Here is a 57,671-nt window from a genome sequence, read left to right on the forward strand (position 1 = left end):
AACGGATGTACCGCGACTACTTCAGCAGATATCGAAGTGCCACTGGCCTTTAGTGCGAGTGCGACTCCAACCGATGTTTCCTGTAACGATGATGATGGCAATGCTGCAGATGGAGCCATTGCGGTAGATGTAACCAATGGAGTAGCGCCACTGACTTATTCGTGGACAGGTCCTGGCGGTTATACAGCGAGTACAGAAGATCTAAGTGGTCTTAGTGCTGCAGGAACTTATAACCTGACCATTACAGATGGAAACGGATGTACCGCGACTACTTCAGCAGATATCGAAGTGCCACTGGCCTTTAGTGCGAGTGCGACTCCAACCGATGTTTCCTGTAACGATGATGATGGCAATGCTGCAGATGGAGCCATTGCGGTAGAGATAACCAATGGAGTAGCGCCACTGACTTATTCGTGGACAGGTCCTGGCGGTTATACAGCGAGTACAGAAGATCTAAGTGGTCTTAGTGCTGCAGGAACTTATAATCTGACCATTACAGATGGAAACGGATGTACCGCGACTACTTCAGCAGATATCGAAGTGCCAGATCAATTAAAGGTTAATTTAGATAAATCCTTTGATCCTAAATGTGTAGCTGCCAAAGATGGTTCAATTGAAGTAACTGCTAGCGGTGGAACTGGACCATATGATATGGTGTTAAGTAGTCTTGGAACAACTGTTGAATCGAAAGATAATGTTGTCTCAAAATATACTTTCAACAATCTGGGAGAAGGTTTCTATAAAGTAGTGGTTACCGATGAAAATGGATGTACCACAGAGAAGGACTTAATCCAAATAAGCGATCCACTGCCAATTCTGGGTACACCAACTCCAGGGGATGAAACTTGTTTCCTCGCAGATGGTACAATTAGTTTGTCTGTTTCAGGAGGATCTGGAGGTTATACGTATTCCTGGACAAAACAGGGAGATGCAACCTTTAGTAGTACTTCCAAGGATTTATCTGGATTAAGTGCGGGAACATACGATTGCGAGATCAAAGACTCCAATGGTTGTATTGGGTTAGTTAGTGATGTAGTAATTAATTCACCAATTAACTGTGACCATATTTTCCCTACCCAAACAGATTGTCAGGACTATAGTGAGAATATAGATGATCTTAGCGCAATTGTTCTGGATGCTGTTTGTCTAACAAAGGGTGGTAATTTAGTAAGCAACGCTACGCCAGGTGTATTCTTTTACTTTGGCGATTGGATTGCCACTTCAACAGGGAAGGTTACTATTAATATAGTACAAACGAGGGATAATTTAAGTGTGCTTTCTCCATTCCTGGTAGTGAATTCTTCTAACGTTAAGGTCCAAACTTTCGATAGTTGTAATGATATCAAAAAGGGAACAAGAGTAACAATCGAAACGGATAAAGGATCTCCTACAGGTAATGTAAGTGTTACATTTAATGCCGTTGCAAATGAGAGGTATGTGATTTCGGTGAAATACGATGTTAAGTCTATTCTTGATAAAACATATGGAGAATCTACTTATACTTTTGGAATGACTATTGGCGGCAATCCAATTTCTGGTTCATTTGGTCAGATCTCCGCTATAGATTGCAATGCTTCACCTGCAGCAGCGATTACAAGTGAGACAACTGCTTTGAAATCTTCAATTACCGTTGAAGAACCAAGCTTTAGCGTAGCTCCTGTTCCTTTCAAAGATCAGGTGACTGTAAGGTATGACTTTGAGTATACTTCAGATGTTAAGATCCAGTTCTTCGACCTTAATGGTTCGTTACTGAGGACTTATACAGATAAGCAGGTTAGCAATGGAGATGAAACTCAGATAAATATAGATTTCGCCTTAAGATCGAATTCGGTATATATCATGAGAATAGAAACAGACAGAGATTCCTTCTCTAAGAATGTTATGTCTGGTAATTAGAAATAGATTCATATTAAAACTAAAAGCAGCCGAGAGGCTGCTTTTTTTATTTCAGGAAACAAGGTCTTTATATTAAAATTTCAATTTCAAGAATTAAGGGAATCCCCCCATTATGATTTAACTCAGAATACTTTATAAAGCCCCAATTTTCCTGTAACTTTAAGTGATTTTAACGGTAGCTTTAGCCGTTTATAAGCTCGGCAATCTAGAGTGATATCTATTTTGAGAGTAAATAGATCAACTAAAAGTTGGTAACTAAATTATTAAGATAATTTACATTCTTCGTCTCTTGAAGATATGAGATTTACCCCCCTTTCCTAAGATTAATAGATTCTTCATTTTAGCCCCAATCCAGTGCTTCTCCGAACATATGGTAAAATAATTATTCTAACCTTAAATTAAAACCATATGGAAATTATTACATCCTGGATGAGAACATTATTTGTTCCCATCTTAAGTGTCAAAGACAGAGAGCCAGCAGATGGCTCAGAGATGAGTAGATGGTTTGCCAATAGAATTTTCCTGCTAATAACTGCAGTAATTTTTTCTTTTGGAGTTCAGGTAAATTTAAATGCCCAGAATATTAAAGGAGTAGCACCTTTGCTACAGCCTAAGGGAGGTCTTGCTATTGATGGAAATGCTTACGTAAGGGTGACGGGAGATGATCCTGATGCCGGAGACTGGCTTTTCGAAAATGGAACAGACCCTGAAGGTGCAGACCCCGGTGGGGTTTTTCCTCCTTCAGCATCAGACGGTATAGCAGAGGGAATTCCTGATACGCCATATCCTCCAGATTTTTATTTGTATCCCGATCAAACAACATTTTTCAGGGACAATATCACTAATAATGATCCTACGATCTTTACCAGTTCAAATAAGATCAATGATAACCCAAATACCTATACCTGGGGAACCGGTTCATCTCCAAACAAGAACGAGATACAGAATGCTATCGCGCATTTTTCCTATGCCGATCCTGGGATTCAATATGGTAATGAAGGAGATCTTTGGATAGCCTTTGCCGCAGACAGGCAGGTGACCAATGGTAGTAGTTATATAGATTTTGAGATCCTGCAGGCTCCCTTAACTTTAAATAATGATGGTTCAGTTACTTCAGAAGGACCAGACGGAGGTAGAACCCTGCTTGATTTATTGATCACTATTGAATTTACCAATGGTGGTGGAGCTGCAAAAGTTGTGGTAAGACAATGGTCAACTAATGGTTCCGGAGGATTTATCTATAAGATAATTACTCCGGTAACAGGAACCGTTTTTGGTACAGAAAACGATGTGCAAACCATCGTGCCTTATTCTATTTATAACCAGGATCCTATCAACGAAGCAGGTTTCTATCAATATTCTATCAACCAGTGGGCTGAAGGTGCAGTGAACATATCTGCGTTTTTCCCAGAGGATGCCTGCGTAAATCTTAGTACTCTATTTGTGCGAACCAGAACTTCTGGTAACTCGGCACAATCTGAACTTAAAGATTTCCCTGGTAAACCAATCGATATTGAAATCGACCTAACTCCTGAAGCACCTGAGTTAACAGACCAGGCTGCCTGTGATGTATGGGATGATACTCTTACCGCAGAAGGCTGTGAAGGTACGGTTACCTGGTATGCCCAGGCTGAAGGTGGTACAGCATTAGATACTGGAAATACATATTCACCTGGAGAAATTACAGAAACAACCTCTTTCTGGGCTAGTTGTACCATAGGAGAATGTGAAGGACCCAGGTCGATGGTTACCATTACCATTTACCAGTCTCCAGATTTTGATGTGTCAGATCTTGAGGCCTGTGAAGATACCGATACTGGTGCTCAAAGTTTCGATCTTAATGATGCCATTAGCAATGAGGAAGAGGGAACTTTAAGTTTTTACGATTCTGAAGCAGATGCCATCGCCGCTACAGGAGCCATAGGCGATCCAACTTCAGTAAGTGTTACTCTGGAAGAAAGTCCGAAGCAATTCTGGGCGAGACTGGATAATGATGATGATGGAGAAGAAGATTGTAATACCATTAAATCCTTTATGGTTACCGTTTATGATAATCCAGACTTGATGGTTCAGGATCTGGAAGATTGTGAAGACGAAGATACAGAAGCTCAAACTTTCGATCTTAATGATGCCATTACCGACGCTGATGGTGGATCACTTAGTTTTTATGAATCTGAAGCCGATGCTCTTGCAGAGTCAGGAGCAATAGGATCTCCAGAATCCTATAGTGCAGACCTTGGAACAACAACGCTTTGGGTACGCAGCGATAATGATGAAGATGCCGAAGAAGGTTGTTTTAGTGTAGCCTCTTTTGATATCACCGTTTATGATAATCCAGACTTGATGGTTCAGGATCTTGCCGATTGTGAAGATGGTGTTAGCGAAGCTCAGACCTTCGATCTTAATGATGCGGTTACCGATGCCGATGGTGGATCACTTAGTTTTTATGAATCTGAAGCCGATGCTTTGGCAGAATCTGGAGCAATAGGATCTCCAGAATCATATAGCGCAGACCTTGGTACTACCACCTTGTGGGTACGAAGTGATAATGATGATGACGGCGAAGAAGGCTGTTTCAGTCTGGCATCCTTTGATGTGACCGTTTATGATAACCCAGATTTTGATGTGGAAGATCTTGCTTCTTGTCAGGCAGATGATACGGAGACTGCCGAGTTCGATCTGAACGATGCTATTAGTAATGAAGATGCAGGAAGCTTTAGTTTCTATAACTCAGAAGCAGATGCTCTTGTTCCTGAAAATGCGATCTCAAATCCAACCATGGTAAGTGTTGGTCAGGAAGGTGATACCTTCTGGGTGCGTTTGGACAACGATGATGATGGAGAAGAAAACTGTTTCACCATCAAGTCGTTTGATGTATCAGTGTATGATAATCCAGATCTTATGGTTCAGGATCTTGCAGATTGTGAAGATGAAGCTACTGGAGCAAGAACCTTTGACCTTAATGATGGTGTTACCGATGCTGATGGAGGTAGCATAAGTTTCTATAATTCTGAAGCAGAAGCTATAAATGCATCCGGTGCCATCGAAAACCCAATGTCTTTTAGTGTAAATATTGGATCAGATCAAATTTGGGTAAGAAGTGATAATGAAAGTGATGGTGATGAAACCTGTTTCAGTATAGAATCCTTTATGATCAATGTGTATGATAATCCAGATTTAATGGTTCAGGATCTTGAAGATTGTGAAGATGGAACTACCGGAGCACAAACATTTGATCTTAATGATGGAGTTACCGATGCCGATGGCGGTTCAATTAGCTTCTATAATTCTGAGGCAGATGCCATTGCAGCTTCAAATAGTATTGCATCGCCACTAACTTATAGCGTGGACCTTGGGTCTGAAACTATTTGGGTTCGAAGCGATAATGATAATGATGGGGAAGAAGGATGTTATACTATAGATTCTTTTGAAATCACGGTCTATGATAATCCAGATCTAATGGTTCAGGATCTTTCAGATTGTGAAGATGAAGACACCGGAGCACAAACCTTTGATCTTAATGACGGGGTTACCGATGCCGATGGCGGAACTTTAAGTTTCTACAATTCTGAAACTGATGCTATGAATCAAACTGCTGCCATTGAAAATCCATTGTCATTCAGCGTGGCTATTGGATCAGATCAAATTTGGGTGCGAAGTGATAGTACCACAGATGGAGATGAGGATTGCTATACTATAGCATCATTTATGATCTATGTATACGATAATCCTGATGTCACTGCAACAGATCCAGATACTATCTGTAATGGTGAATCTGTAGATCTGTCACTATATGTGTCTGCAGATGGCGGAAGCCTGTCTTATCATACTACTCAGGAAGATGCAGATAGTGGTATGAATGCTCTTGGAAGCAGTATCGTTAGTCCTGGTGTAGGAACAACTCCTTATTATGTAAGAAGCGAGACTACCAACGGAGATGATATTTGTTACGGAACCGCTGTAATTATGGTAACTGTTGAAGAATGTGACCAGGAAGGATGTACCCTTGGTTACTGGAAAAACCATACAGACAGATGGTGTGATGCCTATGCAACCTGTGATATTTACGGCGATATATTTACTAATGCACCGTCAGAACTAGCAGATTTAACTTTATTGGAAGTGCTAAATATTCAGGGTGGTGGTATTTATAACCTTGGAAGACAATCTGTAGCTGCATTGCTTAATACATGTAGTTCAGAAGTTGACTTCGCATATACCAGTGTTGATGGTTTAATTAGTGATGTTAATGCTGCCTTTAGTGGTGGAACAGCAGGATCATTTGGTAGTTACCTGGATATGCTTAATATGGCAGGATGCCCATTAGGAGGTTCAGTTGCAACAACAGCTCCTTCAGATTCCTGTCCGTCCATTTTAGCTGTAGCATCTAGCGAGGCCATTAGCGGATTCGATGTGTCGCCTGTTCCTTTCAGGGAAACCTTGAATGTGAAATATAATTTTACATATACTTCCAATGTAAATATTCAGATCTTCAATATCAACGGCCAGATGTTACAAAACTTTATATTTAAAGGAGTAGCAGCCGGAGATATCAATAATCTCGAGCTTGGATTTACGGTAAGACCTAGCCAGGCGTATATTATTAAGGTGAATACAGATAGAGAAAGTTTCTCTAAAACGATCATCTCATCAGAATAATAATTTTAAAATAAATCCTTTTCAAAAGCAGCCGGAAGGCTGCTTTTGTTTTTTATATGCCAAACATGAGAAGCGTTAATGGGTGAAAACCAGTAATTTATGTATCAAACCGTTATTTTGAACCCTTGATAGCTAGCTAATGGATTTTTGTTAAATCTTTTTTAATATATTTGATTGTAACTAAAAATTCAGAAGTAATTCCTACTCTTCATTTTAGTTATTCCCTGCCCCCTGTAATGTTAATTTATTCCCCCCTGAATCGAAACCAGTTGAGACTATTTATTAGATAGTAAAAATCTGGTGTTTTCAGTGCGCACCTGCATATTTGGATATCTTATCCTAATAAACCGGCGCGTAATAATTATATAAAAGAAGTGATTCTTTAAATAGATTCCCAAATCGAAATTTTTCTTCCCCCCGGTAGTTGGCATTCCTAAAAATGCCCCTGGTCATTTAGGTCAGGTTAGACCCTATTTTATTTATTCAAAAATATAGTCCCCTTTTCTGCAGAACCAAACAGGTCCTATTTGTGTATGGCCAAAACTTAATATTGATTATTATGAAAAAAGTTACACTCTCTTCACGAACAAGGAGCTTAGGTATTAGCCGTTGGTTTGGTTTAATAGCTTTGTCTTTCTTTATTTTTTTCTCATTTGAATCCCAGGGACAAATTTTGCCAGGTTTCACAGATGGGAATTGTTTTAGTAATAGTCCAGATCCAGCTACCTCTGTAACAAATAGGGATGGGAAGTTAGACTGGGAAGATGTTTATAATGGTAATATTTTTAACACCTATCCTAATAGTATTTCAACTGGTATTAGATTCGATGACGGAACTACGGAACCTGATCGAAGCTTCATCGGTGGAAGTACAAAAGACCATATCGATATTCCTTCATGGCAAAATCAGGCAGGAACCTCAAGTGATAAAAGTGATATAGGGCAGGGAGGAGCGATTTTAATTAATGGTGTAATATACTTTTTTGGAAACCGTCTTTCTTCAGAGGGAACTACCAATATAGGATTCTGGTTATTTCAGCAAGATGTCCAGAGCCTAATCGGTTCTTTTTCTGGTGCCCATGAGGTTGGAGATGTATTAGTTGTTGTCGAGGTTACTCAAGGTGGAGCAATTGGTACGGTGAATGCTTATAGATGGGTAGGAACAGGAAATGGGGATATTCCTCAAAGTACTAAATCCCTGGTTCAGATTAATACCGATAATAGCACACTAAATGCATATCTGAATACAAATAATGAACCTACTCCCTGGCCACACCAAGTGAAAAATGATCCATTAACGAACAATATGCCTCCAGTTACCTTCTTTGAAGGTTTTATAGATATTGCCACTTTAAATTTAGCTAAAACATGCTTCTCTTCTTTTCTTATAGAAACCAGGTCCTCAAATGTCGTTACTTCGATTCTTGAAGACTATATTGGGGGTGGGTTTAACGTAGAGCCTAAAGTTACAATTGAGGATATTACTGATTGTGAAAATGAATTTCCGAAGGATTTGGTTGCTTCAGTAGATGGAGGTATACCACCTTTAACATTCGAATGGAAGAAAGACGGCGTTGTTATTCCTATGGAAACATCTTCCAGTATTTCTGTATCTGAAGCCGGTACTTATTCTGTTATAGTTACAGGAAGTGGAATAGCGGGGGGTACTTGTACTTCTGAGTCAGATTCGGCAGAGATCACCATAGATCCTTCACCAACTCCGGCAGATCCAATGATCGTGATCTGTATAGACGAGACCAGTACAGATCTAAACGATTATGATTCCACTGTTTTAGATGGTGAAACGGGAACGGTTGCCTGGTATGATGGTGATCCTGATTCTGGAGGAACATTGATCGATCCGGATAACGCGGTAAATTTGAATAATATTACCGACCTGTTTGCTAAGGTGACACTCACCGAAACAGGTTGTGAGGCTTCTGTAGACGTCACAGTAACGATAAATCCATTACCAACTCCAGCAGATCCAATGATCGTGATCTGTATCGATGAGACCAGTACAGACCTGAACGATTATGATTCCACGGTTTTAGATGGTGAGACCGGCACGGTTGCCTGGTATGATGGTGATCCTGATTCTGGAGGGACATTGATCGATCCCGATAATGCGGTAAATTTGAATAATATTACCGACTTGTTTGCTAAGGTGACACTCACCGAAACAAGTTGTGAGGCTTCTGTAGACGTCACAGTAACGATAAATCCATTGCCAACTCCGGCAGATCCAATGATTGTGATCTGTATCGATGAGACCAGTACAGATCTGAATGATTATGATTCCACGGTTTTAGATGGTGAAACAGGAACGGTTGCCTGGTATGATGGTGATCCTGATTCTGGAGGAACTTTGATCGATCCGGATAACGCGGTAAATTTGAATAATATTACCGACTTGGTTGCTAAGGTGGCACTCACCGAAACGAGTTGTGAGGCCTCAGTAGACGTTACGGTAACGATAAATCCATTGCCAACTCCGGCAGATCCAATGATCGTGATCTGTATAGACGAGACCAGTACAGATCTGAACGATTATGATTCCACTGTTTTAGATGGTGAGACCGGCACGGTTGCCTGGTATGATGGTGATCCTGATTCCGGAGGAACATTGATCGATCCGGACAATGCGGTGAATTTAAATAATGTTACCGACCTGTTTGCAAAGGTGACACTCACTGGAACTGGATGTTCAGCCTCAGTAGACGTTACGGTAACGATAAATCCATTACCAACTCCGGCAGATCCAATGATCGTGATCTGTATAGACGAGACCAGTACAGATCTGAACGATTATGATTCCATTGTTTTAGATGGTGAGACCGGCACGGTTGCCTGGTATGATGGAGATCCTGATTCCGGAGGAACATTGATCGATCCGGACAATGCGGTAAATTTGAATAATATTACCGACCTGTTTGCTAAGGTGACACTCACTGGAACTGGATGTTCAGCCTCAGTAGACGTTACGGTAACGATAAATCCATTGCCAACTCCGGCAGATCCAATGATCGTGATCTGTATCGATGAGACCAGTACAGATCTGAACGATTATGATTCCACTGTTTTAGATAGTGAATCGGGAGCGGTTGCCTGGTATGATGGCGATCCTGATTCTGGAGGTACATTGATCGATCCTGATAACGCGGTAAATTTGAATAATATTACCGACCTGTTTGCTAAGGTGACACTTACTGAAACAGGATGTATAGCCTCAGTAGATGTTACGGTAACCATAAATCCAGATGCAGAGCCAGCAGATCCAATGATCGTGATCTGTATTGATGAGACCAGTACAGACCTGAATGATTATGATACTACGGTTCTGGATGGTGCTTTGGGAACAGTTACCTGGTATGATGGTGATCCGGATTCCGGTGGTAGCTTGATCGATCCGGACAATGCGGTGAATTTGAATAATGTATCAGATTTATTTGCAAAAGTTACCTTAGGGGATACCGGTTGTGAGGGTACTGTTGACGTTACGGTAACGATAAATCCATTGCCAACTCCGGCAGATCCAATGATCGTGATCTGTATCGATGAGACCAGTACAGACTTGAATGATTATGATTCTACTGTTTTAGATGGTGAGACCGGTACAGTTGCCTGGTATGATGGAGATCCGGATTCTGGTGGTAGCTTGATCGATCCTGATAACGCGGTAAATCTTAATAATATTACCGACCTGTTTGCTAAGGTGACACTCACCGAAACAGGTTGTGATACTTCTGTAGACGTTACAGTAACGATCAATCCATTACCAACTCCGGCAGATGCAATGATCCTGATCTGTATAGACGAGACCAGTACAGACCTGAACGATTATGATTCCACTGTTTTAGATGGTGAAATGGGAACGGTTGCCTGGTATGACGGTGATCCTGATTCCGGAGGAACATTGATCGATCCTGATAACGCGGTGAATTTAAATAATATTACCGACCTGTTTGCAAAAGTGACACTCACTGGAACTGGATGTTCAGCCTCAGTAGATGTTACGGTAACCATAAATCCATTGCCAACTCCGGCAGATCCAATGATCGTGATCTGTATCGATGAGACCAGTACAGATCTGAATGATTATGATTCCACTGTTTTAGATGGTGAAATGGGAACGGTTGCCTGGTATGATGGTGATCCGGATTCTGGTGGTAGCTTGATCGATCCCGATAACGCGGTGAATTTGAAAAATATTACCGACCTGTTTGCTGAAGTAACATTAACCGATACAGGATGTATAGCCTCAGTAGATGTTACGGTAACCATAAATCCGGAAGCGGAACCTGCAGATCCGATGATCGTGATATGTACCGATGAGACCAGTACAGATCTGAACGATTATGATAATACTGTTCTGGATGGTGCTTTGGGAACAGTTACCTGGTATGATGGTGATCCTGAATCTGGAGGAACATTGATCGATCCGGACAATGCGGTGAATTTGAATAATGTATCAGATTTATTTGCAAAAGTTACCTTAGGGGATACCGGTTGTGAGGGTACTGTTGACGTAACTGTAACCATAAATCCATTGCCAACTCCGGCAGATCCAATGATCGAGATTTGTATTGATGAGACCAGTACAGACTTGAATGATTATGAATCTACTGTTTTAGATGGTGAAACCGGTACAGTTGCCTGGTATGATGGAGATCCAGATTCTGGTGGTAGCTTGATCGATCCTGATAACGCGGTAAATTTGAATAATGTTACCGACCTGTATGCTAAGGTGACACTCACCGAAACAGGATGTGCTGCCTCAGTAGATGTTACTGTTAAAATTAATCCACTGCCGACTTTTGAAACTGAAGAGCCACAGCTAACTTGTTTTGGAGAAGCTCCTTCTATAGCTGTGACTTCAGACACTAGTGGATTAGAATTTAGATTAGTGATTAAAGGTCAGTCTGGTACATTCGCAGATTATGCTGGTCCATTTACAGATCTGGAATATGATACGGACTATGTTTTAACTGCAAGGGATAAAACCACGGGTTGTGAAAAGGACTACGAGTTTACTACTCCAATTCCTTTAGATATTCCTTCTAACGTGACTTTAATGGTAAATGATCCAACTTGTGATACTTACAATGGATCTACATATTTTGGTAGTATTCAAATTACCAATCATGTACCTGGATATTCTTATGCCGTTATCCTTCAATCGGAATTTACTACCATAAAAGCTGTACCTGCGTCCTCTTATATGAATTATGACGCAAGTAATGGTTTAATTACCGGGGTTGCAGTTGGACAGTACTATGTAATTTCAAAAAGTCCAGATGGATGTTTATCAGCCATTGCTCCTGCAGTGCTTATCGAGCCAAATTGTATAACCTGTGAAACTGCTTTTGCAAAAGACGCTTCCAGCTCAAATTGCTTTGATCAATATCCAGATCTTATTCCGAATGATAATAGATGGGGATGGACCAATTATTATTCCACCGTAGGAAATTATTCCTTGGATCTTTATGCCGGAGCAGGTCAATGTGATATTTCCAAAGGAGCGCTTGTAGGAGAAGTTAATATTATTGATAATGGAGATGGAACAATTGATGTTCAGTTCGTTGCAGATCCTGGATATATTATGAGTTCTGTGCATCTATATGTTGGATGTGAGCCACTTCCTTATAAGCAAAAAGGTAAAAATTATGATTATACCGTGGCTCCTGGGCAATACCCTCAAAATCCACAAGGAAATATTGGGTATGTGACCGATTATACGATAGAGAATATCAGCGTCTCAGGGGATTTCTACCTGATAGCTCATACAGATATCTGTACAAGCGAGAATGCAGATTTAATTTCTGAAATTCGCAGCGAAAGTTCTCCATTGGTGTATACTCCTAAGAAAAGGTTTAGTGCTAAGCAAAGTTGTATTAGCTCTAATGGGCCTAGGAACAAATCAACTAATATAAGTTCAGAAACTCAATCTAAGGTAGACTCTTCCGAACCTATGTTCAGTGTAGCACCAGTACCATTTAAAGATGTGTTGAATATTGGATATCTATTTGATTATACTTCAGATGTTACCGTGCAGATCTTCGATCTTAATGGTAGACTCTTGAGTACCTATTATGATAAGGCGGTAAATTCAAGTAGTATCTCGAAATTTAATGTAGATTTCAGGACCAAGCCTAATCAGGTATATGTGGTTAGAATGATTACAGATAGAGCGGTCTATACTGCAAAAGTTATTGCAGATAAGTAAAAATGAACATAGTCCAAAAAAGAAAGAGCAGCCAATTGGCTGCTCTTTTGCTTTATATAAATTTCAAAAAAAAAATTAGTCCTTAAGGATACTTCTTGAAATTACGATCTTCTGGATCTCTGAAGTTCCCTCATATATCTGGGTGATCTTAGCATCTCGCATTAATCTTTCAACGTGGTATTCTTTAACATACCCGTTTCCTCCATGAACCTGAACAGCTTCTACGGTAACATCCATCGCCGTTTGTGAAGCGTGCAATTTAGCCATGGCACCAGATAGGTCATAATTAAGACCCTGGTCTTTATCCCAGGCAGCCTTCATTACCATATGACGTGCAGCTTCGATTTGTGTATGCATATCGGCAAGTTTAAATGCGATAGCCTGGTGGTTACAGATCTCTGTACCAAACGCTTTACGTTGTTTAGAATAATCTTTGGCCAGCTCATATGCTCCAGAAGCAATTCCTAAAGCCTGAGCAGCGATCCCGATTCTTCCTCCAGAAAGGGTTTTCATGGCGAATTTAAATCCAAAGCCATCTTCACCTATCCTGTTTTCTTTAGGAACTTTTACATCATTAAAATTCAATGAATGCGTATCACTACCTCTAATTCCTAATTTTTGTTCTTTTGGTCCTATTTCAAAACCATCCCATTCTTTTTCTACGATAAAGGCATTAATTCCTTTATGTTTTTTCTCCTTATCGGTCTGGGCGATCACCAGGTAGTAATCTGCAGAGCTACCATTGGTGATCCAGTTCTTGGTCCCGTTAAGTATATAGTGGTCACCTTTATCTATCGCCGTAGTTCTTTGAGAAGTAGCGTCACTTCCTGCTTCTGGTTCAGAAAGACAAAAAGCTCCGAGTTTCTCTCCTGTAGTAAGTTTGGAAAGGTATTTTTTCTTTTGTTCCTCAGTCCCGAAGGTGTCAAGCCCCCAGCATACCAATGAATTATTTACAGAGACCATTACTGAAGCTGATGCATCAATTTTCGAAAGCTCTTCCATGGCAAGGATATAAGAAATAGTATCCATTCCTCCACCGCCATATTCCGGTGATGCCATCATCCCTAGAAATCCTAGTTCGCCCATCTTTTTGATAAGCTCCTTCGGAAATTCCTGCTTTTCATCTCTTTCGATCACCCCAGGTAAAAGTTCTGCTTTCGCAAAATCCCGGGCTGCATCACGTATCATTATATGTTCTTCTGTAAGTTTGAAATCCATCTGAAAAATTTTTAGAAAAAACTGATTTTTGGACGGCAAAGATAGCTTTTTGGTAGCTATTTTTCAATTGATATTAAGTATTTTTACGAATATGGAAAAAACGGAATACAGAGTTATAGGGGTTATGTCTGGAACTTCGCTCGACGGGATAGACCTGGTTTTTACCGAAATAAGCTTTAAGGATCAGGTAGATTTTTCAATTTTAGCATCGGAAACGTTTTCATATACGCCGGAATGGAGAGAAAAGCTTTCAAATGCTATTAAGCTCGATGCACCAGAATTAACGAGTCTGGATAGTGAGTATACCGACTATCTGGCTAATGTAATTAGTGAGTTTATCACTAAATATGATATAGACCTTTTAGATGTCGTATGCAGTCACGGTCATACGGTAAAACATAGGCCAAGGAAGGGCATTACTTTGCAAATAGGGAATCTTCCTAAACTGGCTAAATCATTAAATATCCCCGTAGTTTGTGACTTCAGAGTTCAGGATGTTGAGCTTGGAGGCCAGGGGGCACCACTGGTTCCTATTGGAGACAGACTGTTTTTTTCTGAATATAAATATTGCATCAATCTAGGTGGATTTGCGAACGTTTCGTTGGAAAAAGAAGGTCAAAGAATTGCCTATGACCTGTGCCCTGTGAATACGGTTTTCAATTATTTCATGAATAAGATGGGTAAGGAGTATGACGAAGAAGGGCAGCTTGCCCGTTCTGGGAAAATTCATGAAGATCTGCTTAAAGACCTTAATTCTCTTGGTTTCTATAAAAAAGAACCACCAAAATCATTAGGAATAGAGTGGGTGAATTCTGATGTCATTCCATTAATTGAAAAATACGATCTCGAGATTCCCGATATTTTGAAAACCTTCGCGATACATGCCGCCACTCAGATAGCTGCAAACCTGGACAACGATAAACATTCAGATGTATTATTAACCGGAGGAGGGGCTTTTAATTCTTTCTTTATCGAGCAATTAAGATCGAAATCTGCCTGTACTTTTATAATCCCAGAAAAGCAGTTGATAGACTTTAAAGAAGCTTTGATATTTGCCCTTCTTGGTGTTCTAAAATTAAGGGATGAAGTAAATGTCCTTAGCTCGGTTACAGGTGCAAAAATGGATCATTCTTCGGGCAGAGTTTATGAACCCTGAATATTTTGCCAAATTCCAAATGTAGCCTGCTTAGTTTTATATATTTGCTTCAAAATAATTCAAAAATGAAAGAATTACTCAAAGTATACGAGAATAAAGAACCCGAAATTGTTTTTAACTGGAAAGACTCTGAAACAGAGGCCGAAGGCTGGACAGTAATTAATTCCCTTAGAGGAGGAGCTGCCGGTGGAGGAACCAGAATGAGAAAAGGTTTAGACCAGAACGAAGTACTTTCACTGGCTAAAACCATGGAAGTGAAATTTACGGTTTCAGGACCTCCAATTGGTGGTGCTAAATCTGGGATCAATTTCGATCCGGCAGATCCACGTAAAAAAGGGGTTTTAGAACGTTGGTATAAAGCAGTTTCTCCATTATTGAAAAGTTACTATGGTACTGGTGGTGATCTTAATGTAGATGAGATCAATGAAGTTATTCCAATTACTGAAGATTGTGGAGTATGGCATCCGCAGGAAGGTGTCTTTAACGGGCATTTCCAACCTACAGAAGCCGATAAAATTAACAGGATAGGCCAGCTAAGACAGGGGGTGATCAAGGTATTGGAGAATACTAATTTTTCGCCCGATGTGACTAGAAAATATACCGTGGCAGATATGATCACCGGTTATGGAGTGGCAGAAGCTGTACACCATTATTACACTATTTACGGTGGTGATATTAAAGGAAAAAGAGCGATCGTTCAGGGCTTTGGAAATGTTGGTTCCGCAGCTGCTTATTATCTTGCCCAAATGGGAGCTAAGATCGTTGGAATTATAGATCGCGCCGGTGGATTGATCAATGAAGAAGGATTCAGTTTTGAAGAGATCAAACAGATGTTCCTGGATAAAGACGGGAATGCTCTACGACATGATAATGTAATTCCTTTTGAAGAGATCAACGAAAAAGTTTGGAAGCTAGATGCAGAGATCTTCGCTCCGTGTGCAGCTTCACGACTTATCTCTAAAGACCAGATCACTAATCTTATAGATAGAAAACTGGAGGTTATTTCTTGTGGAGCAAACGTTCCTTTTGCCGATAAGGAGATCTTCTTTGGCCCTATTATGGAATACACCGATGAGCGCGTAAGCTTGATCCCAGACTTTATTTCGAATTGTGGAATGGCCAGAGTATTCGCTTACTTTATGGAAAGAAGAGTTCAGATGACCGATGAGGCTATATTTAACGATACTTCAATGACTATAAAGAACGCCATTCAGAATACCTTCGACAATAACAGCAGTAAGACCAATATTAGTAAAACAGCTTTCGAAGTTGCTCTAAAACAGCTTGTTTAAAAGTTTGTGCAAACATTTTTTTCTTTCAGTAAAAGCCTAATGCTGATTAATTAAATTTGGTTGACAATTAATATCATTAAAGCACGTTACATTAAAAAACCCATTTATACATATGCTTAACTTTTTTCAGCAGGACGAGGTAGCCGAAGCTGCACAGACGGCAGAGCCGATCGTAGAAGAAAAGACCTTATCATTATTCGACCTCATGTTTAGTGGTGGTCTTGGAGGTCAGATTATTATAATCATTCTTTTTGTTCTCTTATTCGCAGCGGTTTACATTTATTTTGAAAGATTGTTCGCCATTAAGGCAGCAAGTAAGGTAGATAAGAATTTTATGTTGCAGATCAAGGATAGCGTTCTTAACGGTAATATTGAATCTGCCAAGATGCGTTGCGCTCAAAGTGATTCTCCGGTGGCAAGATTAACCGAAAAAGGTATCTCCAGGATCGGAAGTCCGTTAGAAGACATTAACACTGCGATAGAAAATGCAGGTCGTCTTGAGGTCTATAAACTCGAAAAGAACGTTAGTATCCTGGCAACCGTAGCTGGTGCTGCCCCGATGATCGGGTTCCTTGGAACTGTGATTGGTATGGTGCTTGCATTTCATGAATTGGCGACCAGTAGCGGCCAGGCTCAAATGGGTGCTCTTGCAGAAGGGATCTATACTGCCATGACCACTACCGTTGCAGGTTTAATTGTAGGTATTATCGCTTATATAGGTTATAACCACCTCGTGGTGAAAACAGATAAAGTGATACATCAAATGGAGGCTACCGCGGTAGATTTCCTTGACCTTCTAAACGAACCTGCTTAATATGAATTTAAGAGGAAGAAATAAAATAAGCCCAGAGTTTAGCATGAGCTCGATGACAGATGTGGTTTTCCTGCTGCTCATCTTTTTCATGCTAACCTCTCCGGCTATAACTCCTGAAGCACTTGACCTTATTTTACCAAAGGCGAAAGGTAAAACTACCAGTAAGCAAACGCTTTCGGTTAGTATTACCAAAGATCTTCAGGTGTATATAAATAGCGAGAGAATAAGTAATAGCGCACTGGAATCTACTCTGAAAACCCGTCTTGCCGGTGAGGAGAATCCTACTATCATCTTAAGGGTGGAAGAAGGAGTGCCTATAGAGAAAGCGGTAAATGTTATGGATATCGCAAATAGAAATAGTTACAAGATCGTATTAGCGGTTAAACCTGAATAGAATGTCGTTGCTGGAAACTAAACATGAGAAGAAATCTTTTACCATTACAGTAGTGCTGCATGTACTGCTGATCCTTCTTTTGATATTTTTCGGCCTTACTTATTTAGATCCGCCGCCAGAAAGTGGGATTGCTATAAATTTCGGGACTTCAGAAGTTGGATCGGGAAATGAGCAGCCTAAAGAGCCGGTTAAATCTGCTCCAAAAAAAGTAGCTGCGCAGCCTGTAAAGTCTGAACCTGTGATCGAAAAAGAAGTCGTGACCCAGGATATTGAAGAAGCGCCGGTTATAGAAAAGAAGAAAAAGGAGCCAACTCCGGTTGAAACCAAGCAGCCTGAACCTAAAAAGGATCCTGAACCTGTTAAGAAACCTGAGCCTAAACCAGATAAATCAACGAACGATGCTTTAAGCAGTATCCTTAACGGTCCGGAAAGATCTGGAACTGCTACCGGTGGTGAAGGCAATGATAACGTCGCTGGAGATAAAGGTAGCCCAGATGGTGATCCTAAGGCCAGTTCATATTATGGCCAGGGTGCCGGATTGGATGGTGATGGGAATTACCGACTTGGTGGAAGAAAGGCTCTGAACAAGGAAAAGTTCGTACAGGATTGTAACGAATCAGGGATTGTTGTGGTTAAGATCGTTGTAGACCAGTCTGGTCGTGTTATAAGCGCACAGCCTGGAATGAAGGGTACTACCAATAGTGCCGCCTGTTTAACCGGACCGGCAAAACGAGCCGCTCTCGCTACAAGATTCAACAGCGATTCAAATGCTCCTGCCACCCAGGTGGGAACGATTATCTACGATTTTAAACTCACGGAATAAGTGAAAACGTATCAAGAAACTGTTGAATGGATGTTTCAGCAGTTACCGATGTTTCAAAGAATCGGAAAGCAGGCCTTCAAAAAGGACCTTTCCAACACCATAAAACTTGCCGAACATTTAGGTCATCCTGAAAATGATTTCAGAAGTATTCATGTGGCTGGAACCAATGGTAAGGGTTCAGTTAGTCATATGCTGGCTTCAGTTTTTCAGGCTGCAGGCTACAAGACGGGTCTGTATACCTCACCTCATTTAAAGGATTTCAGAGAAAGGATCAGGATTAATGGTAAGGTAATCCCGGAAGCGAATGTAGTGGCATTCATTGAAAACAATCAGGTTTTTCTGGAGGAGAACAAATTGAGCTTTTTTGAAATGACCGTGGGAATGGCCTTCGATTATTTTGCCAGGGAAAAAGTTGATATCGCCATCATCGAGACGGGTATGGGAGGAAGGTTGGATTCTACCAATATAATTACCCCCGAACTTTCAGTGATCACCAATATCGGCCTTGACCACACCGCCTTTCTGGGAACTAATCTTAGCGAGATCGCAGGTGAAAAGGCAGGAATTATTAAAGAAGGAATACCGGTAGTTATTGGAGAAAAACAAGAGGAAACAATTTCTATTTTTCAATCGAAAGCGCAAGAGAAAAGTGCTAGAATATTCTTTGCTGAAGACTTTAACTTACCTGATTACTCTACAGATCTGCGAGGGGATTATCAGCAGAAGAACTTAAGGACTGTTCTGTCTTCTTTAAAGGTTTTGAAAGACCTTGGCTGGAAAATAGATGAGAAAGCTATTGCAGATGGACTTGAAAATGTGAAAACCAATACCGGTCTACGCGGTAGGTGGGATATACTTCAAGATGCTCCAAAAGTGATCTGTGATACCGCACATAATGCTGAGGGGCTGCAATATGTCCTGAAACAATTGAAAAACGAAAACTACAGGCAGTTACACATGGTGATAGGAGTGGTAAATGATAAGGACCTTTCTACGGTTTTACCAATGTTTCCTAAAGAGGCTAAATTTTACTTTTCAAAACCAGACGTCCCAAGAGGTCTGAAAGCTAATTTACTGCAGGCAGAGGCCTTAAAATATGGATTAGAAGGGGATATTTATGAATCTGTTCAGGATGCATTTATGGCCGCTAAGAGCGCTGCTTTAGCAGATGATCTTATTTTTATAGGAGGCAGTAACTTTACGGTTGCCGAAGTAATATGATCGAATATTAGGTGGAATAAAAATTTCGCCTATCTTTATAAGGTATTGTTTAACAGTTAACTAGATTCATTTCCCCCGGTCTGTCACTTAACTTTCCGTTGTTATAACCCATCCCTACTCTTGAGTTGACTATTTAGCTGTGGATATTATTCACTAATAAATTCAACTAAAAATGAAGACAATTGCAAAACTATTAGTTTTGGTGCTATTTGTTTCCTTAAGCGGAAATGCCGTAGCCCAGGAACAAAATGATCAGCCTTACGAGCCGGTGTACATTACCATGACCACCACACATTGGAGTGATAATCCAGATGCCGATTTTTCAGATTGGCTGGAAACAGAAAAGGAGTATTTCGATAAGGTGACCAGTAAGAATGATCTAATCTTAAGCTCTGGTGTTTATACACATTATTTCACTCCAGACAATTCAGAGGTCGTACTTGTAAATGTATATAAGACCTGGGCTGATATTGAAAAAGCTAATGAGATAAATCAGGAGCTAATTGAAAAAGGTTGGCCAAACGAAGATGCAAGAGCTGCATTCTTCGAAAAGCAGGCTAGCTATTATGCGCCAGACCATAATGATGAGATCTACCAGTCTATGAACTATATGATCCCGGAAACAGGTGATACCAGTAAGTCTCGTATCTTTTATGTTCGAAGCAGTGATCTTGCCATGAATGGAGAAGGTTCTCCGGAAAAATTCAGAGAGTATTACGAAAAGGTAACCAAAAAGAGTAAAAAGCTTAAGGGCTATTACACCCACAGGCATCTATGGGGATCTAATAGCAGGGAAATGAGTGAGGTATTCGTCTTTGACAGCCTTGGAGAGATCGAAGAATTTTTTGATGAAGAAGGTAAGATTGCTGAATCTGTTTGGAAGGATGAAGGGGAGAGAACAGCCTTCATGGAAGAAATGGGTAAAATTTTTACCGGGAAGCATGCCGATTATGTTTACAGGAATGTACCTGAGTTAATGAAATAAAAAACTGGTCCTGAACTACTTAGTTCAGGGCTTTTTTTTGATTGCCGGATTTTATTTTCAGTCTGAAAAATTAATTCAATTTTTCGCTGAAATTGTTTTGTGTAATTGAAAATCTAGTCTATATTTGCATCCGCAATCACGCAAGGGCGCGTAGCTCAGTTGGTTCAGAGCACTTGGTTTACACCCAAGGGGTCAGGGGTTCGAATCCCTTCGCGCCCACAGAACAAGAGAAGGCTTCCAGGAATGGAGGCCTTTTTTAATGCCTGAAATTTTAATTGAAAATCATTAAAATTTTATACTTGTGGTAAGTGATTTTTAATATATTTGCATCCGCAATCATGAAGGGCGCGTAGCTCAGTTGGTTCAGAGCACTTGGTTTACACCCAAGGGGTCAGGGGTTCGAATCCCTTCGCGCCCACAGAACAAGAAAAGGCTTTCAGAAATGAAAGCCTTTTTTATTTATGCTTAGTATTGAATTCTGTTTTTAGGGGTATATTTATCCTGATGCCTTTCCATCTTTATATACTGTTCTCAAAGAAACTAGATCGATTTTATGTCGGTGCTACGGGTAATTTGCAAAAACGCTTAGAAAAACATTTAAGTTCTTCTTCTGGTTTTACTTCTAAAGTCAGGGATTGGACAATAATATATTCAGAAGAGTACGAAAGAAAGGAGGATGCTTTTAAGCGGGAAAAGCAAATAAAGCTTTGGAAGAGTAGGAAGATGATTGAAGCTTTGATAGATAAGGAGGTTTAATTGCTAGAGAGCATCCCGATTTCACATCGGGAGGGTCAGGGGTTCGAATCCCTTCGCGCCCACAGAACAAGAAAAGGCTTCCAGAAATGGAAGCCTTTTTTATTTATGATTAGTATTGAATTCTATTTTTAAGGGTATATTTATCCTAATGCCTTTCCATCTTTATATACTGTTCTCAAAGAAGCTAGATCGATTTTATGTCGGTGCAACAGGTAATTTGCAAAAACGCCTAGAAAAACATTTAAATTCTTCTGCAGGTTTTACTTCAAAAGCCAGGGATTGGACGTTAATATATTCAGAAGAGTACGAAAGAAAGGAGGATGCTTTTAAACGGGAAAAGCAAATAAAGCTTTGGAAGAGTAGGAAGATGATTGAAGCTTTGATAGATAAGGAGGTTTAATTGCTAGAGAGCATCCCGATTGCACATCGGGAGGATCAGGGGTTCGAATCCCTTCGCGCCCACAGAACAAGAAAAGGCTTCCAGAAATGGAAGCCTTTTTTATTTTAATCATCTGCACTTATTAAGTATTTCAGGATAATTCTTTTTAATATATTTGGGCTGCAATAGGAGTGTTAGCTCAGTTGGTTCAGAGCATTACCTTGACAGGGTAGGGGTCACTGGTTCGAATCCAGTACACTTCACATTATTAAACCTCGTGAAATCCACGAGGTTTTTTATTTGGTAAAATGAAGTATCTTGACATCAAATCGAATCCTGGATATGAAAAAAATACTCTTACTTCCGCTTTTGTTTTTTACTATACATCTTAGTGCCCAGAATCCTTCAGATGAGCAGCAGCTAAAAGATTTGATACAGAATTCTTTTGATGATATCTTTTCAGAGATGAATATTGATAAGCTGGATACATATTTTACCAGTGATTTTTTACTTCTTGAGGTGGGAGAAGTCTGGGATATGGAGCGTATAAAAAGTGAACTGTCTTCTTATGATCTTCAGGGTAGAAAACGTAAAAATGAATTCGAATTTATTGAAGTAAAGATAAAAGATAACACTGCGTGGATAGCTTATCACAACACTGCAACCTTTATTAAGGACGGAGAGGTAGTTGGAGAGCGACAATGGCTTGAGAGTGCCATTGCTGTAAGAACAAAAAATGGGTGGAAACTGGATATGCTGCATTCCACCCGTAAATCGTCTGAAGAATAAAAGCTTAATTATTGCTTCCTGAATATACCTGGAGACTTTCTAAAACTCTCTCCATAGCCATTCCTCTAGAGCCTTTGATCAGGAAGTAACAATTTTGAAAGTCACTTTCGTCCAGATGTTCCTTTAATTTTTCAAAATCTCTGAATTTGAAAATGAAGTCGCTGCTGGTGTCTGTATTCTTAAAATTTTCTCCAAGAAAATAAGATTCAGAAAAATTGCTATTGGAGATATAGTTGGCTATCACCTGATGCTCTGTGGCTGCTGCACTACCCAATTCAAACATATCTCCCAGGATCACTATTTTTTGTTTTTCTGTTTTCAGGTTTTTGAAATTTTCCAGGGCAGCATGCATGCTGGTTGGATTGGCGTTATAGGCGTCCATGATAATAACGTTAGTGCCGCTTTTGATAATTTGTGATCTATTATTAGAAGGGATATAATTTTCAATGGCGCTTTGGATCTTTGAGAACTCCACTTTAAAATAAAGGCCTATGCATAAGGCAGCGGCCATGTTGGTTGCGTTATAATCGCCAGTCAGCTGGCTTTTAAAATCTGTTTGATTGTAATGTAATTGTGCGTTAGAAAGACCTTTTTGATATTTAAGTTTAACATCTGCCAGCCTGCTTTCTCCAAAGCTAAAAGTATGACTATAAATTTCCTGCTTCTTCTGAATTTCATCATCCAGGTTTAGAAAGAGTAGTTTGTTTTTCTCTTGTAGATATCTGTATAATTCGGTTTTCCCTTTAATGACTCCTTCAACTCCACCAAAACCTTCCAGGTGTGCCTTTCCAAAATTTGTGATATATCCATAGTCTGGATTTGCTATGGTGCATAAAAACTCTATCTCTAGTTGATGATTTGCTCCCATTTCAACGATCCCAAATTCCGTTTGATCATCCATCGATAGGAGAGTTAGCGGCACCCCAATATGATTATTTAGGTTTCCTTTTGTTGCAACCGTTCTGAATTTTTGAGAAATAACAGCGTTCACCAGTTCTTTGGTAGTTGTCTTACCGTTGCTTCCGGTAATGGCAAGGATAGGAATACCCAGATAATTTCTATGAAAGATTGCTAGCTTTTGCAATGCTTCAAGACTGTTTTTAACTACAATATACTCTTCCTTGTTTTTTGCGTAATTCTTATCGTCTACAATGGCGTATCTGGCTCCACTTTTAAGGGCTTGCTCGGCAAATTCATTGCCGTTAAAGTTATCGCCTTTGAGAGCGAAAAACATGCTGTCTTTACGGATTTTCCTCGTGTCTGTATCTGCGCCTGAGCAAAGCAGGAATCGTTGGTGGAGTCTGGCTGTATTCATAAAATAAATCTATTAAAAAAGCCCTAAACAAGTTAGGGCTTTAAGTATAATTTATATTGAAAAATATTAATTGCTTCTTGCAGTCTTGTTCTTATCTAAAGATTTAGATCCAACTCTAGACATCGCATTTCTGAAACCAATATAATCTGTTGCCATATCCTGAGGGAAATAACGACGTTGAGCAGGATCCAGCCAGTAAGCACGGTCTCTCCAGCTACCGCCTTTATAAACTCTTACTTCATCGCTAATAAGGCTAGTTCTTTTCTCTTTATCATAACCTCTTGAGGTAATTCCTTCTTCAGCGGAACTATCTGCGTAAGTGAAGTTATCATAAGTAGGTGAGTTATACATTCTTTTAGAAGGATCTTCATCTACTTCCTGGAATGGCTGATAATATCTGCTAGAGCTTTTATCGCCATCTCTAAAGTCTCTCTGATCACTTTCAGTAAAGTTAGTTCTCATGTAAGTGTCTTCTTCAGTAACCGGAACCTGAGCAATTTCACCTGGAAGGTTTCTTGCAACTAGTTTACCATTACTTAGAGTGTCGTACACAACATCGTCTGTACCTACAACCTTAACTGTTCCGTCTTCGTTTATAGCGTGTTTGGTATAAACGTTACCACGGTAGTAGTTGAAATCATTAAATTCATCATCAACTATAGGTCGGTAAACATCGGCTACCCATTCAGAAACGTTTCCAGCCATATCGTAAAGACCAAAATCGTTAGGCTCGTAGCTCTTTACTTCTGCAGTGATATCTGCTCCATCATCACTCCATCCTGCGATTCCACCATAATCACCATCTCCTTGTTTGAAGTTGGCTAACTGATCTCCCATTTTCTTAACATCACCGTTTCTGGTGTACTGTCCATCCCATGGGTATTTTTTTCTACCTCTGTAAGTATTATAATTTCTAATTCCAACAAGTCCAAGTGCAGCGTATTCCCACTCAGCTTCTGTAGGAAGTCTGTATTCAGGATAGATAAGTCCGCTTTCACGACCAGGATAAATCTTCTTGACTGGGTTGCCAGCTTCATCGGTTTCGCTTAATCTGTCCTGAGATTTATCTCCACCCTGGCTAACTTCAGTATTACCACCGTAAGCTTTGCTTGGAGTGTGGATATAAGTTTCTGTGTTAAAAGTTGAAGATGCATTAGCATCTGTGATGTGGGCTCCTTCTTTAATGAATCCCTCTTCTTCTAGACGGTGTTCGTTAACCCTGTCTGTTCTCCATTTACTGAATTCCACAGCCTGGATCCAGCTAACTCCTACTACTGGATATTCAGCATAGGCCGGGTGACGCAGGTAATTGGTCACCATGGTTTCATTGTAACCAAGTCTGTTTCTCCATACTAGAGTGTCTGGTAACGCACCGTTATAAATATTCTTGTAATTTTCTTCTTCCGGAGGGAAAACGCGTTTTAACCAGTCAAGATATTCAAGGTACATCTTGTTGGTAACTTCGGTCTCATCCATATAGAAGGATTGCACGTGTTGTTGCGTTGGAGTGTTGTTCCAATCGTGCATAGGATCATCCTGTACACGTCCCATTGTATAGGTTCCGCCTTCAACAAAAACCAGACCCGGAGCAGCTTCCTGTTCCTTGTAATCTGTGTTGTATTGAAATCCACCTTCGTCAGAATTTATATCCCAACCGGTGGCTCTGGAGGTGTTTTTGTAATTATTGGATTTATTACAGCTAAGTAAACTAAGGCCGCAAACTACAGCAATAACGCCTTTTAAAGCTACATTCAAATTCATATTATTTCCTTCTTTATGATAGAAATTTAGGCTTTGCAATATACTAATTAACGATAAATGTACAAGATTATTTTGTTAATTCTAAAAGTCCGGAAATTCCTATAACTCTCTGATATGCTATAACCTAACTTTGTTTTATATTCGGTTTATTTCTAAGGTTTTATGGGTTGAAAATCCATGACAAAATTAAACGGTAAACATTCCGGAAAATTGTCTGGGTTTGTCATTTTTATCGAATTTAAGTGCCACTTGTCTCTTCATTGCAATAAATTCAATTAAATTGAGTTATATTCAATAACCCCTAATTTTTTTATCAATTTGATTTTACTGGAATTACCTAATTAAGAAAGCTTTTTCGAACAATGGTTCTTTCTTAACAGGAATATTACTATATATTTGTTTATCATTAACTACGATAATGAAAAAAATTACATTCTTTTTGATAACGGCAGTTTTGTTTGCCGACTTTTCAATTTTTGCACAGAACGATCGGGATAGGGTGATAACTACTGCTGTTCCATTTCTACTGGTAGCAGCAGATGCGCGTGCTGCCGGAATGGGTGATCAGGGTGTAGCAACCTCGCCAGATGTGTTCTCGCAACAATGGAATCCAGCCAAGTATGCTTTCGCTACAAGGGAAAATGGAGTTGCGGTTACCTATACTCCTTACCTGAGCGAAATTGTAAATGATATATTTCTGGGAAGCCTTAATTATTTTCATAAGATCAATGATCGTAGCGCAATGTCTGCGAGTTTAAGATATTTTAGTCTTGGTAATATTGAAACCAGGGAAACTTTTGAACAATTCCCGAATACAGTTAATCCAAATGATGTTACTCTTGATGTCTCCTATGCCTTGAAATTAAGTGAGACTTTCTCTATGGCCGTTGCTGGTAGGTATTTAAGGTCAGATCTGGGTTTACAGGATCTTGAAGACCTTGGTGCTGCATCTACTTTTGGTGTTGATGTCGCTGCTTTTTATGAAGGAGAACAATTAACCCTTAGTAACTTTGATGCCAGATGGAGGTTGGGTGCCAATATTTCTAATATTGGACCTAAAATGAAATATGATGATGCCGGGCAGGAGAACTTTATCCCGACAAACCTGAAACTGGGAGCCGGCTTCGATTTTATATTCGATGCAGATAACCGTCTGGGGACTTATGTAGAATTCAATAAATTATTAGTGCCTACTCCACAGGATTTTGATGGTGATGGAGATATAGATGCTGAAGACGATCAGGAATATAATGATATAGGTTCTATAGAAGGTATCTTCAAATCATTTGGTGACGCGCCAGATGGTTTTTCAGAAGAGCTTAAAGAAGTTACCCTGGCATTAGGGGCAGAATACTGGTATCAGGATAAATTTGCCTTGAGAGCTGGTTATTTTAATGAAAGCGAGGAAAAAGGTTTCAGGAGATTCTTTTCTCTAGGAGCAGGATTCGCTTATGAATCTATTGTGATCGATGCTTCTTATTTATTTTCAACTTCGTCTGTTCCGAGTCCTTTAGAGGGAACACTTAGATTCGGACTAAGTTTTAATTTTGGTGACAGCTTCACTAATTAGAATTATCAAAAATCTTAAAACTATCTTATAGGTACTGGAAACCCATGTGTTTTCTGTTACCTTGTCTCTCCAATTAATATATATGAAGCCACTTACTATTACTTCACGCCTTGAGGTATATGATTCTATCGATGAAACTCCAGAGGATGTTCAGGAATTGATGCAGAAAGCTATTGAAGTTAGAGATACTGCTTATGCTCCTTATTCCAAATTTAAGGTGGGAGCTGCAATTTATTTGGAAAATGATGAAATTGTAGTTGGTAGTAACCAGGAAAATGCTTCGTATCCTTCTGGATTATGTGCTGAAAGAACAGCGGTTTATTTTGCCGGAGCAAAATTTCCCGAAACCAGGATTTTAAAGATCACTATTTCTGCGAAATCCATGAGGCATCAGGTTGTTTCTCCAGTACCGCCATGTGGGGCCTGCAGACAGGCTTTAGTTGAATATGAAGTCAAGCAGGAAGAACCTATCGAATTATATTTTATGGGGGAAACGGGAAAAGTGGTAAAAGCCGATTCTGTAAAGGATCTGCTGCCATTAATTTTTGATAGTTCCTGTCTATAAGGTTTTCGTTATTTTTTGCTACAAAACTGTTTTCGTTTCTTAACGAAAATAGTATTTTTGTTATCCGCTTGGCAAAACCAATCTGTCTGGCCTTTAAATATAAATTTTAGATGAAGAAAATTACAAAAGCCACATACTTAAAGTGGTACGAGGATATGTTGTTTTGGCGCAAATTCGAGGATAAGCTTGCGCAGGTTTATATTCAACAGAAAGTTAGAGGGTTTTTACATTTATATAATGGGCAGGAAGCTATCTTAGCTGGTGCACTTCATGCAATGGATCTTGAAAAAGATCGTATGATCACCGCTTACCGTAACCACGTTCAGCCAATCGGGATGGGAGTAGACCCAAAAAGAGTGATGGCAGAGCTTTATGGTAAGAAGACAGGTACTTCAATGGGACTAGGTGGTTCCATGCACATTTTTGCCAAAGAGCAGAGATTTTATGGTGGTCACGGAATCGTTGGAGGACAGATACCTCTAGGAGCCGGACTTGCCTTTGCAGATAAATATCACAAAAGAGATAACGTGACCCTAACTTTTATGGGTGATGGTGCTGTAAGACAGGGATCTCTTCATGAAACTTTGAACATGGCCGTGAACTGGAACCTTCCAGTAGTTTTCTGTGTAGAGAACAACGGTTATGCCATGGGAACTTCAGTTGCCCGTACTTCTAAAGATACTGAGATCTGGAAATTAGGTAATGGTTATGAAATGCCTTGTGGTCCTGTAGATGCGATGGATCCTGTGAAGGTTGCTGAAGCTCTGGACGAAGCGATCACAAGAGCAAGAAAAGGTAATGGTCCTACATTCCTGGAATTAAAGACGTACCGTTATAGAGGTCACTCTATGAGTGATGCTCAAAAGTACCGTACCAAGGATGAGGTTGCTGAATATCAGAAACTGGACCCTATTACCAAGGTTCGTGATATTATTAAGGAGAAGAAATACGCTTCAGATAAAGAAATTAAAGAGATCGATAAACGCGTTAAGGAGAAGGTTGCTGAATGTGAGAAATTCGCAGATGAATCTGACTTCCCTGATAAGAATGTAATGTATGACGTTGTTTACGAACAGGAAAATTATCCGTTTCTAGCACATAAATTAGATTAAACTATGGCAGAAGTAATCAAAATGCCACGTTTGAGCGATACCATGGAAGAAGGTACCGTTGCAAAGTGGCTGAAACAAAAAGGAGATAAAGTAGAAGAGGGAGATATTCTTGCCGAGATCGAAACCGATAAGGCGACGATGGAGTTTGAGTCTTTCTATGAAGGTACTTTGCTGCATATTGGAGTTGAAGAAGGAGACGGAGCACCGGTTGATGCACTACTTGCTATAATTGGTGAGGAAGGTGAAGATATTTCAGACCTTTTAAAAGAAGCTGAAAGCGGAGATTCTTCAGACAAGGAAGAGGATAAATCAGAGGAAAAGGATTCAAAAGAAGAATCTAAGTCTGATGACGATTCTGATGATTCTGATGATTCCGAAGAAGGAGACGGGGAACTGCCTGAAGGAGTAGAAATTATTAAAATGCCACGTTTAAGCGATACCATGGAAGAAGGAACCGTGGCAACATGGCTTAAGCAGGAAGGCGATAAAGTTGAAGAGGGTGATATCCTTGCTGAGATCGAAACCGATAAGGCAACAATGGAATTCGAATCTTTCTACGATGGTACTCTTTTAAAGATCGGTATACAGGAAGGTGAATCTGCAAAGGTAGATAGTCTTCTTGCAATTATTGGTCCGGAAGGAACAGATGTTTCTAAAATTGATACTTCTGGAGGAGGAGCTAAAAAGTCTTCTAAGTCTTCATCTGAATCTAAGGATAAAGAAGAGTCATCTGAAGAGTCTTCAGATGATTCCTCAGATAAAAAAGAAACTAAATCCCAAACCGAAACTAAAGACGGCGGTAGAATCTTTGCTTCTCCACTTGCTAAGAAAATGGCAGAAGATAAGGGCATCGATCTTTCTGAAGTTTCAGGTTCTGGTGAGAACGGAAGAATTGTAAAGAAAGATATAGAGAACTTTAAAGGCGCAGAGAATAAACCTGCTGCTGAAGCTAAAGCTGAATCAGCGGAGAAAACGACTGCCTCTGTACAACCTTATACTCCTGCAGGAGAAGAAAGTTTCGAGGAGCGCAAGAATTCTCAAATGCGTAAGGTGATCGCCAAGCGTCTTGGAGAATCTAAATTTACTGCTCCGCATTATTACCTTACTATAGAGGTAGATATGGAGAACGCAATGGCTTCACGTAAGCATATCAATGAAATGCCAGATGTAAAGGTTTCATTCAACGATATGGTTATTAAAGCATCTGCTATGGCTCTAAGAAAGCATCCGCAGGTAAATAGCCAGTGGACGGGCGATACCATGAAGATCGCCAAGCATATCCATATGGGTGTTGCCGTAGCGGTTGAAGAGGGACTTGTAGTTCCAGTTTTAAAGTTTGCAGATCAAATGTCACTTACTCAAATTGGAGGTAATGTGAAAGATCTTGCCGGGAAAGCAAGAAATAAAAAGATCCAGCCAGCCGAGATGGAAGGAAGTACTTTTACTGTTTCCAACCTTGGAATGTTCGGGATTGTAGAATTTACAAGTATTATTAATCAGCCGAACTCTGCTATCCTTTCTGTAGGTACGATCGTAGAGAAGCCGGTGGTTAAAAATGGTGAGATCGTAGTTGGTAATACTATGAAACTTACTCTTGCCTGTGATCATAGAACAGTAGATGGCGCAACAGGAGCTGCATTTTTACAAACCTTAAAAACGTATCTTGAGAATCCAGTGACTATGCTGGCTTAATTCAAGCTTCTAATAATATATTGAATCCCGCTTAATCGCGGGATTTTTTTATCTTTAGCAATATGAGAAAAAATAAGATCACACTACGTTTCAGCGCATTATTGATAATGCTCTTTTTGTTTCAAATAAGTACCGCCCAATCTTCAAAAACTAATTCAAATAAAGTTTCAGTTGAGGAAGTTCAGAAGGATCTCAATTATCTTTCTTCAGATGAACTCGCCGGTAGAGAAACCGGGAGTGAAGGGATAGAAAAGGCTGCGAAATATATAGAAGAGCATTTTAAAGAAGCTGGTATTAGCCCTTATTTTGATACATACAGAGACGATTTTCAGGTTAATGACCGTAAAGGTTATAATGTTGTAGGTCTTCTTGAAGGAACAGATGAGAACCTCAAGGATGAATATATTCTTTTAGGGGCACATTACGATCATATAGGAAATGGTAAAGCCGTAGATGGGGATAATATTGCTAATGGTGCGAATGATAATGCTGCAGGTACGGTAGGAGTTCTTCAGCTCGCAAAACATTTAGCAATTTCAAATGATAACAAGAGAAGCATCATTATTGCCTTATTTTCTGGCGAAGAAATGGGACTTAAAGGTTCTGAGCATCTTGCCGAAAGATTAAAAGAAGAAGGTATAGACCTCTATGCCATGATCAATTTGGAAATGATAGGAGTGCCTATGAAAGCTAAGGATTATAAGGCATATATAACCGGTTTTGACAGGTCTAACCTTGCTGAAAAATTCAATGAATATTCGGGTGGAGATAAGGTATTGGGGTTCCTGCCACAGGCTGGCCAGATGAACCTATTTAAGAGAAGTGATAATTATCCTTTCTATAAAGAATTCAATGTGCCTGCTCAAACCATCTCTACATTCGATTTTTCAAACTATCCCTATTATCATCACGTAGATGATGAAGCGGAATTTCTGGATGCGGAGCATATGGCAGATCTAATAGAGGATCTTATCCCGGGTATACAGAAAATAGCTAATACAGCAGACAGGGAAATCAAAATGAATTTATAATGAAAAATATAGTTATAACCGGTACAAGTAGGGGAATAGGTTTTGAAATGGTCTCTATTTTTGCCGGAATGGGATATAATGTGCTGGCACTTTCCCGAAATGAAAAGCCGGTAACAGACCTGGGACTGGAGAATGTAAAAGCTTTTTCTTTTGATATTACCAGCGAAGACAGCCATTTGAAAGCTGAAAATTATATAGTGCATCACTGGGATTCTAAAGTAGATGTGCTTATTAATAATGCCGGGGCTCTTTTAAATAAACCTTTTGCAGATTCTACATGGGAAGACTTCAGTGAAGTCTATAAAGTGAATGTTTTTGGAGTAGCCGAGGTTACCAGGAAACTACTCCCATTTATGCATAAGGATTCGCATGTTTTGACGATTAGTAGTATGGGAGGCATCCAGGGAAGTATGAAATTTCCGGGACTGGCGGCATATAGTAGTAGTAAAGGCGCAGTGCTTACTCTTACAGAGTTACTGGCCGAAGAATATAAAGAAAGTGGTCCATCTTTTAATGCCCTGGCATTGGGAGCGGTTCAAACTGAAATGCTGGAAGAGGCATTTCCAGGTTACGAAGCTCCGGTTTCGGCAAGAGAAATGGCTGAATATATAGCAGATTTCAGCCTGAAAGGACATAAGCTCTATAATGGTAAAATTCTGCAGGTGTCCAACAGCACACCCTAAAGCATGAGAGATATTCTTGCTAAATACCTGCCGGTAAATGCCGTGGAACCTGTTTCAGAACTCATTAAAATGAACGGAGTTCATCTCAAGATCGTGAATGAACGTGTTACCAGGCACGGGGACTATAGGAGAATGCCAGATGGTTCACAGCAGATCACCATCAATGCGAATCTGAATAAATACAGGTTTTTGATCACCAGTATTCACGAGATCGCTCATCTCGTCGCTTTTGAAAAGTATGGCAGGACCATTAAACCTCATGGAGCCGAATGGAAACATTGTTTTAGGAGTTTAATGTTGCCTTTTATAAGACCAGAAGTTTTTCCGAATTCGTTGCTTCCGGTCATTGCAAATCATTTCAGAAATCCAAAAGCGAGTAGTGATACCGATGCGAAATTATCTGTAGCCCTAAAGAGTTTTGATCCCGATAACGATAAAAACTATATTTTTGAGATCCCTTCCGGAAGTTTATTCAAGATCCATAATGGGAAAACGTTTAAAAAAGGTCCTAAAAAGATCAAGAGGTATGAGTGTCTGGAAGTTGATACGGGAAGGATATATTTATTTCAGCCCAATGCTGAAGTACATTTAATTAAGGTTTGAAATTATGACTGGGACTAAAAAAGATAAATATTATGCAATTCTCATGGCCGGTGGTGTTGGTTCACGATTCTGGCCTTCGAGCAAAGCATCTAATCCTAAGCAATTCATAGATATTCTTGGGGTAGGTGAAACATTGTTTCAAACTACTTTTAAAAGACTTTCGGGATTGATCCCTGCAGAAAATATTTACGTGCTTACCAATAAGAAGTACGTAGATATGGTCAAGGAGCAGATTCCTCATGTAAAAGATGAACAGATAGTTCCTGAACCCGAGATGCGTAATACCGCTCCAAGTATATTACTGGGAGCTTTAAAGATCAGGAAAAAGAATCCTGACTCACTTATAGTTGTTGCTCCCAGTGATCACTGGATAAAGGAAGAAGCAGAATTTATGGATTCCATACAGGAAGCCTTTAATTATGCTGAAGAGGAAGATCGCTTGATTACCCTTGGGATTGAACCTGACCATCCTAATACTGGCTATGGTTATATTAAATATGACGAAAGTTCTGATGAGTCAATAAGAAAAGTTGAGCGTTTTACTGAAAAGCCACAGGTTAAACAGGCAGAGAGATTTCTTGAGGAGGGAAATTATGTCTGGAATGCCGGCATCTTTATTTGGAGCTCTAAATTCATTGTTGAAAGCTTTAAAGAGCATCTTCCGGAAATGTACAGGCTGTTTGAAAAAGGAGATGAGGTTTGGAATACAAAAGAGGAAGAAGATTTTCTTGAAGAGAATTATAGTAAGGCTGCCAATGTTTCTATCGATTACGGGATCATGGAAAAGTCTGATTCGGTATTTGTGATTCCGGTAAGTTATAGCTGGAACGACCTGGGAACCTGGTCTTCTGTTCAGAAAGAATTGCCACAGGACGATAATGGGAATACCTCTATTAACTCCAGGCTGGTGGCCGACGATTCAGAGAATAATATTATTTCTACACCAGATAAAAAGATAGTAGTTTTAAAGGGAATTTCAGACTATATCATCGTAGAGGATAAAGATGTTCTTATGATCGTACCAAAATCTGAAGAACAGGAAATTAAACAAATACGGGAGAAGGTGATGAAGGATTTTGGGGAAGATCTAGGATAAAAATGGCAAATACAGAAAAAAAAGAGACTAAGGAAAAACTACCGGGTAAGGATAACCTAAGGGAAGACGCTAAGGAAATTCAAAAAAAAGCCAGGAGTTTTATTAGTCGTTTACTAGACCTGCACGAACATACAGACAGGGAATCTACGGTAGAAGCAGTTCAAAAAGATATTTCCTTTAAGGGGCATAATGCCTGGATTCTAATCTTTTCAATTTTTGTCGCTTCTATTGGTCTAAATGTTAGTAGTACCGCGGTTGTTATAGGTGCCATGCTTATTTCTCCCCTAATGGGTCCAATCGTTGGAGTTGGTTTAGCTGTTGCGATCAACGATGTGGATACTTTAAGACGTTCTTTCGTTAACCTGGGTATTATGGTGGGTTTAAGTGTTATCACTGCCTCTATTTATTTCTTTGTTTCGCCAGTGAAAGAAGAAACACCAGAGCTTATAGCAAGAACCTATCCTACAATTCTTGATGTGCTGGTAGCTATTTTTGGTGGTCTGGCTCTTATAATTGCAAAAACTAAAAGAGGAACCATTGCCAGTGTGATCCTCGGGGTAGCGATAGCCACTGCGCTTATGCCACCGCTATGTACTGTGGGCTATGGAATAGCGAACGCTAAATGGGAATTTGCTTTAGGGGCATTATATCTATTTTCTATTAATGCAGTGTTTATTGCACTTTCTACTTTTGTGGTAGTAAAACTACTTGGATTCCCATTAGTGAGATATGCCAATAGTAGAAGAAGAAAAAGAACCGCCCAGATCGCTTCGACCATTGCGATCATTGTTATGATCCCAAGTGTGATCTTATTTGTAAACCTTCTTAGAAAACAGGTTTTTGAGAGTAAGGCACGTGAGTTCCTTTCAGAAACAGTTCGGTTTACCGGGACTGAAGCTTTGAAATCTACCAGCAGCTTTAAGGATAAGACCATTGACGTATACTTGATAGGTAACCCGGTTCCCTATGGAACGATCGAAACCTGGCAGGAAAGAATGGGGGAGATCGAAGCTTTAAAAGAAGCAAAGCTTATCGTGCATCAGGGTGCAGATCAAACTCAGGACATCAACAGGTTGTCTACCGAGCTAAGAAGCGGAATCCTGGAAGATCTTTATGTAAAGAACCAGGAAGCTTTGGAGGATAAGAATAAGCGTATAGAGCTGCTGGAAACAGAGCTTTCAAAATACAGGGGTGATGCCTTTTCATTTTCAGACCTGAGCAAGGAAGCTAAGATCAATTATGAGAATATTGAACAGATGGGATATTCAAATCTTATTTCCACTAATTTCGACAGGCAGGATACCATTCCAACATTTACCGTAACCTGGAATTCCAAATTAAAGAATTCGGAATTAAAGGAACAGCAGGAAAAATTTGAGAAGTGGATGAAAGTGAGACTAAATCTCGATACCCTCGCCATTAAGAATGTGCGTTAATTACATTCCCTGTTGCTGGGCTTTTCTAACCTTCTGGAATAGATTGGATGAATAGACGAATTCGGTAACGGCTTCATCTTCTGTTTTAAAGATCTCATCCTTGGTGCCTTTCCAGGCGAGTACGCCTTCTTTTAAGAAAGCGATCCTTTCGCCAATCTCAAGAACCGAATTCATATCGTGGGTAATAAGAACGGTAGTAATATCATTCTCATGGGTTAATTCCATGATGAGGTTATCTATAACCGTCGCTGTTTGTGGATCCAGACCTGAGTTAGGTTCATCACAAAAAAGGTACTTTGGCTTATTTACGATCGCTCTTGCGATCGCTACCCTTTTCTGCATCCCACCACTAATCTCTGAGGGCATTTTATTGCCGGTGCCTTCAAGGTTTACCCTTTCCAGTACTTCATGAACCCTTTTAAGCATTTCGCTCTTTCTTTGCTTTGTGAACATGGTTAAAGGGAACATTACGTTTTCTTCTACGGTCATGGAATCGAATAACGCTCCACCTTGAAAAAGCATACCCATTTCTGTTCTAAGCTCTCGTTGTTCCTCATCAGAAAAAGAAGAGTATGGTTTACCATCGTATTCGATGGTTCCCTTATCTGCTTTAAAAAGGCCAAGCATACATTTTAGAAAAACACTTTTTCCTGAACCTGACTGTCCAATGATCAAATTGGTTTTTCCTCTTTCAAAAGTATAATTGATACCCTTAAGAACTTCCTGCTCGTTAAATCCTTTATGTAAGTTTTTTACCTGTATCATAGCTTAGCTTAATAAGAGTTGGGTAACCAAGTAATTGGTTACAATTAGAACTACACTGGTCCACACAAAAGAAGTAGTTGATGCTTCTCCAACCTCAAGTGCTCCACCTTTCATATAATAACCGTGATAGGAAGGTACTGTTGCTAAAATGAAGGCAAAAAGGAATGTTTTTATAAAAGCATAGGTAAGATGAAAACCATCAAAATCGTCCTGAAGTCCTGTTATAAACTGGTCTGAAGTCACAAAACCACCAAACACGGCTGCACAATATGCTCCTGCAATTCCCAAGAACATAGAGACCGCAATGACAAATGGATACGTAAGCATGGCGATGATCTTGGGGAAAATCAGGTAATTTTTAGAATTAATACCCATAACCTCCAGGGCATCTATTTGCTCTGTAACCCTCATCGATCCAATACTCGAAGTTATAAATGAACCAACCTTACCCGCCATAATTATGGATATAAAAGTAGGTGCAAATTCCAGGATGATAGATTGTCGTGCTGCAAAAGCTACCAGTGACTTTGGAATTAATGGGTTATTTAAATTTAAAGCGGTTTGGATGGCGATAACGGCTCCAATAAAGAATGAAAGAAATGAAACTATTCCCAGAGAGCCCATGATTAGCTCGTTGATCTCTTTGAAAATAAGGTTTTTTAAGACCGAACCTTTGGTCATTCGGCCAAAAACTCCCTTAAGCATTAAAAAATATTCCCCAATGGAGTGCAGGTAGGTCATTAATTGATTTTTGAAAAGCTAAAATACTAAAATTTCGTTCTAAAGTATTTACGGCTTAATTAAACTTTAGCGTTTGAAGTTTAGTATTTTTGAGGTGTTTTAAATTTTTTAACCATATGAAACGCTATTTATTCGCTTTATTACTCTTAATAGGATTGTCGCCTCTAAAAGCGCAAATCACAAATGATAAACCTAAATTGGTTGTAGGTATCGTAGTAGACCAGATGAGGTACGATTATCTTACCCGTTTCTGGGACCAGTTTGAGAACGGTGGCTTTAAACGTCTTGTAAATGACGGATTCACCTTCAAGAACACTCATTTTAATTACGTGCCTACCTATACCGGTCCGGGGCATGCTTCAGTATTTACAGGGACTACTCCGGCATATCACGGAATCATCAGCAATAGCTGGTTCAATAAATTTGAAGATCAGTTTGTCTATTGTGCAAGTGATCCATCGGTGCAATCTCTGGGTACGGAAACTAGAGCAGGAGAAATGTCTCCAAATAGAATGTTGTCTACCACTTTTGCAGACGAGAACAGGCTGCATACACAGATGAAAGGTAAAACTATTGGCGTTGCTCTAAAGGACAGGGGCGCAATTCTGCCGGCAGGTCATACTGCCAATGCTGCTTATTGGTTCAATGGAGGAACAGAGGCAAATTGGATTAGCAGTACCTATTACATGGAAGAACTGCCTAAATGGGTACAGGATTTCAATAAGTCTGATAAAGCTGAATCCTACTTAAAAACATGGAAACCTTTAAAGAATATAGATACTTATTTCCAAAGTGGAAGTGATATCAATGAATTTGAAGGTGGATTTAATGGAATGGAAACGGCTTCATTTCCTTACGATCTTAAGAAGATCGCTCCCGATAATGGAAATTATGAGTTGATCAAAGCCACTCCCTTTGGAAATGATCTAACGGCTGAATTTGCAAAAGCGGCAATTAAAGGAGAGCAACTAGGAAAAGATGATATTACCGACGTGCTTACACTCAGTTTTTCCAGTACAGATTATGTTGGTCACAATTTTGGGGTGAATTCCAAAGAAGTACAGGATACCTACATGAGGCTCGATCTTGCAATCGCCGATGTTCTGAATTATCTGGATGAAACTGTTGGAGCAGGTGAGTATACTGTTTTCCTGACAGCAGATCATGGCGCAGCAGATGTTCCAAATTATTTGAAGTCAAAAAAGATACCAGCGGGTAATTTTCAGGATTCAGAATTGATCATGAAACTTGGACAGTTCGTTGCTGAAGAATATGATTCTGAAGAATTGATCGCTAATATTTCCAATAGTCAGGTTTTCTTTAATTATTCTGAATTAGAAAAGGAGAAAGTTGATGCTGATGAATTGGAGGATAAGATCGCACATTTTTTGCTTCAGCAGGACAACATCTCAAGGACGTTTACCCGTAAACAACTACAGAGCGGTTCTTTTGATAAAGGGATCGGAAGTTTGATAGAAAACGGTTTTAACCAGAAAAGAAGTGGTGATGTGGTCTATGTAATGGATCCAGGATATATCGTTTTCCCTGAGACCGGAACAACTCACGGTAGCGGCTTCTCTTACGATACTCATGCGCCTCTTATTTTCTTCGGAAAGGGAGTTAAAAAAGGAAGCACCTATAAGGAGGCATATATTAATGATATTGCACCTACGATTTCAGCAATGCTGGGGATCGCTTTCCCTAACGCCGCCACAGGTAAACCGCTAAGCGAAATGCTGGATAAATAAAATCTAGGCGATCTTCTTTCGAATATTCGCCCAGCGTAATTTTCTAATAAAACGACCTTCTTCTTCGGAAACGAGAAAGGGTCGTTTTTTCTTTTTGGCCTTAAAGTATCCCGAGACATAATGAAGAAAGGCGAAAGGATTCATTTTCATGGCAGCTAGTTTTGCCGAAGCGATAAGGCTAAGCATGGTGCCATATCTCAACCTGTAAAAAGCTTCTCCCTGTTTACGGCCTGAATGTTCAAAGTAATTCATTCCGGTAGGTCTAAGATGTTTTACGAGCAGGCTTTCATCTGTAACCACTTTCCATCCATGGAATCTCGCCAGTAATTCGTCTGCAGTGTCCCAGCCCATGGCTGGCTTTAATTCTCCTATCTGAATAAAACAATGTTTACGGTAAGCCTTTAGTGCTCCGCGAATATGGTCCTTACCGGTTAAGTTTTCAGGGATCCACTGGTTCTTTCTCTGGATACTGCAAAAACCGCCAACTATTCCTGCTTTTGGATCATTTCTGAAATGCTCGACTATTTTTTCGAGGTAATTTTCCGGAAAAATAAGATCTGCATCGAATTTACAGATGACGTCAAATTCATCTTCGAGTTTGTAATAGCCCTTGTAAAATGCATTTATAACCTTGCTTCCGGGAGCATGTTCGTTTGAAGAATTGTTTTTAACCAGTTCGATGAACGGATATTTGGAGGTAAATTTTTCTACGACTTCAGAAGTGTTATCGGTAGAGCTGTCGTCCACAATAACTACCTTATTTGGTAGAAAGCTTTGGTCGACCAGGGATTGCAGTGTCTGGCCTATGAAATTAGCCTCATTATGAGCAGGTATAACAATATCTATCTTCAAGGCAGGTTCATTTTACTTTGAAGTGCTAAGATAGAATTTTCGACTTAGACGCTTAGGTTCTTTCCGCGTAAACCGCATAGTAGCGCGGAGTAAATTTCCGAAGAATAGGTCTGATCCCTATTTTATTAACAGGATTGGTCCACTTTAAAGTTTCCTTGATCTCCCAGCCGCTTTTCTCAAAAAGCCAGTCGAATTGCCAGTCCTCAAATTCGTGGTAATGCCGGTCCCATTTATCGGTTTTACTGCGATAGGCCGGGGAAAACCATAATTTAAGGGGAACACTAGCCAAGATCTTATCAGCCTTTATCTCTCTAAGAATATTGTAAGGAGCTAAAAGATGCTCAAATATCTCAAAGGCAGTGACCAGATCGTAAGTGTCATTCTTTACTGCTGAAAAGTCATTGTCAAGATCTTCACCAGAAGTGTTGGTCACTTCATAACCATGTTCTTGCATGATCTCTGAGAAAGGATTCTTCACTCCAAGATCAAGCACTTTTGCCGGTGGAGGCACAAGTTCTTTTAAAAATTCTAAAGTCTTTTGATAACGTTTTTCGGGAAAGCTATTCTCGTACATTCTAGATCTCGTAAGTGATCGCATTCACATTCATTCCTGCGCCTACACTTGCAAATAGTACTATGTCCCCTTTTTCAAGTTTCTGGCCTTCGATCTTTCCTCTGGTAACCAGGTCAAAAAGAGTTGGTACTGTTGCAACACTGCTATTACCCAGTTCGTGAATGGTCATTGGCATCACATCTTCTGGTGCGGTTAATCCATGAAGTTTATAGAAACGATTAATAATGGCATGATCCATCTTTTCGTTGGCCTGGTGAATGAAAATTTTCTTTAGGTCTTTAATTGTTTTACCACTTTCTTCAAGGCACTCTTTCATTGCATTAGGTACATTCGTTAATGCAAATTCGTAGATCTTTCTACCATGCATTTTTATATACCTGACGTCTTCAGAAGCCTCAGTGCTATTGGATTTTCCAAAATAAATATATTCAGATTCCTGAAATGAGAAAGTGGCAGAGGCATGAGACAGAATTCCAGATTCTTTATCACTGGTAGTTTCGACGATCACAGCGCCTGCACCATCAGAGAAAATCATGGAATCTCTATCGTGTTTGTCAACCACACGAGATAAAGCCTCAGCTCCAATAACAAGACATTTTTTTGCCATCCCAGCTTTAATAAAAGCCTGTGCATGGATCATACCTTCGATCCAACCCGGGCAACCAAATAAAAGATCATATCCTACACATTTTGGATTTTTTATCCTTAAATGAGATTTTACTCTTGTGGCAAGACTAGGAACAGTGTCACTTTGGTTGGAATTAGATTTTACATCACCATAGTTATGGGCTACGATGATATAATCTAAAGTTTCAGGGTCTATACCTGAACTTTCTATAGCCTTCTGACTTGCTATTACCGCGATATCTGAGGTGTTGAGGTTTTCGTCTATATAACGTCTTTCTTCGATTCCCGTGATCGCTTTGAATTTACGAATCGTAGTTTCGTTATCATGGGGGAAATTTGATCCATCAAGATTATAGAACTCATGTTGATCAAAATCAGCATTTTTAGTAATAACATTTGGTATATAACTTCCAGTTCCCGTGATTTTACAATTCATCAGACTTTATTAAAATTAAGTTTACAATTTAATTAAATACTCCAAAAGAGCTATTAAATTAAGTGAAATTTTGGTCGAAAAAAAACCTGCCGGCTGACAGGTTTTTTCTAATTGTTTTGTAGCAAGTCTTCTAAGCTTCAGCGTATTCTTCAGTTGGAGGACAGGTACACATAAGGTTTCTATCTCCAAAAGCTTCATCAACTCTTCTTACACTTGGCCAGAATTTATTGTCGTGTAAATGACTTAAAGGATACGCCGCTTTTTCTCTCGAATATAGTAATTTCCATTCATCTGAAGTTAACATATGGATAGTATGCGGAGCATTTTTCAAAACGTTGTCAGGTTCACTTAGAGTGCATTCGTCTATTTCTTTTCTTATTGAAATCAATGCATCACAGAAACGATCCAGCTCTGGTTTACTTTCACTTTCGGTAGGCTCTATCATCATAGTTCCGGCAACCGGGAAAGAAACGGTAGGAGCGTGGAAGCCGTAATCTATCAGCCTTTTGGCAATATCGGTAACTTCAATACCCTGTTCTTTAAACGGTCTGCAATCGATGATCATCTCGTGAGCAGCACGTCCTCTTTCTCCTGAGTATAGAGTTTTATAATGACCTTTAAGTCTCTCTTTAATATAGTTTGCATTAAGGATAGCATATTCAGTAGCTTTTTGAAGTCCGCCTGTACCTAACATTTTTATGTATCCATAAGAAATAAGACATACCAGAGATGATCCCCAAGGTGCTGAAGAAATAGCTCCAATCGCTTTTTCTCCACCTGTTTTAATTACCGGGTTTCCTGGTAAGAAAGGTTTAAGTTGTTCTGCTACACAAATTGGTCCAACTCCTGGTCCACCACCTCCGTGAGGGATAGCAAATGTTTTATGAAGATTCAGGTGACAAACATCAGCGCCAATTCTACCTGGATTGGTCAATCCAACCTGGGCGTTCATGTTCGCTCCATCCATATAAACCTGTCCGCCATTTTCATGGATAATATTAGTGATCTCGCGAATTGCAGATTCAAAAACTCCGTGAGTTGAAGGATAAGTTACCATCAACGCCGCAAGATTATCCTTGTATTTTATAGCTTTTTCTCTAAGGTCGTCAACATCGATATTTCCGTTCTCAGAAGCCTTGGTAACTACAACCTTCATTCCTGCCATTACTGCAGAAGCCGGGTTGGTACCGTGGGCTGAAGAAGGGATCAAACAGATGTTTCTATGCGAATCTCCGTTTGCTTCGTGATAAGCTCTAATAACCATTAGTCCAGCGTATTCTCCCTGTGCACCAGAATTTGGCTGAAGGGAAGTTGCCGAGAATCCTGTGATCTCCGTTAACTGATCTTCTAATTCTTTCAATACGATTTGGTAACCTTCAGCTTGCTCCACCGGAACAAACGGGTGAATATTCCCCCATTGTGGATTACTTAAAGGAAGCATTTCTGAAGCTGCGTTCAGCTTCATGGTGCAGGATCCTAAAGAGATCATCGAATGGTTTAAGGATAGATCCTTACGTTCCAGTTTTTTAATATAACGCATCAATTCAGTTTCTGAATGATACAGGTTGAAAACCTCGTGAGTAAGGAATTCGGTCTTTCTTTCAAGATTTTCAGGAATTGCAGTTCTTGCTGGCAATTCTTCAACTTCAGATTTTTCCTTGTCTGCTAATTCAGCAAAGACAGCTATAATAGCATTAAGATCATCTGTAGTGGTAGTTTCATTAATAGAGATACAGGCGCTTTCAGCATCTGGGTAGAAGAAATTGATCTCATTCTTCTCTGCGATCTCTTTCAGTTTAGAGCTATCTGCCTTAACGTGAATTGTATCGAAATAAGCAGAGTTCAATTGCTCGAATCCTAGCTTTTTAAGATTGTCTTCCAGGGCAACTGCCGAAGCGTGAACCGTGTTCGCAATATATTCAAGGCCTTTTGGACCATGATATACGGCATACATTCCAGCCATAACAGCTAACAAAACCTGGGCAGTACAAATATTTGAAGTTGCCTTGTCTCTTTTTATATGTTGCTCTCTAGTTTGAAGAGCCATTCTTAGGGCGTTATTCCCGTCAAGATCTTTAGTTATCCCAATGATCCTTCCAGGAAGGTTACGCTTATATTCTTCTTTAGTTGCGAAAAATGCTGCGTGAGGTCCACCATATCCTAGTGGGATCCCAAATCTTTGGGTAGTTCCAACTACTACATCTACACCAAGTTCACCCGGAGCCTGAAGTTTTACCAGGCTAAGGATGTCTGCAGCAAAGGCAGTCTTGATATTCGCATTCTTACAATTTTCAACAAAATCTGCGTAATCAAAGATCTGTCCGAATTTTCCTGGATACTGTACCAGCGCACCAAAGTATTCTTCTGAAAAATTAAATTTCTCATGATCACCAACCACCATTTCAATTCCAAGGAAATTAGCTCTTGTTTCCATCAAAGAGATGGTTTGAGGTAGCACCTGTTGAGAAACAAAGAATTTATTTACTTCAGCTTTCTTCTGCTTGCGATCACGCACGGCATATAAAAGAGCCATTGCCTCAGCAGCCGCTGTAGATTCATCCAGTAAAGAAGCGTTCGCCAATTCCATTCCGGTAAGGTCACTTACCATGGTCTGGAAATTAAGCAGCGCTTCAAGACGTCCCTGAGCAATTTCTGCCTGATAAGGAGTATAGGCAGTATACCAACCCGGATTTTCAAAAATATTACGCTGGATAGGTGCAGGTAAAATAGCCTGGTGGTACCCTAAACCAATATAAGTTTTGAAAACCTTGTTCTTTTCAGAAAGCTTTTTGATATGTTCTGCATATTGGTTCTCGCTCATTGCCTTTGGAAGGTTTAGCGGGCTATGCAAACGAATGTCATCTGGCAGGGTTTCGTAAATTAGTTGCTCTATAGACTCAACGCCGATAGTGTCCAGCATTTCTTGAAGATTTTCTGCTTTAGGACCTATGTGACGTAATGCGAAAGAATCTGTTCTCATTAGAATAAAATAGTTGTGTTTTTCGTGCTGCGAAAATACATAATTTCAAGCTAATTTTTTGCAGTTTAATGATGTACAGTTGTTAAGATTTTAGTGCAGAATTTTTGAGTTTAAATTAATGTGTAATTTCGTAGGATGAAGTATTTGAAAAATGCTTTTGAACTCTATATAAATAGCAGTATTCATGTCTCTTTGGCGGTGGTAGCTTTTACGCTCATCACTTTTTTTGAACATGATCTGGAGATTGATTATAACCTGTTATTTTTTATTTTTCTTGCTACCGTTACGGGGTATAACTTTGTAAAATACGCCGGTATAGCAAAATTGCATCATCTAAGCCTGGCAAAAAATCTCAGGTATATCCAGATCTTTTCCCTTATTTGTTTCCTAGGTCTTATCTATTTCACGTTCCAATTAAAGCTGTCTGTATTACTAGCTACGGCAATATTGTGTGCTTTTACAGTTTTTTATGCTATTCCGGTTTTTGGAGAAGGGAAGAATTTACGCAGTCTGCCGGGACTTAAGATATTCATTATTGGTATCGTTTGGGCTGGGAGCACAGTGTTATTGCCTTTGATCAATGCTGAGAAAATTCTTGGCGTAGATCTTATGGTGGATTTTATTCAGCGTCTTATGCTCGTTGTGGTGCTCACACTTCCGTTTGAAATTCGTGACCTTAATTTCGATAATGAAAGGTTGGGAACCATTCCACAGAAACTGGGAGTTTACAAAACCAAGGTCTTTGGGTTCGTATTGATATTAATAATATTTTCAGCAGAGCTTTTACAAAATTCTTTTAAGAATACAGCATTTTTAGCTCTGGCAATCATGCTTATTTTAAGTGGAGTCTTTTTGTGGAAAGCTGGTAAGGATCAGGGGAAATATTATTCGTCTTTCTGGGTGGAGTCCTTACCGCTATTATATGTGGGAATATACCTTTTGCTTAATTTCTTTCTTCTACCAGTTCCTTCTTGATCTCTTTGCGCCATTGCTCTTTATTTTCATCGGGGCAGGTTTGGATCTTTGATTTTTCTATTAAACTGGTGAGTTTGGAATTTTTAGAGGAGAAGCTTCGGCAGGTTTTGCAGAAAGTTAAGTGAAACATCAATCTTACCTTATCAAAAAATTTCGCTTCCTTGTATTGTGACTTATTACAGCACTCAGCGGCTTCGGAACAGTCGATAAAAAAAAACTTGCTTTTATTACTCATAATTAGAACCAATTTTTTTCTAAACAGGCTGCCAAAGCGGTTCTGGCCCTGTGTATTATAACCCAAAGGTTAGACGGCGTGATATTAAATTCATTACAGATAGCTTCAGTATCTGCGCCATCAATTGTTTTTCTTTTAAATATTTCAGCGTGCTTTTCATTGATACTGTCCAGGCATTCCAGGATGGCAAGACCCAGTTCAGTATTCTCCATTTCATCCTCGGCAGTTTTGTCAAATTGGTCTGCTACCTGTTCCTCCAGCCATTCTCCTTCATTGTAATCGTCAGAATAATTGATCTTAACTTCTGCCTGGCCTTTTCGCGAATTGATTTTGCGATAGTAATCTATGATTTTTCTTTTTAAAATCGAAATTAACCAGGTTCTTTCGCTGGCTTCACCTTTAAAATATTTGGCAGATTTAAGTGCGGCTAAAAAAGTTTCTGAAATGAGATCATTCGCTACCTCACGATCGTTCACGCGAACAATCGTGTAATTAAAAAGGTAATCTGAATATCTATCGACCCATTTGTTAGGGTCGAGGGTGTTAGCAGGCATTATTTAAATTTCATCGGTTCTAATCAAAAATAGCAAAAGAAAGATTAGCAATCGTAGTGTTAAGATAAGAATTCTCTATTAGCCAAGCGTCTTCCGTTATTTTGAGATCAGTCCGGCTCTTCTTAAAAGAGCATCTGGTTTAGGTTCCTTTCCACGGAATCTTTTATACAGCTCCATAGGATGTTCGGTTCCACCTTTAGATAAAATATTCTCTCTGAACTTATCTGCAATATCCTTGCTGAAGATGCCATGCTCGGTAAAATATTCGAAGGTGTCTGCGTCCAGCACTTCTGCCCATTTGTAGGAGTAGTAACCTGCGGAATAACCTCCCTGGAAAATATGAGAAAAAGCTGTACTCATACAATTAGATTCAACGTCAGGGTATAATTTGGTAGGCTCAAATGCTTCTACCTCATGTTCTTTAACGTTAGTGACCCCTGAAGGATCTATAGCATGCCAGCTAAGATCCAGCATTCCAAAACTAAGTTGCCTTAACGTGGCCATCCCTTCAAGGAAATTAGCAGACTCTTTTATTTTAGTAATATATTCCTGTGGAATAGCTTCTCCAGTTTTATAATGTTTTGCGAAAAGCTGTAAAGCCTCTTTCTCATAACACCAGTTTTCCAGAACCTGACTAGGTAACTCAACAAAATCCCAGTAGACATTCGCTCCAGATAGACTTGGATAGGTCGTGTTTGCTAACATCCCGTGTAGAGCATGACCAAATTCATGAAATAGAGTAGTAACCTCGTTAAAAGTTAGTAAAGAAGGCTCTTTTGGGGTTGGTTTAGTGAAATTGCAAACAATAGAAATATGAGGTCGTTCGTTTTTATCATTCTGAACGTACTGTTGTTTATAGATGGTCATCCAGGCACCATCCCTTTTTCCTGGTCTAGGGTGAAAATCTGCATAGAATAAGGCGACATCTTCTCCTGTTTCGTTGGTAACCGCGAAGGTTTTTACATCTGGATGATATTTATCGATATTACTTACTTCTTTAAAATTTAAACCATAAAGCTTTTCAGCAACAGTAAAAACCCCATCGATCACATTTTCTAATTTGAAATATGGTTTAAGTTTTTCGTCATCAAGGTCAAAACGTTTTTGTTTTAGTTTTTCCCCATAGAAGGCCGAATCCCACTTTTGCAACTGATCAATTCCATCAAGGTCTTTTGCGAAATCTTCCAGTTCCTGAAATTCTTTTTTTGATGCCGGTTTTGCTTTCTCCAGCATTTCGTTCAAAAACGATTCAACTTTTTCTGGCGTTTCAGCCATTCGCTCTTCCAGAATAAAATGCGCATGAGATTTGAAGCCTAGTAATTTTGCTCTTTGATATCTAAGTTTAGCGATCTGTAGAACATTTTCCTGATTGTCCAGTTCATCATTATGGAATCCCCGAGATCCAAAAGCAAGCGCCAGTTCTTTTCTTAACTCGCGATCCTCGGCATATTTCATAAAAGGGATATAGCTTGGGTATTCAAGGGTGAAAATCCAGCCTTCCTTTTCTTTAGACTCAGCAACAGATCTGGCTTCTTCCTTAAAACTTTCCGGTAGGCCGCCTAATCTGGATTCATCGGTAACCTGAAGTTCATATCGGTTGGTTTCGGCAAGCACGTTTTCACCAAACTGCAGTTTCAATTTAGCGAGCTTTTTATCTATTTCTCTTAATTCAGCTTGTTTTTCTTCAGCCAGGTTAGCTCCGTTACGCGTAAAGGCTTTATATTTTTTCTCCAGCAGGGTTTCCTGTTCTTTATTAAGCTGAAGAGAGTCCTTGCTTTCGAATACCGATTTTATCTTTTGAAAAAGCTCTTTATTAAGAATAACATCATTTTTAAATTCAGATAAGACCGGAGAAACTTCCTGTGCGATCTTCTGAATTTCTTCATTTGTTTCAGCTGAATTAATATTGAAAAAAATGCTGGTTACCCTATCGAGTTTCTTTCCTGAAAATTCCAGGGCCTCTATCGTATTTTTAAATGTGGGAGTAGCTTCAGATTTTACAATCTCATCTATTTCTTCCTTCGCCAGCTCAACAGCTTTTAAAATAGCCGGTTTGTAATCCTCTGTCTTGATTTTAGAGAATGGAGCATATTCAAAATCTGTAAGTAAAATATTCTGAGAACTCATATGTGGTATGTGTTTTAACGCTATTAATAAAATTAATTAACGCAAATGATGATTTTTAAGAAATTTTTAATACTTTGGTCTTTCAAATGAGATTGAACTCATAAAGACTTAGTAGTTTACAAAGTTCTGGTTTTATATTTAGAATGGTTAATAAATAATAAGTACAGATTACAGTTTACTACTTGAAAGGCCGCAATTGCGGCCTTTCTTATTTTTTGAGCGATTTTGCTCCTTCAATAACTTTCTGTTTCAAACCTTCTTTATAAACCAGGATCTTATCCAGTACACATTTATCGGAAACGCCTATAATCTGTGCAGCCAGGATTCCGGCATTTTTTGCGCCATCAAGGGCAACCGTAGCGACGGGAACTCCTCCTGGCATTTGAAGAATGGAGAGTACCGAATCCCATCCATCTATGGAGTTTCTGGATTTAACGGGTACTCCAATCACTGGTAATGGAGACATGGAAGCTACCATTCCAGGTAAGTGTGCTGCACCGCCGGCTCCGGCAATAATTACCTTAATATCTTTTTCATGGGCTGTTTTGCTGAATTCAAAAAGCTTATCAGGAGTCCTGTGAGCTGAAACTATATCAACTTCTACTTCTATATCAAAGCCTTTTAAAATATCTATAGCTTCCTGCATTACGGGCATATCGCTGGTGCTACCCATTATAACTGCTACTTTTCCCATGTTTTATTTTTTACTTATCACTTTTATACTATTCTTTACCTTTTCAGCTACTTTACGTGCCTTGGCCAGGTCTTTATCTACGATGGTCACGTGTCCCATTTTCCTGAATGGTCTCGTGATCTTTTTCCCGTAGATATGAGGAGTTACCCCATCGAGCTTCATGATCTCTTCAATATTCTCGTATACGACTTCACCTTCATGATTTTCATCGCCAACCAAATTTACCATTATTCCGCCAACTTTACTGTCGGTATTTCCCAGGGGCAGATCAAGTATTGCTCTTATTTGTTGCTCGAACTGGTTAGTGTAAGAGGCTTCAATACTATAGTGCCCGCTATTGTGCGGTCTTGGGGCAACCTCGTTGATGAGGATCTCATCATCTTTGGTCTGGAACATCTCCACAGCCAGTAAACCTACATGCTCAAATGCTTCGGAAACTCTTTCTGCTGTTTTTCTGGCTTTCTCTGCTACCTTTTCATCGATCCTGGCCGGACAGATCACATATTCTACCTGGTTTGCGGTTGGATGGAATTCCATTTCCACAACCGGATACGTGCGTACTTCTCCAGATGGATTTCTGGCAACGATCACGGCTAGTTCATTTTTAAAGGGAACTAAATTTTCAGCAATACATTCTCCATCAGATAAACCATCAAGATCGGCAGTTTTCTTAATTACTGAAACCCCTTTACCGTCATAGCCGCCCGTAGCACTTTTCCAGACGAAAGGAATTTTTACAGTTTCCTTTTCAACGGCAGATCTTAATTCCTTCAGATCTGAAAAAACTTTAAAATCGGCAGTAGGAATATTATTGTTTTTATAGAACTGTTTTTGAACAGCTTTATTCTGGATTTTTTCCAATGTATCTGCAGAAGGATAGGTTTTGATACCTTCAGATTCCAGCTGTTTTAAAGCTTCGATATTCACACCTTCTATTTCGAAAGTGACCACATCTGCTTTTCTGCCGAAATTGAGCACGGTTTCATAATCCATAAGATCACCCTGTTCAAAATAATTGCAGGAGATCTTACAAGGAGCTTCCTCGCTTGGATCAAGAACCAATGTCTGGATGTCGTACTTTCTTGTCTCGTACAACATCATTTTACCTAATTGACCACCACCCAGAATGGCTAGTTTAAAGTCTGAAGAAAAATAATTTACCATAAATTTATTCGGCTTTCCGCAAAAATAACCTATTCGAAATTTCTGCCATACATATTCGGTAAGAAATCGGGCTGTTGAGCTTATGTAGATTCCTTATCTTTGCCACTTAAAATTTGACCATTTTGATAAAACTACATGATCTTGAATTCGAACCTTTTATTTCTGAAGGGGAGATCACCAAGGCAATAGACAGGATTTCAGAAGAATTGAACGCCGATTATGACGGGAAAATACCGGTATTTATTGGGGTTCTTAATGGGTCTTTTATGTTCGCTTCAGAAGTCATTAAAAGATTCAGAAGTGATTGTGAAGTGAGTTTTGTGAAAATGGGATCTTATGAAGGGACTGAAACTACTGGGAATGTAAGAACGCTGGTAGGATTAAATCAGGAGCTTAAAGGTCGCGAGGTAGTGCTGCTGGAAGATATTGTGGATACCGGTAATACGCTGGTGGAGATCGATGAGATATTGAAGAAAGCTGAGGTTGCCAGTTATAAGGTGGCGACTTTGTTTTTCAAGCCTGCGGCTTACAAAAAGAATGTTCCCGTGCAGATAAAGGGAATCGAAATACCAGATAAATTTATCGTTGGATTTGGGCTCGATTACGACGGATTGGGTAGAAATCTAACACAAGTATATAAACGCAAAGAAAATAAAATGACAAATCTAGTATTGTTTGGCCCTCCGGGTGCAGGCAAAGGAACTCAGGCAACAATTCTAAAAGATAAATATCAACTTGTTCATATTTCTACCGGGGATGTATTCAGGTTTAATATTAAAAATCAAACCGAATTGGGCTTAAGTGCAAAGTCTTATATAGATAAAGGTCAGTTGGTGCCAGATGAGGTTACTATTAATATGCTGAATGCCGAAGTTGAAAAGAATGAAGGTGCAAACGGTTTCATTTTCGACGGTTTTCCAAGAACCGAGGCGCAGGCTGAAGCTTTAAGCAAATATCTTGAATCTAAAGGCACTGAGGTTCATGCGATGATCGCACTTGAAGTTGAAGATGAGATCCTTGTGGAACGTTTACTGGAAAGAGGTAAAACTTCGGGTAGACCAGACGATGCAGATGAGGCGGTTATTAGAAACCGTATAAAAGTATATTACAATGAAACTGCCATCCTGAAGAACTATTACCAGAAACAGGATAAGTATTACGGAGTAAATGGAGTGGGCAGTATCGAGGAGATTACCGAGCGCTTAAGCAAAGTAATCGACGAACTAATGAAATAATAAGAAAATGACTGAAGGGAATTTTGTTGACTATGTGAAAATTCATGTTTTTTCCGGAAAAGGAGGGAAGGGCTCTGCTCACCTTCATAGGGAAAAATATATCACTAAAGGAGGGCCAGATGGAGGAGATGGTGGCCGTGGAGGTCACGTTATTGTAAAAGGAAACAAAAATCTCTGGACACTGTTTCATCTAAAGTTCAAGCGTCACGTAAAAGCTGAACATGGTGGTAACGGAAGTAAGCAAAGAAGTTCTGGAGCTCAGGGAGCAGATGAATATATTGAAGTTCCATTAGGAACCGTTATTCGTGATACCGAAACCAATGAGATCATCAAAGAGATCACCGAGGATGGGCAGGAATTTATTGTAGCTGAAGGTGGTAAAGGAGGACTGGGGAACTGGCATTTTAAAAGTTCAACCAATCAGACTCCTAGATACGCTCAACCAGGAATCGACGGTCAGCAGATCGATATTACTTTAGAATTAAAAGTATTGGCAGATGTTGGACTGGTAGGCTTCCCTAATGCTGGGAAATCAACCTTGCTTTCTGTGATTACCGCAGCCAAACCTAAAATTGCCAATTATGAATTCACGACCTTAAAGCCAAATCTTGGGATCGTAGAATATCGTGATTTCAAAACTTTTGTGGTTGCAGATATTCCTGGAATTATCGAAGGTGCTGCTGAAGGAAAAGGACTGGGACATCGTTTCCTTAGACATATCGAAAGGAATTCAACCTTATTGTTCCTGATCCCTGCAGATGCCAAGGATATTAAAAAGCAATATGACATCCTTCTGGATGAGCTGAAACGTTACAATCCGGAATTGATGGATAAGGATAGACTTATCGCTATCTCGAAAAGTGATCTTCTGGACGAAGAGCTTAAAGCTGAAATGGCTGAAGAACTGGACAAGGAATTAAAACTGCCTTATATTTTTATCTCTTCTGTAGCCCAGATAGGCCTTACCGAATTGAAGGATAAATTATGGCAAATGCTTAATAAAGAGCCTGTTTAAATCCTGTTAAACGTATTAGGTTCCGGATCGATTTTTCTTATTTTTAGTAAAAATCGGTTATGCGACTTATAAAATATTCTTTTTTATTATTATTCATAGCTGCCTGTAATTCTCCACAGGCAGTTTATGATTATGACCAGAAGGTAAATTTTGGTCAATATTCTACCTACTCATTATTTCCAGATTATCGGCCTGGCCTTAGCCAGTTGGACGAATCCCGGCTTACCGAAAGTTTAAAAACCGCCATGCAGGAAAAAGGTTTTACCATTTCGGAAGATCCTGGCATATACGTGAATGTTTATACCCAGCAATACGAACAAGATAACAGAAGTCGTGTTGGAGTAGGATTAGGTGGTGGAGGCGGTAATGTTGGAGTAGGGGTCTCGGGAGGCATTCCTATTGGACAGATGGATACTTATCTCAAATTAACATTTGATTTTATAGATGTTGAAAATGATATGTTGGTTTGGCAGGCAGTTGTAGAAAGTCCGTTTAATTTTGATGCAGACCCTCAACAAAGAAAGGAACGTTTCGATAAAATTGTCGCAAAGGCTCTTGAAGGTTATCCTCCGAAGAAATAAGTAATAAACTTTATAAATTGAAAAAGCCCGATGCAGTTGCACCGGGCTTTTTACTTTTTGATTGGTTAGTTAGTATGGGAAAGAAAACTTAGTTTTCTTCCGGGTCTTCCATATCCTCGTCCATTTCAGTATTATTCATAGAACCCTTATTGTTCGATACTACGAATACACTTCTACGGTTTTTAGCATATTGTGCTTCAGTACACATGTTAGGCTCTGTACAGTCATTAACTGGTCTGCTTTCACCATAACCTTCAGAAGTAAGTCTTGCTTTGTCGATACCTTTAGATACCAGGTAATCTACAGTAGAAGCAGCTCTTCTCTTAGAAAGGTCCATGTTGTACTTATCTGTTCCTCTTGCATCAGCATGAGACTCAACCTTCACTTTAATGTTAGGATAGTCGTTCATGTATGTTACAACTGAATCAAGTACAGGTTTAGATTCCGGCTTGATCGTAGCTTTGTCAAAATCGAAATAGATCTTGCTACCATCGATAGGAATAATATCCTGCCCACTAGTTTCATCTGTAACAGTTGGTGCTTCAATGATCTCATTCTCCTCACGAGTGAATTGGTAAAGGTTGTCTGTTCCTCTTCTGTTAGAAGCGAAATAACCCATTTCTTCACTTTCCTTAATTACGAATGCGAAATCATCATTTCCACTGTTGATAGAAGCTCCAAGGTTTTCAACTTCTGAAAAATCACCTTCAGTTCTGAAAATATCAAGATTTCCAAATCCCTGGTGACCATCTGAAGTGAAGTAAAGAACGTCTTCATCACTAATGAATGGGAATTGCTCTCTGTGAGCAGTGTTCACTCCAGGACCTAAGTTCTGTGGAGTTCCATAAGTTCCATCTTCATTCACGTCTACAACGTAGATGTCGAAAGAACCACTACCACCTGGCATATCACTAGAGAAGTATAATTTACTTCCGTCTGCGCTTAAGCTAGGGTGCTCTACAGAATAGTCTTCACTGCTAAATGGCAGTTTGGTAACGTTAGTCCACTCTCCATCAACATTTTCAGCACGGTAAAGGCTAATGTTCGCTACACGAACATCATTCTCGTTCTTTACACGGTCTTCGTTAGTTCTGTCGAAGAACATAACTTTACCATCCTGGCTGAAAGTAGCTGAACTTTCGTGCTCATCTGTGTTGATCTCGTCAGAAAAAAGAACGATATCGGTCATTTCTCCTTCATCATCCATCTGTGCACTGTAAAGGTCTAAAGTAGGAAGCTTGTTCCATGGGTAGATTGGACGCTCCTGGTTTCTTGTAGAAGCAAATGCCACACGGTCACCGTAGAATCCAATTCCGAAGTCTGAAGAAGACTGGTTGTTCATGATCTGGTCATAGTTGAATTTGTGCGGAACCATTGTATCTAGTTCGCTTACAAATTCTTCATGATTCCAGCTTTCACCAGTTAATTCATTCATAAGTTCATCAGCTTTTACATAGTTACCCGCTGCCATTAAAGCATGAGCATATCTAAACTGATACTCAGGTGCTACAGCTCCTTCATGTCTTAAGAAAAGCAATTCATATACTTCAGCAGCATTATTCATCTGGTTGGTGAAGTAGTATGAGTCTCCTAAGTTTTGAAGAACTTCCTGAGTTTTGTTGTTAACGCTTTCGTAAGCATCGGCCGCATCTATATATGCTGCCTGGGCGAAGTATTTATTTCCATCCCTAATGTCAGACTTCTGTCCGAAAGCAGTGATGCTTACAAAGATTATTAAAAGTGTACTATATATATTTTTCATGTTAGTCTGGTTTTAGAAGAATCTAGGTGATTTGTCATATCCTTTCTTAAGTCCGAATAGGTCAAGATCAAATAAAAGCATGATCTCATGTGATCCGTCGTTACTTAAATCGTAGGTTGGATAATCATAAGCATATCCAATTCTAAGGCCTGGAGTCACTCTAAAGTTTACCAAACCGGTTATGGTTTCATCGAACCTGTAACCTAAACCTGCTTCAAGTCTATTATATAATAATACGTTGGCATTTACATCAACAGATAGCGGAGCTCCTTTTACACCTCTTACCATGGTAGAAGGTTTTAATTTGAAGTTCTCACTAATGTCGAATACATAACCTCCAGTGAAGTAGTAGTGAATTTCTTCTGTACCACGATCACGAAGTAACTGACTGTCATCTAAATGATCTGCAGTTAAAAGGTTAGGAGCAGATACACCTATGTAGTGATTGTCTCCAAACCAGAATGCTCCAACTCCAAAAACCGGGAATATCTCACTGATGTTCCCCATTGCTGGGTCATTCGGGTCATTAACTACTAATCCAGAAAGATTCGCATCAAAAGTGGTTAAACCAGCTTTAGCACCAAAGGATAGGTTAGTCTTTTCACCTGTAGGAATTACGTAGGCGAAATCGGCAGTAATGTTATTGGTTTTTTCAACGTTTCCAATTTCATCATGAACTACCGTAAGACCAAGTTCAACTCTCTCGCTAATTGGTGTGTGGGCGAAGAAGTTGAGGGTGCGTGGTGCACCATCAACATCTGTCCATTGCATTCTATAAATACCTCCGAAATTCAACATTCCGGGATCGTCTGTCGCGTAAGCAGGATTCATCACACTCATGTTGTACATGTACTGAGTGAATAATGGATCTTGTTGGGCCATACCTTTAATAGAGAAAAGGATAATGCCTGCGAATAATAAATATTTTGTGATTATTTTTTTCATTTCGTTCTCTTGTTTATCCTAATTATCTACTTAAGTATACTGTTCCTCTTACAGGCTCTGTGCTACCATCATTGTAATCCAGATAGTAGAAATAAGCCCCTACTGGTAGAACTCCGCTTCCGAAAGAACCTTCCGAGCTAAATCCATCCCAGTCTGGAGTATTTGCATTTCCTTGGAAAACCAGGTCACCGAATCTATTGCGGATCTTCATGGTGAAATTAGGATACTTGTCTCTGATGTTTCTTATTTCAAATGTGTCGTTTAATCCGTCTCCGTTTGGCGAGAAAGCCTCAGGGATTGTGATTGGACAATCATCATCTATTGAAACGGTCACAGCTAATCTTACAGAGCTTTCACATCCAGAATCTACATCAAATAGTGTAGCGTAGTAAACAGTACCATCCTGTAAAGGAGTTCCTTCTGGAAGAGCATTATCTCCATCTGCAGTGTCATACCAGGTTATGTTACCTGTTTCGTTTACTGCATCTGTAAGATCTGCTACTGTTGCATCATCGAACTCACAGAATTCCTGTGTAGAATTTGAAATTGTTGGAGTTGCTGCATCGTTTATAGTTACTGTGATTTCAGCAGCTGCAGATTCGCAGGCACCTTCATCGTTTCTTTGGGTTACATAGTAAGAACCAGTTTCTAACGCATCTTCAGCCATAACCATAGTGGTTAAATCAGCATCAGAATAGAAAGTTAAATTAGTTCCAGTTGCGGAAAGGTCTGCTACAGTTGCACCATCAATAGCACAGAAAGTAAAAGGATTTCCTTCTACAGTTGGAGCTCCTGGCGCTTCTTCAACAGTAATGTTGAAAATTGCTGTGTCATCTCCACAGTCATTGATTTCTGGTACAGTATAAATAACTTCGTAGGTTCCAGCAGCAAAATTTGCTGGATCCATCATTCCGTCTGCAATCACATCTCCATCAAGAGTAAATTCTCCTGTAGTATCAGCATCTGTAGATAAGAAGTCGAATAAATTCTGAACTCCAGCATCCATACAAACACTTAGATCCATGTCCATACCTGCGAAAGCAGATTCTGTAACCGTGATCGTAAATGTAGCAGAAGCTTCACCATCAGTACATGGAGAATCATCGGTAAGAGTATAAGTAATATCAAAAGTACCTACACCTTCCATTACTGGGCTGAAAACACCATCTGCGTATCCTTCAAATGTTCCGTTAGGATTAGCATCTTCAGGAAGAAGATCAACTAAAGTTACATCTTCAGCATTTCTACAGTAAGTCTGATCTGCGATGTCACCGATCGCGGCTGGGATGGAATCAACCACATTAATAGTAAGTTCAACAGATGCAGAGCATTCGTCACGAGTTACTGTATAAACCGTTGTAAAAGCACCTATCTCATCCCCTGAATTGTACCTGTTTATCAAGCTTTGAATTGAAGGGTTGTAAGCTCCTTCTCCAACAACTTCAGGATCAAGCAGACTGTCATAAAAAGCTCTTACATCTGAATTTCTTGGGAATAATTCGTCAACCTGTACCTGGCAAATATCTCTTGATTGATCTTCACCAATAGAAAACGAATCTTGAACCGAGATGATAAAGGTTGTTGAATCAGTTGTTCCTTCAATCACACAATCTGCAGAATCATCTACACTATAGGTGATCTCGTAACCACTTTCATTAGAACCTAAGGAAGAATCAAACATTCCATCAGCAACTCCAGTTCCACTAAATACTCCTCCAGTTGAGGCAGTTTCTCCTAAGTAATCCGATAAATCAATCATTCCGCTATTAGAACAAACTGTTTGATCTTCAATTTCACCAGCATTTGCAGGTTGCGGATCATTCACAATAATAGTGAAAGTAGTAGAATCTGTTGTTCCATCAGTTGTGCAATCAGAAGAACCATCTACAGTATAAGTTATTACATAACCGTCTTGATTCGATCCAATGGATGAATCAAACATTCCTCCAGATACTCCAGTTCCACTAAATGTTCCACCAGTTGTAGAAGATGAGTCTAAAAAGTCGTTTAGATCAATCATTCCGCTTGTTGAACAAACTGTTTGGTCTTGGATCGATCCAGCATCTGCGGCGGTTTCATCTTGAACAATTGCGGTAATAGTAATTGAATCTGCACAATCTCCCTCTCCGATACTATAAACGGTAGAAAATGTCTGAGTATTATCAGAGTTGTATTGATCTCTAAGTGTC

The 57,671-nt window shown here is 39.6% G+C and carries 43 protein-coding genes and 3 tRNA genes (1 of these 46 running past the window's edge); 30 read left to right on the top strand and 16 right to left on the bottom strand.

The features are described from left to right. The 3 genes from C8P64_RS11460 to C8P64_RS11470 all read left to right on the top strand — a co-directional run. Positions 1-1,896 (top strand): SprB repeat-containing protein (locus tag C8P64_RS11460; protein WP_211307618.1); only part of this gene is annotated, 1,896 nt, incomplete at its 5' end. Positions 1,897-2,304: 408 nt separating this feature from the next. Further along, positions 2,305-6,555 carry an Ig-like domain-containing protein gene (locus C8P64_RS11465; RefSeq protein ID WP_108172246.1) on the top strand — a complete coding sequence of 1,417 codons (4,251 nt, stop codon included), beginning with the start codon at positions 2,305-2,307 and terminating at the stop codon, positions 6,553-6,555. 559 nt (positions 6,556-7,114) lie between these two features. Further along, positions 7,115-12,781: a T9SS type A sorting domain-containing protein gene (locus C8P64_RS11470; protein ID WP_146167219.1), complete on the top strand. Its 5,667-nt coding sequence runs from the start codon at positions 7,115-7,117 to the stop codon at positions 12,779-12,781. Between the two features lie 75 nt (positions 12,782-12,856). Here C8P64_RS11470 and C8P64_RS11475 read toward each other — a convergent pair whose 3' ends face one another. Further along, positions 12,857-13,999 (bottom strand): acyl-CoA dehydrogenase, encoded by a 1,143-nt coding sequence (locus C8P64_RS11475; protein ID WP_108172248.1) that lies wholly within the window; start codon positions 13,997-13,999, stop codon positions 12,857-12,859. 91 nt (positions 14,000-14,090) lie between these two features. On the opposite strand from C8P64_RS11475, the gene C8P64_RS11480 reads away from it, so the two are divergent. The 13 genes from C8P64_RS11480 to C8P64_RS11540 all read left to right on the top strand — a co-directional run bounded on the left by C8P64_RS11480 (position 14,091) and on the right by C8P64_RS11540 (position 22,608). Then, complete coding sequence (locus tag C8P64_RS11480; protein WP_108172249.1) at positions 14,091-15,155, top strand: anhydro-N-acetylmuramic acid kinase; 1,065 nt, start codon at positions 14,091-14,093, stop codon at positions 15,153-15,155. Positions 15,156-15,220: 65 nt separating this feature from the next. Continuing rightward, entirely contained in the window at positions 15,221-16,447 is a 1,227-nt protein-coding gene (locus tag C8P64_RS11485) for a Glu/Leu/Phe/Val dehydrogenase dimerization domain-containing protein (RefSeq protein ID WP_108172250.1), read from the top strand. Positions 16,448-16,559: 112 nt separating this feature from the next. Then, the gene (locus tag C8P64_RS11490) at positions 16,560-17,261 is read left to right on the top strand and encodes a MotA/TolQ/ExbB proton channel family protein (RefSeq protein WP_108172251.1); all 702 of its coding nucleotides are present in this window, start codon (positions 16,560-16,562) and stop codon (positions 17,259-17,261) included. Between the two features lies 1 nt (position 17,262). After that, the gene (locus C8P64_RS11495; protein WP_108172252.1) at positions 17,263-17,655 is read left to right on the top strand and encodes an ExbD/TolR family protein; all 393 of its coding nucleotides are present in this window, start codon (positions 17,263-17,265) and stop codon (positions 17,653-17,655) included. A gap of 1 nt (position 17,656) precedes the next feature. Continuing rightward, positions 17,657-18,478, top strand: a complete 822-nt coding sequence (locus C8P64_RS11500; RefSeq protein ID WP_108172253.1) for an energy transducer TonB — start codon at positions 17,657-17,659, stop codon at positions 18,476-18,478. Further along, positions 18,479-19,699, top strand: a complete 1,221-nt coding sequence (locus C8P64_RS11505) for a bifunctional folylpolyglutamate synthase/dihydrofolate synthase (RefSeq protein WP_245889699.1) — start codon at positions 18,479-18,481, stop codon at positions 19,697-19,699. Positions 19,700-19,871: 172 nt separating this feature from the next. After that, complete coding sequence (locus C8P64_RS11510) at positions 19,872-20,684, top strand: hypothetical protein (RefSeq protein WP_108172254.1); 813 nt, start codon at positions 19,872-19,874, stop codon at positions 20,682-20,684. A 144-nt stretch (positions 20,685-20,828) separates the two neighbouring features. Beyond that, a tRNA-Val gene (locus tag C8P64_RS11515) sits at positions 20,829-20,903 on the top strand. 124 nt (positions 20,904-21,027) lie between these two features. Then, positions 21,028-21,102, top strand: a tRNA-Val gene (locus tag C8P64_RS11520). A gap of 86 nt (positions 21,103-21,188) precedes the next feature. Further along, positions 21,189-21,440 carry a GIY-YIG nuclease family protein gene (locus tag C8P64_RS11525; RefSeq protein ID WP_108172255.1) on the top strand — a complete coding sequence of 84 codons (252 nt, stop codon included), beginning with the start codon at positions 21,189-21,191 and terminating at the stop codon, positions 21,438-21,440. Between the two features lie 148 nt (positions 21,441-21,588). After that, entirely contained in the window at positions 21,589-21,840 is a 252-nt protein-coding gene (locus tag C8P64_RS11530; protein ID WP_108172256.1) for a GIY-YIG nuclease family protein, read from the top strand. A 167-nt stretch (positions 21,841-22,007) separates the two neighbouring features. After that, positions 22,008-22,082, top strand: a tRNA-Val gene (locus C8P64_RS11535). Positions 22,083-22,161: 79 nt separating this feature from the next. Next, a complete protein-coding gene (locus C8P64_RS11540) occupies positions 22,162-22,608 on the top strand; it encodes a DUF4440 domain-containing protein (RefSeq protein WP_108172944.1) in 447 nt (148 codons plus the stop codon). Between the two features lie 4 nt (positions 22,609-22,612). Here C8P64_RS11540 and C8P64_RS11545 read toward each other — a convergent pair whose 3' ends face one another. Both C8P64_RS11545 and gldJ read right to left on the bottom strand, forming a co-directional pair. Further along, positions 22,613-23,923, bottom strand: a complete 1,311-nt coding sequence (locus tag C8P64_RS11545) for a UDP-N-acetylmuramoyl-tripeptide--D-alanyl-D-alanine ligase (RefSeq protein WP_108172257.1) — start codon at positions 23,921-23,923, stop codon at positions 22,613-22,615. 66 nt (positions 23,924-23,989) lie between these two features. After that, positions 23,990-25,684 carry a gliding motility lipoprotein GldJ gene (gene gldJ, locus C8P64_RS11550; protein WP_108172945.1) on the bottom strand — a complete coding sequence of 565 codons (1,695 nt, stop codon included), beginning with the start codon at positions 25,682-25,684 and terminating at the stop codon, positions 23,990-23,992. A 418-nt stretch (positions 25,685-26,102) separates the two neighbouring features. Here gldJ and porV point away from each other — a divergent pair, with 418 nt between their 5' ends. The 9 genes from porV (at position 26,103) to C8P64_RS11595 (ending at position 35,472) form a co-directional block, all read left to right on the top strand. Then, the gene (gene porV / locus C8P64_RS11555) at positions 26,103-27,254 is read left to right on the top strand and encodes a type IX secretion system outer membrane channel protein PorV (protein WP_108172258.1); all 1,152 of its coding nucleotides are present in this window, start codon (positions 26,103-26,105) and stop codon (positions 27,252-27,254) included. Between the two features lie 82 nt (positions 27,255-27,336). Continuing rightward, positions 27,337-27,819 (top strand): cytidine deaminase, encoded by a 483-nt coding sequence (gene cdd / locus C8P64_RS11560; RefSeq protein ID WP_108172259.1) that lies wholly within the window; start codon positions 27,337-27,339, stop codon positions 27,817-27,819. 110 nt (positions 27,820-27,929) lie between these two features. Further along, positions 27,930-28,931: a pyruvate dehydrogenase (acetyl-transferring) E1 component subunit alpha gene (pdhA, locus tag C8P64_RS11565; RefSeq protein WP_108172260.1), complete on the top strand. Its 1,002-nt coding sequence runs from the start codon at positions 27,930-27,932 to the stop codon at positions 28,929-28,931. A 3-nt stretch (positions 28,932-28,934) separates the two neighbouring features. Continuing rightward, on the top strand, positions 28,935-30,623 hold the full coding sequence (locus C8P64_RS11570) for a pyruvate dehydrogenase complex dihydrolipoamide acetyltransferase (RefSeq protein WP_108172261.1): 1,689 nt from the start codon (positions 28,935-28,937) through the stop codon (positions 30,621-30,623). 62 nt (positions 30,624-30,685) lie between these two features. Then, positions 30,686-31,654: a M28 family metallopeptidase gene (locus C8P64_RS11575; RefSeq protein ID WP_108172262.1), complete on the top strand. Its 969-nt coding sequence runs from the start codon at positions 30,686-30,688 to the stop codon at positions 31,652-31,654. Continuing rightward, the gene (locus tag C8P64_RS11580; protein ID WP_108172263.1) at positions 31,654-32,337 is read left to right on the top strand and encodes an SDR family NAD(P)-dependent oxidoreductase; all 684 of its coding nucleotides are present in this window, start codon (positions 31,654-31,656) and stop codon (positions 32,335-32,337) included. The genes C8P64_RS11575 and C8P64_RS11580 overlap by 1 nt, the downstream gene beginning before the upstream one ends. 3 nt (positions 32,338-32,340) lie before the next feature. Continuing rightward, a complete protein-coding gene (locus C8P64_RS11585) occupies positions 32,341-32,940 on the top strand; it encodes a SprT-like domain-containing protein (protein ID WP_108172264.1) in 600 nt (199 codons plus the stop codon). A gap of 4 nt (positions 32,941-32,944) precedes the next feature. Next, positions 32,945-34,036, top strand: a complete 1,092-nt coding sequence (locus tag C8P64_RS11590; protein WP_108172265.1) for a mannose-1-phosphate guanylyltransferase — start codon at positions 32,945-32,947, stop codon at positions 34,034-34,036. 2 nt (positions 34,037-34,038) lie between these two features. Beyond that, positions 34,039-35,472: a DUF389 domain-containing protein gene (locus C8P64_RS11595; protein WP_108172266.1), complete on the top strand. Its 1,434-nt coding sequence runs from the start codon at positions 34,039-34,041 to the stop codon at positions 35,470-35,472. Here the strand turns inward: C8P64_RS11595 and C8P64_RS11600 are convergent, their stop codons facing one another. Then, the gene (locus C8P64_RS11600) at positions 35,473-36,237 is read right to left on the bottom strand and encodes an ABC transporter ATP-binding protein (protein WP_108172267.1); all 765 of its coding nucleotides are present in this window, start codon (positions 36,235-36,237) and stop codon (positions 35,473-35,475) included. Positions 36,238-36,240: 3 nt separating this feature from the next. Next, complete coding sequence (locus C8P64_RS11605) at positions 36,241-36,978, bottom strand: MlaE family ABC transporter permease (RefSeq protein ID WP_108172268.1); 738 nt, start codon at positions 36,976-36,978, stop codon at positions 36,241-36,243. A gap of 116 nt (positions 36,979-37,094) precedes the next feature. Here C8P64_RS11605 and pafA point away from each other — a divergent pair, with 116 nt between their 5' ends. After that, positions 37,095-38,726, top strand: coding sequence for an alkaline phosphatase PafA (gene pafA / locus C8P64_RS11610; protein ID WP_108172269.1), 1,632 nt, complete (start codon positions 37,095-37,097; stop codon positions 38,724-38,726). 3 nt (positions 38,727-38,729) lie between these two features. Here the strand turns inward: pafA and C8P64_RS11615 are convergent, their stop codons facing one another. The 4 genes from C8P64_RS11615 to gcvP all read right to left on the bottom strand — a co-directional run bounded on the left by C8P64_RS11615 (position 38,730) and on the right by gcvP (position 44,195). After that, complete coding sequence (locus tag C8P64_RS11615; protein WP_108172270.1) at positions 38,730-39,578, bottom strand: glycosyltransferase family 2 protein; 849 nt, start codon at positions 39,576-39,578, stop codon at positions 38,730-38,732. A 52-nt stretch (positions 39,579-39,630) separates the two neighbouring features. Beyond that, entirely contained in the window at positions 39,631-40,152 is a 522-nt protein-coding gene (locus C8P64_RS11620) for a methyltransferase domain-containing protein (protein WP_108172271.1), read from the bottom strand. A gap of 1 nt (position 40,153) precedes the next feature. Next, a complete protein-coding gene (locus tag C8P64_RS11625; protein ID WP_108172272.1) occupies positions 40,154-41,215 on the bottom strand; it encodes a 3-oxoacyl-ACP synthase III family protein in 1,062 nt (353 codons plus the stop codon). Between the two features lie 130 nt (positions 41,216-41,345). Continuing rightward, complete coding sequence (gcvP, locus tag C8P64_RS11630) at positions 41,346-44,195, bottom strand: aminomethyl-transferring glycine dehydrogenase (protein WP_108172273.1); 2,850 nt, start codon at positions 44,193-44,195, stop codon at positions 41,346-41,348. Between the two features lie 135 nt (positions 44,196-44,330). On the opposite strand from gcvP, the gene C8P64_RS11635 reads away from it, so the two are divergent. Continuing rightward, positions 44,331-45,170 carry a UbiA prenyltransferase family protein gene (locus tag C8P64_RS11635; protein ID WP_108172274.1) on the top strand — a complete coding sequence of 280 codons (840 nt, stop codon included), beginning with the start codon at positions 44,331-44,333 and terminating at the stop codon, positions 45,168-45,170. 237 nt (positions 45,171-45,407) lie between these two features. Here C8P64_RS11635 and C8P64_RS11645 read toward each other — a convergent pair whose 3' ends face one another. The 4 genes from C8P64_RS11645 to C8P64_RS11660 form a co-directional block, all read right to left on the bottom strand. Next, a complete protein-coding gene (locus tag C8P64_RS11645; protein WP_108172276.1) occupies positions 45,408-45,959 on the bottom strand; it encodes a sigma-70 family RNA polymerase sigma factor in 552 nt (183 codons plus the stop codon). A gap of 96 nt (positions 45,960-46,055) precedes the next feature. Then, positions 46,056-48,086, bottom strand: a complete 2,031-nt coding sequence (locus C8P64_RS11650; protein ID WP_108172277.1) for a M3 family metallopeptidase — start codon at positions 48,084-48,086, stop codon at positions 46,056-46,058. A gap of 208 nt (positions 48,087-48,294) precedes the next feature. Then, entirely contained in the window at positions 48,295-48,780 is a 486-nt protein-coding gene (purE, locus tag C8P64_RS11655) for a 5-(carboxyamino)imidazole ribonucleotide mutase (RefSeq protein ID WP_108172278.1), read from the bottom strand. A 3-nt stretch (positions 48,781-48,783) separates the two neighbouring features. Beyond that, positions 48,784-49,944: a 5-(carboxyamino)imidazole ribonucleotide synthase gene (locus C8P64_RS11660; RefSeq protein WP_108172279.1), complete on the bottom strand. Its 1,161-nt coding sequence runs from the start codon at positions 49,942-49,944 to the stop codon at positions 48,784-48,786. Between the two features lie 122 nt (positions 49,945-50,066). Here C8P64_RS11660 and C8P64_RS11665 point away from each other — a divergent pair, with 122 nt between their 5' ends. The 3 genes from C8P64_RS11665 to C8P64_RS11675 are packed head-to-tail and all read left to right on the top strand — an operon-like array spanning position 50,067 to position 52,775. Then, complete coding sequence (locus tag C8P64_RS11665; RefSeq protein ID WP_108172946.1) at positions 50,067-51,179, top strand: adenylate kinase; 1,113 nt, start codon at positions 50,067-50,069, stop codon at positions 51,177-51,179. A 7-nt stretch (positions 51,180-51,186) separates the two neighbouring features. After that, positions 51,187-52,194 carry a GTPase ObgE gene (gene obgE, locus C8P64_RS11670; protein ID WP_108172280.1) on the top strand — a complete coding sequence of 336 codons (1,008 nt, stop codon included), beginning with the start codon at positions 51,187-51,189 and terminating at the stop codon, positions 52,192-52,194. Positions 52,195-52,253: 59 nt separating this feature from the next. After that, positions 52,254-52,775: a DUF4136 domain-containing protein gene (locus tag C8P64_RS11675; RefSeq protein WP_108172281.1), complete on the top strand. Its 522-nt coding sequence runs from the start codon at positions 52,254-52,256 to the stop codon at positions 52,773-52,775. Positions 52,776-52,863: 88 nt separating this feature from the next. Here the strand turns inward: C8P64_RS11675 and C8P64_RS11680 are convergent, their stop codons facing one another. The 3 genes in view from C8P64_RS11680 to C8P64_RS11690 are tightly spaced (at most 22 nt apart) and all read right to left on the bottom strand, a layout consistent with a single transcriptional unit that may run on beyond the window. Continuing rightward, the gene (locus C8P64_RS11680; RefSeq protein WP_170106658.1) at positions 52,864-54,537 is read right to left on the bottom strand and encodes an OmpA family protein; all 1,674 of its coding nucleotides are present in this window, start codon (positions 54,535-54,537) and stop codon (positions 52,864-52,866) included. A 12-nt stretch (positions 54,538-54,549) separates the two neighbouring features. Further along, a complete protein-coding gene (locus C8P64_RS11685; RefSeq protein WP_108172282.1) occupies positions 54,550-55,482 on the bottom strand; it encodes a PorP/SprF family type IX secretion system membrane protein in 933 nt (310 codons plus the stop codon). A 22-nt stretch (positions 55,483-55,504) separates the two neighbouring features. Continuing rightward, positions 55,505-57,671 carry the 3' portion of a T9SS type B sorting domain-containing protein gene (locus C8P64_RS11690; protein WP_170106659.1) on the bottom strand. 2,525 nt of this gene lie beyond the right edge of the window, so 2,167 of the gene's 4,692 nt are visible here — the last part of the coding sequence; its start codon lies beyond the right edge, outside the window; it ends in the stop codon at positions 55,505-55,507.

Origin of the sequence: Christiangramia gaetbulicola (genome assembly GCF_003054225.1) — a bacterium.
Classification (GTDB): Bacteria; Bacteroidota; Bacteroidia; order Flavobacteriales; family Flavobacteriaceae; genus Christiangramia; species Christiangramia gaetbulicola.

What these genes read in the sequence shown, in the direction of transcription:
- C8P64_RS11680 (WP_170106658.1), bottom strand. Translation starts at nt 54,537, where the DNA reads ATGAAAAATATATATAGTACACTTTTAATAATCTTTGTAAGCATCACT.
- C8P64_RS11570 (WP_108172261.1), top strand. Translation starts at nt 28,935, where the DNA reads ATGGCAGAAGTAATCAAAATGCCACGTTTGAGCGATACCATGGAAGAA.
- C8P64_RS11620 (WP_108172271.1), bottom strand. Translation starts at nt 40,152, where the DNA reads ATGTACGAGAATAGCTTTCCCGAAAAACGTTATCAAAAGACTTTAGAA.
- C8P64_RS11500 (WP_108172253.1), top strand. Translation starts at nt 17,657, where the DNA reads ATGTCGTTGCTGGAAACTAAACATGAGAAGAAATCTTTTACCATTACA.
- C8P64_RS11660 (WP_108172279.1), bottom strand. Translation starts at nt 49,944, where the DNA reads ATGGTAAATTATTTTTCTTCAGACTTTAAACTAGCCATTCTGGGTGGT.
- C8P64_RS11495 (WP_108172252.1), top strand. Translation starts at nt 17,263, where the DNA reads ATGAATTTAAGAGGAAGAAATAAAATAAGCCCAGAGTTTAGCATGAGC.
- C8P64_RS11605 (WP_108172268.1), bottom strand. Translation starts at nt 36,978, where the DNA reads ATGACCTACCTGCACTCCATTGGGGAATATTTTTTAATGCTTAAGGGA.
- C8P64_RS11585 (WP_108172264.1), top strand. Translation starts at nt 32,341, where the DNA reads ATGAGAGATATTCTTGCTAAATACCTGCCGGTAAATGCCGTGGAACCT.
- C8P64_RS11490 (WP_108172251.1), top strand. Translation starts at nt 16,560, where the DNA reads ATGCTTAACTTTTTTCAGCAGGACGAGGTAGCCGAAGCTGCACAGACG.
- pdhA (WP_108172260.1), top strand. Translation starts at nt 27,930, where the DNA reads ATGAAGAAAATTACAAAAGCCACATACTTAAAGTGGTACGAGGATATG.
- purE (WP_108172278.1), bottom strand. Translation starts at nt 48,780, where the DNA reads ATGGGAAAAGTAGCAGTTATAATGGGTAGCACCAGCGATATGCCCGTA.
- C8P64_RS11485 (WP_108172250.1), top strand. Translation starts at nt 15,221, where the DNA reads ATGAAAGAATTACTCAAAGTATACGAGAATAAAGAACCCGAAATTGTT.
- cdd (WP_108172259.1), top strand. Translation starts at nt 27,337, where the DNA reads ATGAAGCCACTTACTATTACTTCACGCCTTGAGGTATATGATTCTATC.
- C8P64_RS11600 (WP_108172267.1), bottom strand. Translation starts at nt 36,237, where the DNA reads ATGATACAGGTAAAAAACTTACATAAAGGATTTAACGAGCAGGAAGTT.
- C8P64_RS11595 (WP_108172266.1), top strand. Translation starts at nt 34,039, where the DNA reads ATGGCAAATACAGAAAAAAAAGAGACTAAGGAAAAACTACCGGGTAAG.
- C8P64_RS11625 (WP_108172272.1), bottom strand. Translation starts at nt 41,215, where the DNA reads ATGAATTGTAAAATCACGGGAACTGGAAGTTATATACCAAATGTTATT.
- C8P64_RS11525 (WP_108172255.1), top strand. Translation starts at nt 21,189, where the DNA reads ATGCCTTTCCATCTTTATATACTGTTCTCAAAGAAACTAGATCGATTT.
- C8P64_RS11575 (WP_108172262.1), top strand. Translation starts at nt 30,686, where the DNA reads ATGAGAAAAAATAAGATCACACTACGTTTCAGCGCATTATTGATAATG.
- C8P64_RS11685 (WP_108172282.1), bottom strand. Translation starts at nt 55,482, where the DNA reads ATGAAAAAAATAATCACAAAATATTTATTATTCGCAGGCATTATCCTT.
- pafA (WP_108172269.1), top strand. Translation starts at nt 37,095, where the DNA reads ATGAAACGCTATTTATTCGCTTTATTACTCTTAATAGGATTGTCGCCT.
- C8P64_RS11650 (WP_108172277.1), bottom strand. Translation starts at nt 48,086, where the DNA reads ATGAGTTCTCAGAATATTTTACTTACAGATTTTGAATATGCTCCATTC.
- C8P64_RS11580 (WP_108172263.1), top strand. Translation starts at nt 31,654, where the DNA reads ATGAAAAATATAGTTATAACCGGTACAAGTAGGGGAATAGGTTTTGAA.
- C8P64_RS11470 (WP_146167219.1), top strand. Translation starts at nt 7,115, where the DNA reads ATGAAAAAAGTTACACTCTCTTCACGAACAAGGAGCTTAGGTATTAGC.
- C8P64_RS11480 (WP_108172249.1), top strand. Translation starts at nt 14,091, where the DNA reads ATGGAAAAAACGGAATACAGAGTTATAGGGGTTATGTCTGGAACTTCG.
- C8P64_RS11530 (WP_108172256.1), top strand. Translation starts at nt 21,589, where the DNA reads ATGCCTTTCCATCTTTATATACTGTTCTCAAAGAAGCTAGATCGATTT.
- C8P64_RS11540 (WP_108172944.1), top strand. Translation starts at nt 22,162, where the DNA reads ATGAAAAAAATACTCTTACTTCCGCTTTTGTTTTTTACTATACATCTT.
- C8P64_RS11465 (WP_108172246.1), top strand. Translation starts at nt 2,305, where the DNA reads ATGGAAATTATTACATCCTGGATGAGAACATTATTTGTTCCCATCTTA.
- porV (WP_108172258.1), top strand. Translation starts at nt 26,103, where the DNA reads ATGAAAAAAATTACATTCTTTTTGATAACGGCAGTTTTGTTTGCCGAC.
- C8P64_RS11510 (WP_108172254.1), top strand. Translation starts at nt 19,872, where the DNA reads ATGAAGACAATTGCAAAACTATTAGTTTTGGTGCTATTTGTTTCCTTA.
- C8P64_RS11675 (WP_108172281.1), top strand. Translation starts at nt 52,254, where the DNA reads ATGCGACTTATAAAATATTCTTTTTTATTATTATTCATAGCTGCCTGT.
- C8P64_RS11545 (WP_108172257.1), bottom strand. Translation starts at nt 23,923, where the DNA reads ATGAATACAGCCAGACTCCACCAACGATTCCTGCTTTGCTCAGGCGCA.
- C8P64_RS11475 (WP_108172248.1), bottom strand. Translation starts at nt 13,999, where the DNA reads ATGGATTTCAAACTTACAGAAGAACATATAATGATACGTGATGCAGCC.
- C8P64_RS11635 (WP_108172274.1), top strand. Translation starts at nt 44,331, where the DNA reads ATGAAGTATTTGAAAAATGCTTTTGAACTCTATATAAATAGCAGTATT.
- obgE (WP_108172280.1), top strand. Translation starts at nt 51,187, where the DNA reads ATGACTGAAGGGAATTTTGTTGACTATGTGAAAATTCATGTTTTTTCC.
- gcvP (WP_108172273.1), bottom strand. Translation starts at nt 44,195, where the DNA reads ATGAGAACAGATTCTTTCGCATTACGTCACATAGGTCCTAAAGCAGAA.
- gldJ (WP_108172945.1), bottom strand. Translation starts at nt 25,684, where the DNA reads ATGAATTTGAATGTAGCTTTAAAAGGCGTTATTGCTGTAGTTTGCGGC.
- C8P64_RS11645 (WP_108172276.1), bottom strand. Translation starts at nt 45,959, where the DNA reads ATGCCTGCTAACACCCTCGACCCTAACAAATGGGTCGATAGATATTCA.
- C8P64_RS11590 (WP_108172265.1), top strand. Translation starts at nt 32,945, where the DNA reads ATGACTGGGACTAAAAAAGATAAATATTATGCAATTCTCATGGCCGGT.